We start from the raw sequence: 57,671 nt of genomic DNA on the forward strand, positions 1-57,671 counted from the left end.
AAACCTCATTTTTTATATTTGCAAACATTTCTATCCAAATAGGCTTTCACTAAAAATTTCAACCTAACTGAGTGTGGTTCTTAATATACAGTGATAGGATGCACAATATTAGGATGTTTTGCATTGTACAACTGATGTTAAATAGAAGATATAATAAAAGCGTTATTCAAGAACAAAAAAGAATACTTTAAAGTAGTGCTCCAAATCAATACAGAAGTTAGTGTATAACGATTGAAACAGCACTGAAAATTAATAAAATGGCCATAATGATGTTAAATAATTGATTATGTTTTAATAAAACTTTTTGGAACATGGAACCAAATAGGCTCCAACTAAATGTACTCATTAAACCGACTATACCTAAAAATAATGAGAAAAGTAAAAAGCTTGAATATGAATTGTAGTAAGGGAGAATAAAAGTCGATACTACAGTCAGTCCGAATAATATTCCTTTAGGATTTACAAATTGAAGGAAAATCCCCACTGTAAATAAGTTTTTATTATTTTTTTTATCGGGATCAGTACTACCTTTACTAGTAAGTATTTTAAAAGCTAAATATAGCATGTACGCTACACCTAAAATTTTTAATGGGAATTCGATTATTGGAAGGATATTAATTAGTAAAATATTAAAGAAACTACATAAAGAGGTGAGTATGAAAAAACCGAAAGCTACTCCAAAGCAAAATTTCATGCTCTTTTTTAGCCCATGTTGATTGGAAAATGTCATAGCTAGAAAATTGTTAGGGCCTGGTGTGAAGCTACTTATAAAAACAAATAATAGAAAAGAAAATATAGGCATTTCAAAACCCCCTAAAAATTAACGTGTGTTATAATGACCGAAAAGAATAATATAACGTGTGCTTTTTATTATACATAATGGTCGTTATATTGTATGTAGTATAGGAGTATTTTTATGGAAGAAATTCAACTTATTCTGGCGAAAAATTTAAAAACAATACGAGAAAAAGAAAAATTGAGTTTAGAAAAGGTTTCTCAATTAACAGGTGTGAGTAAAACGATGATTGGACAAATTGAAAGAGGAGAATCAAGCCCGACACTAACAACAATATGGAAAATTGCCAATGGGTTGAAAGTGTCTTTTACTTCTTTAATCAATAATCCGCAGCCGGATACAATAGTTGTTCTACGAAATGATATTCAAGTATTATCTGAAGACAATGGAAGATATAAAGTATATCCTTCTTTTCCTTTCCAAGGTGATAGACATTTTGAAATCTACACGGTTGAAATTGAAACAGAAGGAAAATTAAGTTCAGAAGCACATAAAGAAGGTACTGAAGAATTTATAACGGTGTTTGAAGGAGAATTAACAATTGAAGTAAGTGATGGTCAATATAAATTAAATAGTGGAGATTCAATTCGCTTTAAGGCGGATAGACCTCACTCTTATAATAATTCAGGAAGAACATTAACTCGGTTAAGTATGACCATTTATTATCCAGCTTCATAAGTTTGCTGCTGCTTTAAAAACATAAAGAAATGCGTAATGATAAAACCATCTATAAGAGATGGTTTTTATTTTTGTAATCTAGAAAAAAGACACTCATTTGAGTGTCAACATTTTATTTCACTCCTTTTCATATTCTATTAGATCGAAGTATAGAATAGCTTGTCCATTATATTGTATGGGAATTTTCTAAAATAGAAACGGCTTCATGTTTATAGGGTAAATCCAATATAAATAAAGAAATAATCTTTACTTATATGTAAAAAGTGGTGTTGTTACTTGCGGAATATATGCTAATAGTTAATTTGAGTTTTTATATTCAAATTAAAATGTGTGTTTGGACCTAAGAGATAAATGTGGAAAAATAAAATAAACTCTTAAGTTTAGGTGATTAATCTAAGCAGTCTATTACTAAAAACATATAATTAATATGTGAGTTATGAACATAATTAAATAATGTTTTAAAGTTTAATTATAATTCATGTTTTCTATTTTAAGTTAAACATATAAAACAAATCCTTTTTTTAACTACACTTCATATCGTTCTTAAAATAGGAAAACACTCAAATACAAAATAAATAAGGAGGAAATAAATGACACATAATAATTGCTTTGGTCATAATCATTGCAATCCGATAGTTTTTACACCAGATTGTTGTAATAATCCACAAACAGTTCCAATTACTAACGAGCAATTAGGACGATTAAAAACTATACTAAATTCTTTAATTTCGGCTATTGCAGCGTTTTTTGCAGATCCAAGTAACACAAACAGATTAGCTTTACTTGATTTGTTTACGCAACTACTGAATTTACTAAATGAATTAGCACCTTCTCCAGAAGGTAATTATTTAAAACAATTAATTCAAAGTATCATTACTGTATTACAATCTCCTAATCCAAACTTAAGTGAATTACTTTCCTTGTTACAACAATTCTACAGTGCCCTTGCACCATTCTTCTTTTCATTAATTATTGATCCTGCATGTTTAAACATTCTATTAAACTTATTAGTTCAACTAATTGGTGCTACTCCAGGAGCAGGAGCAACAGGAGCAACGGGAGCAACAGGAGCAACAGGAGCGACAGGCCATGGAGCTATTATTCCATATGCGTCGGGGGAACCTCTTGCGTTAACATCGCTCGCAAATGGATTAGCTGGTACTATTGGGCTTGTCGGATTTGGATTTTCTGCGCCTACTGTATTTGCACTGGGTTCAACAGTTGATTTAACAGGTGCAGCTGGAACACTTCTTAATATGGCCTTTTCTGCACCGCGTGCTGGGACAATTGATTCTATTGCAGCATACTTTAGTGTAACGGTGGCCGTAATTGCTGCATTAGGAACTGTTAACATTACGGCGCAGTTATATCAATCTACAACACCTGATAATACCTTCACAGCAATACCAGGTGCTATTGTAACGCTAACACCCGGTTTAACGAGTCTTGCTGCTCTTGGTACGATTACCAAGGGTATCACAACTGGATTATCGATACCAGTAACTCCAGAGACACGTTTGTTAATGGTTTACTCTATGACTTCTACAGGTCTAACGGTAGTTGCGAGTGCAGCTGGTTATGCGAGTGGAGGGGTAACTATTCTTTAGGTACAAGAGAATGTTACTATATTAAGAAGAAAAGGCGTAATCTTAATGATTGCGCCTTTTCTGTTAAATAATTGTACTTGAGTACCTAATGGAATTAGGTGTATTTAGATACGGTTATAATTTTAGGATATAGTTCTAGCATTTATACAATTTGTATACTAATATAGATAATTTTATTCTTAGCGTGCTAGATTGAAGTTTGAACTTTGAAAAAATTCAAAAAGGAATACTACTAATAATCTGTACCCTTTGTAAAGGACATTTTGAAAAAAATTAGGCAACATCAAGAAGATGATTTTTGTATACTGGAGGAGTCATCTTCTTTACATACCTCTCTGACTTACAGATTTTATGTATGGGTTATTTGATAGAATTTGAATATCTCTTTTTGTAAAAAAAATTGTCATTTTCAACCTTTTACAATCTCAATTCTCTCTCATTATACAAGAAATATCCTATAGAATAGACTTTTTAGTGTCTATCCTATAGGTGCATTTTATAAAAATAGTATTAATTTTTATGGCTGAATATGGTGTTTTTGAAATGTTTTACTTATTTTTATTACAGTTACATCCTTTTTTCTTTACATAGCCTTGTTGAGCTAAATCTTTTTGCGACTGAGAATTGGAAGATTGAGAAGAAGTTGAAGAACTACTATTTTTGTCATTAGAATTGTTTTTTCGATAGTTGCTATAATTACTCATAGTATCATCACCTCCAATTAAATATATAAATAGTATATGTTTGTACTCTATTAATTGTTACGTTTGAGAATATGTAATGGGGATATACAATACAAAAATCTCCAAGGTATTTTCCAAGGAGATGAATTATAGTTTTCTAATAGAAATGACTTAAATCAGTAGCCCCAATATGGTGGGAAATAGTATGAATCTTGGTAATATAAATTTTGTTGTTGAGGTGGAGATTGAGTTGCTTGGTTTATCATTCCACGATTTTGATTACAGTTTGCTGGTGGACCAATTACTGTAGTAGATTGAATTGGAGAAATGGCTTGTTTCCATTGTTGTTCATCGAGACAGTAAGTATGGGCCATAATGTTTGATGGAGTTAATCTTAAAATATCAGAACCGAAAATAACTTCTGGGGTTGGAGCATCGAAAATAGCTAATAAATGAGTATTATCTGCTGTAGCAATTTCATAATGCCACCATGCCTGTGGAATGTTGGCAACTTGCCCTGGTTTTATCGGTAAGTTTAATATTTTGTTTGTAAAAGGATTAAGTAAAGAAACAACAGCAGATCCTGAAATACAGTAAACAAGCTCAGCTGCATTTTGATGAATATCTGGTTCTACAACATTACCTGTACTTAAATAAATATCTAATAAAGAAGTATTTTCTAAAGTATTTAATTGTTTTATGCCAAGTAAGTTTATATAATTTTGGGCATCTTTCTTAAAAAAATTACTTTTACTCAAGTCATGAGTGAAGTTGGTTGAGGGGGAGGTGTAGTCAATATTAGAAGTCAATTGTATTACCTGCCTTTCTTATATTTTCATGCAATCTGAAATTAGGGTATGAGTCTAGTTATTGAAATGTGAAAGGGCCGATGCTTTTAGCTTGTTAAATAATCATAATGTTAGTTTGTGTACAGTAGGATTGGATTAAGAAGAAATAGTATAAAATTAGTTTCGTTGCGAAAAAAAGCGCTATTAATTACAATTAATGTAATTGATAGCGCTTATTTATTATGAAATACAAGGGGAGTGTGTAAAATGAATAATACTATTTTAAAAGAGTTAGAAGTTGAATTGAAAAATCACTTTAAACCATTTTTGAATGAGCCTGCAACAATAGAAGAAATTCAATGTGTCGAAAGTGAAATGGGGATTTCGTTTCCAGATGAATTACGTATGCTTTATCTCGCGCATAATGGTGAGGCTAAATCTGGACCAGGGTTATTTTTTGGTTTGCCATTGCTCTCGTTAGACGAGGTTTTGGATGAGTGGAGAGTATGGAAAAGTATTGAAGATGATGCGTTTTTTAATTTTGATTCATTTTCAATACCAGCAGAATATATTAAAGAAAGATATGTGAATTACAATTGGATACCTATTAGTAAAGATTATGGCGGTAACAATATAGGAATAGATGTTGATCCGGATGAAAAGGGGAAAATAGGACAAGTTATTAATTTTGGACGAGATGAAGAAGTGAAATATGTTATTGCAAATCGAATTTCAGATTTATTACTATTTATTTTACAAACGCTAAGAGATAAAAATTTCACCATTTACCAAGAGGAAGATTATTTATATTGGAGTTATGGGGCTAACGAAAATATACATTTTTTAGACGCTTTATTTAATATTGAATTACCTGTTTTACATCCTAATTTTATATTTCAATCTGAAAATAACGTTAAAGATTGGTATGGTAGTTTAAATGAAAAGTGGAAAAACATCGTGGGATCTCATGAACGTGCGAGTAAATTTATAAGAGAAAAGAGATTATATTTAGGTGGAAATGAGTTAGTAGATATAAGTCCATTACAGATGTGTACGGAGGTGAGAGAACTAATTTTATCTGGAAATGAAATTAAAGATTTAACAGGATTAGAACGAATGAATTCTTTAAAGAAGTTATATTTAGTTAATAATCCGGTTCAAGATTTAACACCAATATTACATTTGCAGCACTTAGAAGAAATGAATATTAAGAAAACGAGTGTAAATAATCTATCGGCACTTGTAGAAATGCCATCATTAAAAAAATTAGATATTTCAAATACAGATATTAAAGATTATTCGTTGCTACCGCAGTTTCAAAAGTTAGAATCGCTTACTGTACATATTTCAAATCACGAGCAGCTCTATGCAATTTCGAAAGTAGATACTTTAAAGCATTTGTATATTTTAGGTTTAGAAAATGTTAGTGAATTGGATTTGCTTGTTTTGCAAAATTTAAATAAGTTAATAACAATTGAATTTGAAAATAGCATCATTGCTAATTTATATTGCATTCAACACAATGCTTCAATTCAAAATATAAAGTTGACAGATACGAAGGTAAAGGATGGAGCGGCATTAGGTAAAATGAAAGGACTAAAGGAATTAGAATTAGATGGCGCAACAATTGATAACCTTGAAACGATAGGTTGTTCTCATTCATTAGAAATATTTACAGGATCGTTTGAACAGTTTTATATGTTAAAAGACTCATTTGATAGAAAAATAGATTTTTCAAAAATAATAGGAGGAATGAGTGAAGAAGAAAGAGAAATTTGGCATCAGCATGTAATTGATTAGAAAATAATATTATTATGTAAATAAGTTAGTTTGTAGAAGTTGTAACTGTTACTATTCCAGAAAATGTTCACCAACACTTTAAGGAATATAAATTAGTTTTAAACCACTGTTTGACAGTTGATCCTGCAATAAAGTGGTTAGGAGAAATAAATTATGTGTAACTGAATGTCACATCCCTTCTTACTCGTTCGTCTTGTATGTAGAACGGGTAAGGAGGGATTTTATTATGCATAGTTTTGATGTAGCAATTGTTGGCGGCGGGCTTGCTGGGTTAACAGCATCTATATATTTAGCGAAAGCTGGAAGAAAAGTTATTGTATTAGAAAAGTCCAGTCGCTTTGGTGGTCGAGGGATAACTATAAATAAAAATGGCGTTTGCATGAACCTTGGTGCACATGCGTTATATAAAGGAGGGGCAGCTTTTTTAACTTTTAATGAGCTTGGTATGAATCTTCCGGGCGGAATACCATCTACAAAAGCACATGGAATATGGAAGGGGGATATATTCACCATTCCAACGGATTTTCGCTCTATTTTATCAACACCACTACTTTCGTGGGCTGCAAAAGTCGAATTCTCTCGTCTTATGATTCGTTTAGGGAATTTAAATGTAGGAGAAGTTCCAAAAATGAGTTTATCTACATGGGCAGAAAATGAAATAAAAGATCCAATGGTTCGTAATATATTTTATGCGCTATGCCGAACAACAACATATACGTTTGCACCTGTAATACAAGTAGCCTCTTCAGTATTAAAGCAAATACAGCTTTCTATGAAAGAAGGAGTCTTTTATGTAGATGGTGGTTGGGAGACGATCATAACAAAGTTAAGAGAAATAGCGAATCATGCCGGAGTGCAATTTTTGGCTAATAAACATGTTTTAGAAATAGAGCATTGCGAAGATAAACAAAGAATACATTGTTTTGACGATGAATTATTTGAAGCAGATGCAGTCATTGTAACAACTCCACCGAAAGAGGCTTGTAAAATGATAAAAGGTGCAGAAGGAACACGTCTGTATAGATGGAGTGAACAATCGGTACCGGTTACCGTCGCTGCATTAGATATTGGTTTGAGACGCTTACCCAATCCTACACATCAATTTGCATTGGGGTTAGATCAACCAATATTTTATACGAATCAATCAAGAGCAGCTAAATTAAGTGAAGATGGAGTCAGTGTAGTGAGTTTAATTAAGTACCATAATCCTGTGGTAGAGATAAATCATTTTAATGATGATAAAGAACTGTTAGAAAAAACGATGGAGTTGTTACACCCTAATTGGGAAAGAGAAGTTGTTGCAAAACAATATTTACCGAAAATAACAGTAGTACATGATTTTCCTCATATTGACCGAGTTGAAAGCCCAGGTCCTAATATCCCTGAAATGCCAGGTGTTTATGTAGCAGGAGATTGGGCTGGGCATGATGAAATATTAGCTGATGCTGCGGTAGCGAGCGGGAAACGTGCAGCGTTACACATTATAAAGCAATTAGAAAGTGAGGCTATACATCATGGAAAGGGAGCGATTGTATGAAGCGTATCAGCCATTATTGTTTTCATTAGCATATAGAATCCTTGGGAGTGTTATGGACGCTGAGGATATCGTTCATGACGTATTTATCTCGCTAAATAATATAGAAGATGTTCAATCTATAGAAAATATGAAAGCCTATTTATGTAAAATGGCGACAAATCGTTCAATTGATAAATTACGTTCGGCAGCGCATAAACGTAACGTATATGTAGGGATGTGGTTACCAGAGCCACTTGTGGAAGGGAGTAATGAGCCAGCAGAGTCATTTGTAATGAAAGAATCTCTGTCCACGGCATACCTTTTGCTTTTACAACAGTTATCTGAAGTAGAAAGGATTGTTTTCATATTAAGAGAGGTTTTCAGTTATGACTACGAAGAAATAGCTTCAATTGTTGATAAGAGTAGTGGGAATTGCCGGAAGATTTTTCAACGTGCACGAAAAAGTATTTTAGATAAACCGAGGCAATCAAAATTAAGCACGAAGAAAATGGCTGCTTATGTTGAAAAGTTTGTATCATCATTACAGTGTGGGGATGAACAAGGCATGTTAGAGGTATTAAAAACAGATGCGATATTCAAAGCAGATGGTGGCGGTAAAGTTACAACTGCTATTAATCCCATTTATTCTGCGGATAAAATTATACGTTTGTTCTTTGGAATTGCAAAACGATTGATAGAAGAGTATACAGTTGAATTCAAAAAGGTAAATGGTACACCAGGAGTTATAGTTTTAATAAATAATAAAGTGACTTATGTACTTTCATTTGCATTTGAGGATGAGAAAATTTCAAACATTTATATGATGGTTAATCCTGAAAAACTTATGCATTTAAATGGGGAAATATAAAATAAAGACGCATTTCACAGAAATGCGTCTTTATTTTATTACTTTTCTAACATTTCAAGAGGTACATCTTTTTCGCCGGCTACCTCAAATTTAATTTCCCCGTCTTCTTCATAAATACGTGAAATAATCGGTATAGTAATCATTAATTTTTTATGTTGCTTTCGCTTTCTAGCAGCATCTAAGCTAATCACGTTCATTTATAAGCATCCTTTCTTCTAAAAATATATAAACAAAAGAAAATGCGTCCGAAAAGGGCGCTTAATTGAATTTGAAATACCGATTCATTTAAATGGGGTTTATATTATTTTATAACTGCAATTTTTATGAAAAATAATATGAATGGAATAATTGCACGTAGAAATTAACTTTACCAAAAAACGAAACAATATGCTATAAAAAATTATAAATCTTTGTCATATAACGGGAAAAAGGTTTTCGTTTCGCATATAATAAAAAGTAGACGGGCAGCAAGAGCTTTTTCATCATATTGCTTGGAAAGGCGATGAAAAAAATGGATACAGTAGATACATTATTATTGCAACTTGAACAATATGGAGAAGAGCATGATCGGAATAAAAAAACACGGGAAGAAAAATTACGGAATGTTTCTCGTGAGATGGGGCAATTTTTATCAATTTTAGTAAAAGGGTGTCATGCAAGAAATATTTTAGAAATTGGAACTTCTAATGGTTATTCTACGTTGTGGATAGCAAATGCGGTAGAAGAAACAAATGGAAATGTAACAACTGTAGAGCTTTCTTCAGAACGAGTTGGAGAGGCACTTGTTAATTTTGAAAAGGCAAACCTTTTACAAAGAATCGATGTTCATAACCAAGAAGCAGGTGCATTTTTAGATTCCCAACTAGACCATTCATTTGATTTTATTTTCCTAGATTCAGAGCGTACGCAATACATGTGGTGGTTTGAACATATTAAACGTATGTTACAACCAAAAGGTCTTCTTGTTGTTGATAATGCAACTTCTCATGCGAGTGAATTAGCTGAATTTATAAAAATGATCGAAGAAGATGAAATGTTTGAAACGGTGTTATTAGCGTTTCAAAAGGGAGCGTTTGTAGCACGGAAGAATAAATAGTAATGAACGTAATATAATTATCACACTGAAAGAGTACAGGTGTCAAAAAAATGAGTACAGTATTATAGTAAGAACGTAAATTATATAAGGAACATATGAAGAATCCGCCTTCAGCATGTTGTTCTCTAGGTCTTAAGTCTGAGGAAAATAATGTGGATAACAGGTATACTTATACTAAGAAACAGGGAATGACTGCATAAGCAGATATTTCTTGAAAAATCGATTTCAAACAGACTGATTGTACATGAAATACGATAAATTAAATGAAATATAGTGCAAATAAATTCGCACATATAAATAAAGGAGCGATTTTGTTGACTGAACTCGAGAAAAAAGAACCTGTATCGATTGTGAAAGACAAAAATGTAGAAGAAGTAGTGGATACAGTTATAAAAGATGAAGAACTAGAGGAACTGAATAAAGAAGCTGATCTTTATGTACAAAAGTTAAATAGCGAGCAAAATACGGATTTGTCAAAAGTATTGTCTCAGCTAGGAGATTTAGGGGATAAAGAGCAACAAGCAGCCGGACAAACGTTATCAGCGTTAAAACGTCCTGTAACAGCGATGATGAATGGGGAAAATGAAGAAATTCCAAATACATTGTTAGAGTTACGAAAAGTGGTATCTGAACTCGATCCGAATTCCTTAAAAGCAAGTGGTATGAAGAAAATAATGTTTAAAGTATTTAAGAAAAATCCACTTGAAACATATGCGCATAAATACCAATCTATAGATAAGCAAATTGAAGAGATTATAAGGTCCCTTCTAATCGGCCGTGACAACTTACAAGAAGATACAGTTGGCCTTGAAATGTTAAAAGAGCAATCGCATGATAAAATTCACGCTCTTGATAAACAAGTATACTTAGGAAGAAAACTTGCTGGCATGCTTGAAGCTGAGAAACAAAACCCAGATCGTCAAAGGGATATTCCGTTAATTAACGATGCATTAGAAAAGATACTAGTACGTACACGTAATATGCAGCAAGCAAAAAGTGTATTATTACAATCTATCGCATCTGTAGACATCATTAAGAAAAATAACGAAAAATTAACAGAGGCAATTCGTAATGCAATTACGATGACGCAAAACGTTGTAACAGTATCAGCTGCAATTCAGTTAGCATTAACGAATCAACGTAAAACAATTGATGCAGTTAATGCGACGAATGAAGCGATTGAATCAATGGTATTAAGTAACTCTCAAGCGTTAAAACAAAATACAGAAGAAACAACAAAACTACTTGAAAATCCTGCTATTAGCATGGATAAATTACGTGAATCATTCCAAAATGTATTTGCGGCTATTGAAGCATCTGAGAAATCGTCAGAACGTATTATCGAGTCTAGTAAGAAATTCGTCATTGAACTAGACACATTTAATGATGAAATGAAGCAGAAACTCATTCAACATCCAAGGAAATAGCGGATTATAGAGGAGGTGAAAAAATGAGTTTTATTCAAACAGTATTAGTACTATTGGGTACATTACTTTTAATCGCATTTACTGTCGTTGTTTTAGTTGTATATTTCGGACGTAAACTGTATTTTTCATGGACGAAACCATATAAAAGAGCACAAGATTCTTTAGAGAAGTTATCGAACAAATCAACACCGTTTCTACAAGAATTTACGCAACATCCACTTTTTTATCGCTGGATTCGTACTGAAGGGAAGAAAGAACAACATACATTAAACACTCTTTTCTGTGCTTCAGGCCAACGTACGAGAGAGCAAGTATTCTCGATGTTACCGAAAGAAAAACAGAAAAAAGTGCATGTAATGGCAAAAACAACGAAAAAGCTTACAAATGAAGATATCGATGTGGCCGCGATGAAAGTGAAAGATTTCTTGAGGCAAGAATCGCAGCAAACAGTAAAACCGACAGACTTATCGTTTTATAAATTGTATTTTTACGATCGATATCCAGATGCGTTGAATACAATTCAAGCATATAAACGATCCATTAATCCTTCCTTACAAAGAACGGTTGATGAAATTACAATTTCAGTATTAAATGCACTTCCATACTATCAAGAACAACGTATGTTTGAACAACAACATAAACTAGAAACGTTCTTAATGAAAGACTTAACAGCGATGTTATCATTAGTGGTACAATTACCACCGTCGCAACGTCCTGAAAAAGAAGAAGAGTTAAAAGTTTATTTGCAAAACTTCCAAAAAGAAATGGAAATAGTCGAGCGAGATATTCGTGACTCCATTGATCACGATTTGAATGTGAAGATGAGAGCAGCAACAGAGAAGTTTAAGAATAAATAAGAGAGATTTCCTTGGAAAAGCTGGTAGCTGTAGCTTTTTTGAGGGATCTCTTTTTATTTTCGATAGAAATTACAGATTTTGCTTTTATAGTAGGTTTACTAGGAGTAACACTTTCATTATGCGATCAACCAAATAGGGGAACTACATGTGTATGTGTCCTTTCGAATATAACGTTTTATCTACATGATTTTCTCCAAGTTTTGTTTTTCTGACAGTAGTAAGTAAATTCTCTGGATTTTGAATATCCACTTCATTTTTTCCATTCGTTCGGTAAATAGCGTAGTAAGCAGATTCTCTTTCTCTATCGTCAATACTACCTAAAATGAGAATTCTTGTATGATTTGTAAAAATATGATGTTAAAATGTATGAAGGGATGTAGAGTAAGAAAAGTACAATATGTATAGTATTTGAATATTGTATAAGTATTCCCATGTAGAAAGTGAATGATTACATGATTAATAGTATGCAGTTTCTGTATGTAATGGCTTCTTATTTATTTGGAAACATATTGACCGCTTATTTATTAACGAAATGGAGACATGATGTTGATATTCGTGATGAAGGAAGTGGAAATCCTGGCGCAAGAAATATGGGGCGAGTATATGGAAAATGGTATTTCGTCGCTACATTTTTAGGTGATGCGATCAAAGGTGCAATTGTAGTGTATATAGCAAAATACTTTTTTGAAGATTCTACATTCGTAATGTTAACATTATTGGCCGTTATAATTGGACATATTTACCCGATTTTGTTTAAAGGAAAGGGCGGAAAAGGCATTTCAACATTTATTGGAGGGTTAATCGCATTTGATTATTTGATAGCGCTTACTCTTATTGGTGTTTTTGTCCTATTTTATTTAATATTTAAAGGATTTACGAAACCAGGGTTAATAACAATCGCTTGTTTGCCAATTTGCATGATTTTTTATTCCTACTCTATTGTTACGACTATTTTAAGTGCGCTTATTATTGTACTTATTCTATATGTAAATCGAGAATGAAATGAACTTTTAATAAGTGGGGGCAATCTCCACTTATGATTTTTATTACAGAAAAAGTGAGCGATAAGTAGAGAAAGAAGGTGGATAGGACATGGGGTTAATTTATAAGGTTGCTGATCAAGATTGGGAATTTGAAAGTATACATAAATTGAACTATAAAACATTTGTAGAAGAGATTCCGCAACATGAAGAAACGAAAGAACGTTTTCGTATAGATCGGTTTCATGAAGAAAATACATATTTGATTTGTTTAGATGAGGATAGATTAGTAGGTATGGTCGCAGTGCGGGGAAAACGACCATTCTCGTTAGATTATAAAGTCTCAAATTTAGATGATTATTTACAAGAATATGGTGAAAATGTATATGAAATTCGTTTACTTTCAGTAGAACGTGAATATAGAAATGGAAGAGCGTTGTTAGGATTAATTCGTTTTCTACATCGTTATTTGCTTCTAAATGGATATGAATTGGCACTCATTTCAGCTACAACACGTGAACTACCTTTATATGAGCAAATGGGATTCAAATCTTTCCATACGTTAGTTGGTACAGAAGAAGCAGCTTTTCAGCCAATGTATGTTACACCGATTATGTTCGAAGAGTCGAGTGTTGGAGGTATTATGACGAAAGAATTTACATTTTTACCTGGTCCAGTTGATATTGAAGACAATGTTCAAAAGGCATTTTCTGCTAAGCCTATTTTGCATCGCTCTAAGTCATTTCAAGTGACGATGGACAATGTAAAGAAACGATTACTTCAAATGACAAAAGCACAACATGTACAAATTATGTTAGGAACAGGGACGTTAGCGAATGATGCAATTGCTTTACAATTACGTTCTTTAAAAGGTATAGGTCTAGTTTTAGCGAATGGAGAGTTTGGTAATAGATTAATTGAGCAGGCAAAACGCGCACATTTAAGTTTTGATACGTATAGCAAACAAATGGGAGAGCCGTTTGTACATACTGAATTAGAAAAAATAATTGCAAGTGGAAATTATGAATGGCTTTGGTTTGTTCATCATGAAACATCAACGGGAATGTTAAATAATTTAGACGAGCTAAATGCTCTTTGTAAAAAATATCAAGTGAAACTATGTGTAGATTGTATAAGCTCAATTGGAGCAATACCAATAGATTTGAAGAATGTATATTTTGCAAGTGGAGTTAGCGGAAAAGCAATTAAATCATATACAGGATTATCTTTCGTTTTTCATAATCATATTATGGAGAAAAACGAAGCAATACCCGTGTATATGGACATTGGTATGTATGAAATGAATGATAGTATTCCATATTCGCATTCATGGAATTTAATGTATGCATTACAAGAAGCAATCAAGAAATTTGAAGATGGAAAGGCATTTGAAAAAATAATAGAGACGTATGCTTATCTTGAAAAAGCTATTACTACTATGGGATTAAAGCTAGTTTCACCTAAAGAACATGCCGCTCAAATTGTTCTTACGATTCAATTAAACGAAAGGCAGTGTTCTAAAGTAGTAGGCGATGCATTAGCGTTACAAGGATATATTGTCCATTATGAATCAGCGTATTTACAAAAGAATAACTGGATCCAAATTGCATGCCTGAATCAATACAAAGAACGGGATATGAAGAGGATGTTGAATTGTTTGCATATGTGTACTTTAAAGAATGGCGTACATATATGAGGAATGATTTTGTAACATAATTGGTTGCGTATAAAGGGATTCTTACTTACGAAAACTTAGAAATGAGACATACAGTAGATTATAAATCATTAGAAGAGGTGTTAGTATGATAACTAAAAAACTACCATTACATATAGCAGACATTAAAAAAGCTCAAACCATTCTAGATAGAAATGCTAGAAAAACACCATTAGTTAAATCTTTTTATTTGACTAGTAAGACAGGCGGAGAAATTCATTTGAAATTAGAAAATATGCAATTAACGGGTTCTTTTAAATTCCGTGGTGCGTTTAATAAAATGTCGCAGCTGACAGATCAAGAAAAAGAGAGAGGGGTAATTGCTTGTTCCGCAGGTAATCATGCACAAGGAGTTGCTTTATCCGCTCATTTACTTGGCATTAAGAGTAAAATTGTTATGCCAATTTCTGCACCTCAGGCGAAAGTTGAAGCAACTAGAGGATATGGATCAGAAGTTATTTTATTTGGTGAAACCTTCGATGATGCAAAGGAAAAGTGTGAGGAAATTATAAGGGAAACAGGTGAAACATACTTGCATCCATATGATGATGTAGAGGTAATGGCTGGTCAAGGTACAATTGGATTAGATATTCTTGATGACATGTGGGATGTCGATACTGTTATTGTACCTATTGGCGGAGGAGGGATTATTTCAGGTATAGCTGTAGCATTAAAATCTTTTAATCCATCAATCAATATAATTGGTGTCCAAGCAGACAATGTTCATGGAATGAAGGCATCTTATGATAAAGGGACAATCGTAGAACATTATGAGGCACCGACTATAGCAGATGGTTGTGCTGTTAAAATACCAGGGGATTTAACGTTTGAAGTTGTAAAAGAATTAGTAAATGATATTGTAACAGTATCAGAAAAAGAGCTGGAAGTAGCGATGAAAGACTTATTACAACGTGGAAAAGCTGTTGTAGAAGGTGCGGGCGCATTAGCTACTGCTGCACTTCTTGCAGGAAAAGTTGATCAATATATTAAAGGGAAAAAAGTAGTAGCGGTTATATCTGGTGGAAATGTGGACTTGCAGCGTATATCGAGTGTATGTGAGCAATTTTTTGTGGCGAATGAAGTGAAATAGTATTTTAAAACATAATAAAAGAGGAGCTAAGTGAAATTATATTAGCTCCTCTTTCATTATGTTTGTGTGGAAGTAAATAGTGACTCCATTTTCATTTTACTCTTTGTTCTAATTTCAGAATCCGCATGTCTCATAACATATTTATGCGCTACAGCGATCGCTAAAACATCATCTAATAAGCCAATCCCAATAATAGCAGCGATATCTGGAATGAAATCGATTGTTAATACGTAATAGGATAAAGCGGCTAGTATTATGAATTTCGCTTTAGTAGGTAACCCTTTCTTTTTCATTGTGTAGAATAAGATAATACTTTCATATACGCTAGATTTACCGAGATCTGCTGAGCTTTTTTTGAACTTTTTCCAAAGCGTCTGTTTCTCCATATAAACACTCCTTTTACAAAAACATAGATTTTTTAAAAGGATGGACAAAGAATTGAGCGGATAATCAATTTTATTGCTTTTCTTATTGTATATTTCCATAAAGATAGGAAATTACCTGTTCAAAATAATAGAATGTTGGTTATGCAACGAGTCAAAGTGTTTCGTTTGTAAATGGTTATTGGAATGTATAAAGATTATTTCTTTTTTAATAAATAAAAAATATGAAAAGGAAAAATAATGCAACTTATTAACGCACTTATTCGTGTTATATATGAAAGGAGGAGGGGGATGGAAATTGAAGAAATATATAAGCTTTATATAAACGATGTGTACCGGTATTTATTTTCCCTTTCTCGAAGCCATCACGTAGCGGAGGACTTGATGCAGGAGACTTTTTATCGGGCGTACCTTTATTTAGAAGACTATGAAAACCAAAAGGTAAAATCATGGCTTTTTAAAGTGGCATATCATACGTTTATTGATTTTGTTAGAAAAGAGAAAAAAGTAGCTTTTGTAGGAACGGAGGAATTAGAGACAGTACAAGCAGGTGAATCTACAGAGGAGTATGTAGTCGCAAAAAATAGTTATGAAAAATTAATTCAGATTATTCATACTTTACCATTGGTAGAGGCACAAGCTATTTTATTATGTGACGTACATCAATTAACGTACGAAGAGGGTGCTTCTGTATTAGATTTAAAGTTAAACACGTATAAAAGTCACATATTTCGTGGGAGAAAGAGATTAAAACAATTGTTAAAGGAGGAAAAGAGTCAAAATGACAAATGATAAACCTCATTCTGAACAAGAAGATTATAAAGACTTGTTACAAGAAGCTCTTCATCAAAGGCCTGCTTCTCTTCCTGATGGAAAACAGGAGCAAGTGTTGAAAATAGGAAAAAAAAGAGCACGTATTACGAACGTTTTAATTGTATTTACTTTTTTATTACTTATTCAACCTATTTTATATGTATCTACACTCTTATACTATGTATTTGCACCTACAAACGCAATGGAGATACGGGATGTAGTAAATCAAACGTTAAGTGTAACGGAACCCAATGTATATATGAAAGAAAGAGATATGGAGCAAACATTGTTACCGCTTAGTTTACAATTAAATTTTGATTTGTATAAAAGAGTAGGGAAGAAAGATATTCGAATAGGTGAAGAGAAAACAAATTATTTATTAAGTAAAGCAACAAAAGTAAGCCGTGAATATACAACAGATGAAAAAATTCCAGAAGTCCAATATATAGATAACGAGGTATTATCTCATCCTAATAATTATAATGTGTCTTATAGTAGTAGCGAAGAAGCGCAAGTATTAAAAGGTCTTCCACAAGAATCTGTAGTAGAAGCATTTATATCTTTTAGAGAATTATTAAGTGTACAAGAGGTAGAGAACATGTTTCCTACTATTGATATTGTATGGTATGCCGTGAATACAGGGTTAGAGGAGAAACAAAAGAATGATGAGGGTCTGTATGTTGCTCCGATTGGTTTTCCGGCAGATATGATTTCAAGTTTAAGTGGTCCTTTTGTAAGTGATTCACCTCATGAGGAACAATTTATTGGTGTGTTAAAGTCATTACAGAAGCATGAAAATTTAGCGGTGAAGCTATCTAGAGCGAAAACTTTAGAGTTGTCAAAGCGTATTTCTTTTCTTGAAAAAAACGGGGTAAAAACATACGGGGCAGTTGTAACTGGTCCTAAAGGTGAAGTTGAAAAATTGATGAGTCATGAAAAAGTTAGAAACTTGAAAGTAGGTGAAGCGAGATTATGGAATTGGCATTCTTAAAAAAAAGAAAGAATCATAGTTATAAACAGGAAACGTGGATGGGGACTATTTCATTAATTATTGCCTTTCTAGCGTTATTGTATTTGAACATTACATTGCTTAGTCAAGAAACATTTATAGGCGAAGGTTTTCGGCAAATAGTTGGAGTTGGATTGTTATGTTCAGTCGTAGGCATGATCACAAAAAGAAAAAGTCGAAAATATGCATTGTGGGCATGTAGTTTATTTGTTTTTATGATACTGTTTGCAGTATTTGGATTTATGTTAGGTTGGATGATAAGCTTTGCGCCATAAATATGTAGAAAGGAGCGAATGTGGATTCGCTCTTTTTTTATGTATAAAAAGAAAAACATATCAAATTTGAAAGAAGAGTACTATGTGTCTAGACTGTGGTTTTGGTGATATGGTTGTCACTCACTTTATAGGAGTAAATATATGATCCTTAAACTTCATTTCATATTTTCTTTTATAATAGTAGCTTCTTTCATAAATGGATTAGTTCCATCATAAATTTGATTGAAAATATAGTAAGAAAAATATGCAAAAAATCTTTATTAATTTAGTGGTCAATTTTATCACTCTATAGCTATCTTTCCGTGAAATGGAAATATATATGTAAAGAAGAATATATATACTTTAAAAGAGGTTATAGGAGGGGAAAGATGGATTCATTATTTGATGTAATATCAGATATTATTTTGTTTTATCCCCGAAATGATATGAAATTAAAATATAATATCGCAAAATTAAGTGAATTAGAGTGGTTTCGAAGTCTACATGAAGATCCGAAGTACACAAGGTTAATTTGGAGTAATAGAAAAATTAAAAAGTTCATTTTATCTCCTATTAACATGGAAGCATTAATAAAATCTGAGAAAAACCAAAAAGAATTCGTTCAACTTGTACACGATGAATATAAAAAAAGAAGATAAGAATTTTTTTATTTTTCATATTTGGTGAAACAAATGGTACAATGAAAGCTAATGTGAAAAATAAGGAAAAGAAGTGGTCTATTTGAAAAACTTTTTAGAATTAGGAATTAGTGAAACTTTTAATCATACATTACGTGAAAATGGAATTACAGAAGCAACACCGATTCAGGAGAAGGCAATTCCTGTTATTATGTCAGGTAAAGATATTATTGGGCAGGCGAAAACAGGAACGGGTAAAACGTTAGCATTTGTGTTACCGATTTTAGAAAAAATCGATCCAGAGTCTAGTGATGTTCAGGCTTTAATTGTTGCACCAACAAGGGAACTAGCACTGCAAATTACAACTGAAATTAAAAAAATGCTTGTTCAAAGAGAAGATATTAATGTACTAGCGATTTATGGCGGACAAGATGTAGCACAGCAATTGAGAAAATTAAAAGGTAATACACATATTGTTGTTGCGACACCAGGACGATTATTAGATCATATACGACGTGAAACAATTGATTTAAGTAATCTTTCAACGATTGTACTAGATGAAGCGGATCAAATGCTTTATTTCGGTTTCTTATATGATATTGAAGATATTTTAGATGAGACACCTGGTAGTAAACAAACGATGTTATTCTCAGCAACAATGCCAAAAGATATTAAAAAATTGGCGAAGCGTTATATGGATGAGCCGCAAATGATTCAAGTACAAAGTGAAGAAGTAACGGTAGATACAATTGAACAGCGTGTTATTGAGACGACAGATCGTGCAAAGCCAGATGCACTTCGTTTTGTTATGGATCGTGACCAGCCATTTTTAGCTGTTATTTTCTGTCGTACAAAGGTTAGAGCAAGTAAGCTGTATGATAATTTAAAAGGACTAGGTTATAATTGTGCTGAACTTCATGGTGATATACCTCAAGCGAAACGTGAGAGAGTTATGAAGAGTTTCCGCGAAGCTAAAATTCAGTACTTAATTGCAACGGATGTAGCAGCTCGTGGACTTGATGTAGATGGTGTAACGCACGTATTTAACTTTGATATTCCAGAAGATGTAGAAAGCTATATTCACCGCATTGGCCGAACAGGACGTGCTGGTGGATCAGGTATTGCGATTACGTTTGTTGCAGCGAAAGATGAAAAACATTTAGAAGAAATTGAAAAAACGCTTGGTGCACCACTGAAAAGAGAAATAATTGAACAACCGAAGATAAAACGTGTAGATGAAAATGGAAAACCGGTACCAAAGCCAGCTCCAAAGAAATCAGGTCAATATCGTCAAAGAGATAGCCGTGAAGGTTCAAGAAGTGAATCAAGACGTGATTCGAGAAATAGCTCAAGAAGTGATTCAAGAAATAGTTCGAGAAATGATAACAACCGATCATTTAATAAGCCAAGCAATAAGAAAAGTAGTGCAAAGCAAGGCCAGCAAAGACGTGGGCGTTAAATTATAAAGTGGTAATCGGGATGAAGAGATGTGTCGTTTGTTGATAGGAAGATCGATATATAATAAAAATTCCGGATACAATTATTAATGCAAAAGGAGTCACAAAAATTTGTGGCTCTTTTTGTATTCTATGATTAGGTTGTTATGCATTTACATCATAAGCATGGTTCTGATAATTTCATTTACCGTATTTAAAATGATTAAAAAAATAAATAAAAAATAAAATATGAAGGTCTTGCGTATTCGCAAGAAAAATTAAGAGGGATATTTAAAGATTTTGAAGTGATTGAAATTAGAAAAACGAAGCAGATTGAACAACCAAATAAAATGTTTGGAGAATCATTTCTTTGGACAGCATTATTTAAGAAGAAATAAGAAAGTAGATAATTGACAAACGCATCGTTTTTATAGACAATATATTTACAGGAATATACGTTCGGTTTTGTTATCCGATGTATGTTTTGCATAAATACATAGCAAGGGGCTGTCTTTATATGAGTAACACAAATCAAAAAATTACTACGTTTTTAATGTTTGAGGGCAAAGCCGAGGAAGCGATGAATTTTTATACGTCACTATTTGATCAATCAGAAATTGTAAGTATCTCTCGTTACGATGAAAATGGACCTGGTAAAGAGGGAACTGTAATACATGCAACTTTTACACTAAATGGCCAAGAGTTCATGTGTATTGATAGTTTTGTAAATCATGATTTTACATTTACGCCAGCTATGTCTCTTTATGTAACTTGTGAGACGGAAGAAGAAATTGAAATTGTCTTTAATAAATTAGCGCAGGATGGAGCAATACTTATGCCTTTAGGTTCCTATCCATTTAGCAAAAAATTTGGTTGGTTAAATGATAAGTATGGAGTATCTTGGCAGTTAACGCTTGCTGAATAAAAAAAGAAGAAGCGTCGTTTATTTGTATAATGGGTTCAGTTAAGAGGTTGGAAAATTAAATAACATTAAAAAGACGTTCCAACTGTCAACAGGTTTGGAACGCTTTTTTTGTTGGTATGTCATTTTTGGGATTGTTAATTAATATCGTTATTTTAAGTGAATAGAATAGCCGTTTTAATTTCACGTCTATTTAGAATTTTCCGATGGTTACACTCGTTTATCTGTTAAAATAAATATAGACAACTATGTATTTACTATCTAGTAGGTTAATAGAAAAAGGGAATGTATAAATAGTTAATAATCTTACAATTAAATTGCAACTAGATCGTTAGGAGGAATAATCATAATGGATACTACACAACAAAACAGTAATGCATGGGATAAGAAGGTTGAGGAAGGCTCTAGATACACACAACCTGTAAGTAGCAAGGTTATTGAGAAAAGCAAATCAGGTGAATGGGAGATTACAGTTACTACGGAAAAATCAGTTCCTAGAGATTGGTTTCCAAAGTCATTAGATGGATTAAAGATACTTTGCTTAGCGTCAGGTGGAGGACAACAAGCACCGGTTCTAGCTGCTGCTGGAGCAGATGTAACAGTTACTGATATATCTAAGAAGCAATTGGAACAAGATGAAACGGTAGCACAGCGGGATGGTTTAACTTTAAAAACAGTACAAGGAGATATGTCAGACCTTAGTGATTTTGAGGATGAATATTTTGATATTGTTATAAATCCTGTTTCTAATTTGCTTGTAAAAGATGTTCATCTTGTATGGAATGAAGTTTCAAGGGTTTTAAAGAATAAAGGTATTCTTATTTCTGGATTTACAAATCCGTTATTATGGATTTTTGATGATAACCAAGAACAAAAAGGTATTCTTGATGTTAAACATTCAATACCTTCATCAACATTGGATTATTTACCAGAGGATGACGTTCAGGAGTACATCAATTCAAATCAAACAATAGAATACGCGCATACTCTAGAAGACCAAATCCAAGGTCAAATTGAAGCGGGTTTTGTTATAACAGGTTTTTATGAGGATGATTTTGGTGGAACAAGGATATTAGATAAGCATATTAAAACCTTTATTGCTACAAAAGCTATAAAGGTAAAGATGGCATTTGCCATCCTTTTTCTTATGTATTTTGAGTGTCAAAACAAGTTTTATACTACCAGTTATATAAATAGGCTGCATTTTTTATATTAAGAATTTTGCTTGCCGAATCTTTCACCGAGTTTAGCTAATAATTCAGGCTGATCTCCTTGGCTCATTACAACTTCAATAAAGATAAGTCGATCTGTATTAATAGTTATTCTAGCTAAGACTTCTGCTAACTCTGTTTCATTTTCTACTTTAAATGTAAGGCTTTTTTCTTCTGAACCGAATACGTTTGTCAGTTTATTATATTTCCACATTTGTATATCATTATATGATTGGTTTTGGCCGTGAATTGCACGTTCAACAGTGTATCCGTTGTTATTGATTAAAAATATAATTGGTTTTAAATTATGACGTAACATAGTGGATAACTCTTGAACAGTTAATTGGAAAGAGCCATCACCAATAATTAATATGTTACGACGTGATAAATCAGAGAGCTGTGTACCAAGTAGAGCAGGCAGTGTATAGCCGATAGATCCCCACAATGGTTGTCCTACAAATGTAGTGTTGTTAGGTAAAGGTACAGATGAACTACCAAAGAATGGTGTTCCTTGCTCTGCAATTAAGACGTCGTTTTCTTTTAAAAAGTGATACATTTGCTGCCAAAATCGTTTTTGAGTAACGATTTGTTTTTTAGGAAGGAACTCTTCAGTGATTGATGATGATGCCGAAATAAAAGGCTGAATTTCAAGAATTTCCTCGCTGCGATGTTCTACTGAATCACTTAAATGTTGTAAAACATCTTTCATTATAACTGGCCCATATTTTTTATCTATAATTTTCACAGTATAGGGATGAATTTCTATAACTTGTTCTTTCGTAAAACCTTGTGTAAAGCCGCCGGTAATAGTATCAGTTAATTTCACACCTATACTAATAATACAGTCAGATTCATCAATTCTTTTTCGCAAGTATGCTGAACTAACATCGCCAGTATAAACCCCTATAAATTGAGGGTGTTTTTCAGGGAATATTCCTTTTCCCATACTTAATGTTGCGATAGGAAACCCAGTTTTTTCTACGAATTGATGTAAATATTCTTTAGCTTGAAATCGATCCACTTCAAAATCAGCTAAAATAACAGGTTTTTTGGCACTATTTATTTTTGAAGTGGCATGTATAAGCATTTTATCCATTGCTTCTTTATTACTTAAAATCGGTTTATATAAGATTGGTTCCATAGGTTTATTAATGGGTTTATTATATACATCAATCGGTAAATTAATATGAACAGGACGTTTTTCATTCCAACATGCACGAAGTACACGGTCAATTTCTTCAGCGGCATGCTCAGGGGTTAAATTTGTTTGCGCAACTGTAATCTCTCGATACATATTGGAAAAGTGATCGAACTTTCCATCCCCTAATGTATGGTGCACGAGTTTGCCATTCTCCATTACATTTGTTGTTGGTGTACCAGTGATTTTTATAACTGGTACGTTTTCTGCATATGAACCAGCGATGCCGTTAATAGCACTTAATTCTCCGACGCCGAAAGTTGTAATGAGAGCAGCGACTCCTTTTATGCGGGCATATCCATCAGCTGCATATGCCGCGTTTAATTCATTACAGTTACCAATCCATTCTAGATTTTCATGTGCAATTACATCATCCAAGAAGGCAAGATTATAATCGCCAGGGACACCAAATATATGCTCAATTCCTAATTCATATAGTCGATCTAGTAAATATGTACTTACAGTATATTGAATTTTCATGTGAATCATCTCCTAGTTGTGTTAGGTTATTGTAATTAACTATTAAACAAACTTAAAAGATCAAGTGCCTGAATCAAAATATTCATTATTAGATTGTGGTATAATTTACATACAGGGGGAAAGTAGATGACACAACATAAAGAAGAACAAATGAATGAGGCATTAGCATTATTTTACTTTGCATATAAAACTTTTACTGAAAAGCCAGATGAAATTATAAAAGAGTATGGTATACAGCGAGTACATCACCGAATCTTATTTTTTATCGCACGTTTTCCAGGACTTAGTGTAAATGAACTATTATCATTATTAGAAATAAGTAAACAAGCTCTTCACGGACCATTACGTCAACTTGTGGAAAAGGGACTTATTGAAAGTAATGAAGCTACACATGATCGTCGTGTGAAACAGCTATCCTTAACAGAAAAAGGTGCAGATTTAGAGAGAAAACTGAGTGATGTTCAAAGAAAACAAATGGATGCTATTTTTTCAAAATTTGGTGAATCGTGCGAAGAACATTGGCATCAAGTTATGAATGAAATGGCAAATAGCCGTTCAGGTTTTGATGCATGGATATCGAAACGCGAAATACCAGTCGATTAAAAAGCATGAGAAAATGTCTGTCTTTATAGTTTGAAAAAGAACAAAATTTATCCATGTATTTGGCAAATATGTATAAAATCATAGTATGTATGGATAAAAAATTCACATTACCAAAAACTTTATATGTGCGCTCAAAGTAATAGTAAAATTCACATTTCCGAGAGGGGAATTATAATGATAAAACTTGTACTTATTCGTCACGGACAAAGTTTATGGAATCTTGAAAATCGCTTTACTGGATGGACAGATGTAGATTTATCAGAGAATGGATTAAGTGAAGCGAGAGAAGCAGGTGCAATATTAAAGAAAAATGGATATACTTTCGACATCGCTTATACATCTGTATTAAAACGAGCAATCCGGACTTTATGGATTGTTCTACATGAAATGGATTTCACTTGGGTGCCTATACATAAATCATGGAAATTAAATGAAAGACATTACGGAGCACTACAAGGATTGAATAAAGATGAAACCGCAAAAAAATATGGCGAAGAACAAGTTCATATTTGGAGACGTAGTATTGATGTGAGACCGCCTGCGCTCACTGAAGACGATACTCGATATGAGGCGAACGATCCAAGATATAAAGCACTCAAAAAAGGTGAATTTCCGTTAACTGAATGCTTAGAGGATACGGAGAAGAGAGTGCTTGCTTATTGGCATTCAGAAATTGCACCGGCATTAAAAAGTGGTGAAAAAGTAATTATTTCATCACACGGTAACACAATTCGCTCACTAGTGAAATACTTAGACAATCTTTCAAATGATGGAGTGGTTTCATTAAATATTCCAACTAGCATTCCGCTTGTATATGAATTAGACGAAAATTTACGTCCGATTCGTCATTATTATTTAAGTATGGATGGAGAAGTACCTGAGGGCGAGATTCCAAAACATATTGCATTTTAACATAGTGATTTGAAATATAAGCTTGTCTACCTATACAATGTAGATTCACGATAAAAGACGTGGTTTCCTTTCTTATGTTTATGCTTTGAAATAAAATTTAGAAGGTTGTCCATGTCTTTTGTCATAATGCTGACAGTTCATGCATGTAATGTTATCGTGAGCAGTTTTTGAATGGAGGGTGATGTGATTGATGGTCTCTAACATTCGAATTGGTTTATGTATCCTTGCAGTTGTATTTGCAGTACTCGTTTTCTTTTATTGGAAAAATGAAGAATTGTACGAAGAGAAGAAGCAACGAATTCGAAAAACATGGTATGGGTTATTTATTATATCAGTAACAGTATATTTCATGATAAAAGGAATCGATTTAACCCTCTGGAAAAATCTTTTAATGTTCACCGCAATGGTTATTTTTGTTGATGTTGCGTTCATATTGACACCTAACATTTCAGAAATATGGGGCGCGAAATTTAGCGATATAGGCAAAACTGTTCAATCGATAAAACGGTCATTAATCGCTTCAAAAGCAAGAGGAGAAATATACACGAATATTATTCAAAATATTAATCCAACAGCATTTGGAACGATGGAATGGCATACTGAAGAGGAATACACAAAAAGTTTAAACGCATTTTTAGATTCATATGGAGAAAAAATTGGTGCGAAAATTGTTGTATTTGAAGCAGCTAAAGAATTAAATACTAACTTTCGTAGTATCCGCTCGCAATTTAGTATGATTGTACCGTTAGAACATATCGAACAATTGAATGAGCAAAAAGCGGTACAAGTAGAAAACGTCGGAATTATTCCTGCCAAAATAGTGAGTGATGTTTTTATCGTTATTGACGGTAAGAAAAATAATCTTCAAGATCGAGACTTTGAAAATGTATATAATTTAACGATACATCATAGTTATTTTAGTAAGTAAGGACAGAATCGTTTTTCTGTCCTTTTCATCTATACATAATTTGGAGAAGGCTGAATAAAATTGGACAATCATTCCTACACTAGCACGTAGAGGTGATTGTAATGATAAAAGATTATAATGATGAATTCTTTAAAGAAAATACTGAAGATGCAACTGATTTCTCTTTAATAAAAGGAGATACAATGCAGCAAATAGAAAATTTAGAAGAAGATTTAAAAAGAAACGGATAATAGTACACCTTTTTTGCGTTTGCTATATAATATAAGTATAAGGTTGTATCTTTTGTAAAAGGGGGAGAAGAGATGGCAGAAATAAATGTACAAAAATCTTCATTTTTTAAAGAAAAAAAAGAAGAATCAAATACAGATTTCTCTCTTGTGAAGGGTGCATTAACGGAAAATATAAATCGATTAGAGAAACTAATGAATAATAGTACTTCAAAATATATGCGAGCGAAAAAAACGAAAGAAAATGCATAGTGCATTTTCTTTCGTTTTTTTTATTTAAGAGCAAATTTCCTTTTATTTTTGAAGGTAATTCTGCTTGTTGAATTTCTTCATAAGATTTCGCTTTAATGATTTTCTATAAAAAGTATACGCCCCTTATTCCATTATTAAAATTGATTTTGATTACAATCTAGTAAGGATTATTTATCTAAAAAAAGAGAGTTTGGTGAGTTGATTTTTAAATGCGAAATGAGAAGGGAAGATACTGAATCATGGTATAATGATAAAAGACTTACATATTATTTTGTCATTTTGAGAGGAGCTTAAAAAATGTATTCTACTTTAGAGCAATTAACAAAGCACCCTGTATTTTATCATTTTGCAGAAATTTCAAAGATTCCTAGAGGATCAGGTAATGAAAAAGAAATTAGTGATTACTTAGTGAGTTTCGCCAAGGAACGTAATTTAGAAGTTATTCAAGACGAAGCGTTAAATGTCATTATAAAAAAAGAAGCTACTTCTGGTTATGAGAATGTTCCGGCTATTATCATTCAGGGGCATTCTGATATGGTATGTGAAAAAAATCAAGCAACAGTACATGATTTTGAGAAAGATCCAATCGAATTACGCATTGTTGGAGATATGTTATATGCAAACGAAACTACATTAGGTGCGGATAATGGTATTGCCGTTGCATATGCGTTAGCATTATTAGATTCAACAGACATCCCGCATCCAGCTCTTGAAGTAGTTATTACAACAGAAGAAGAAACGACAATGGGCGGAGCTTTCGCTGTTGATCCAAGTCATTTTGACGGAAAGATTTTTATTAATATTGATTCTGAAGAAGATCATAAATTACTTGTAAGTAGTGCGGGTGGTGCAAAAGCAGTTGAAACAATTCCAGTAATTTGGGATGAGGCACCGGTTAATATGGATGCATACCGTCTATATGTCGGAGGACTTAAGGGCGGACATTCTGGTATGGAAATTGATAAACAACGCGGAAATGCGAACAAGGTACTAGGACGAGTTTTACGTGATTTATCAACAAATATTCAATTTGAAATCAGTGAGGTTCACGGCGGATTAAAAACAAATGCAATTCCTCGTGAAAGTGTAGCTACAATTTTATTACGTCAAGAAGATGTAGGGCAAGTTGAAGAAAAATTAGAATCATGGACGCGAGTATTACAAGAAGAAATGCGCGCAGTTGATCCGGATGTTCATGTTACACTTACAAAATTGGATGAAAAAGTAGAAAAAGTATTTGCTAAAGAAACACAAAAACAGCTTATTTCATCATTATTCTTAATTCCAAATGGCATTCAAAGTATGAGCATGGATATAAAAGGTCTTGTCGAAAGCTCAACAAATTTAGGAGTTATTGAAACGCTGCAAGATGAAATTAAATTACGAAACGAAGTGAGAAGTTCTGTAAGTAGTTTGAAAAAACATATTGCAGATGAAATAAAATATATTGCCGAATTAGTTGGTGCGAGATTTGAATTAGAGTCAGCATATCCAGAGTGGCCATACAATCCGAATTCACAGATTCGTAATTTATTCGAAAAAGTGCATCAAGAAAAGTATGGTAAAGATGCTGAAATCTTCGCAGTACATGCAGGGATTGAATGTAGTGTATTTGTTCAAAAAATGCCGGAGTTAGATGCAATTTCATTCGGGCCGGATATTTTCAATGTCCACACTCCAGATGAGCACATTAGTATTTCTTCTGTTGTGAATAACTGGGGATTCTTTGTTGATGTATTGAAGGGTACGAAAGAATTAGCAAAATAATAACCGATGAATTTAAGAGTAGCCTATAAAAATTTATAGGCTATTTTTTGTATTGAATTTTTTATAAGGTTTGAGTATGGAAAATATAATGAACTTACACTACGTATATGAAGGAGAAATTTCATATACCGTATTTTATATAAAATATAAATAGTTTCAAAAGAAATAAAGTATAACAAACACGTGCTTATAAAAACAGAGTTTAAGAAAGCTAAAAAATGTAGCTGTCGTATTCTATCTTTTTCCTTCGTACTTTGTGCATTACAATGACACTACTTTTTTCTATAATTTCGTATCATGTAAACGAAAAGAAATCTAGCAACTGAGCAAAACAAAGAACAACAAATTTTTTAGTAAATATACTAAAATGGAATATAATTGAAATCAAAAAACATTTAGAAAGAACAATTTCGTTGTGAACTATTGTATAGTGTAGATATGAGTAACAAAAAAGGGGGACTACATATGTGGAAGCGATTTGTAGCGATTGGTGATAGTTTTACAGAAGGGATAGGGGATGAAGTTGAGGGGATAGCATTAAAAAGCTGGATAGATCATTTTGTTCAACTGTGTGAAAACGATATAGAATATGCTAATTTTGCAAAGCGTGGGTTAGTAACTAAAGAAATTTGCGCGCAGCAATTGGAAAAGGCATTAACTTTTAATCCAGATTTGGTTAGTCTAATTGCAGGTGCAAACGATGTTTTAAAAGGACGTTGGGATCATCAAGCATATAAGAACGATATGGAATTTATGATAGATACATTAAGTAAAACAGGTGCTGATATTATTATAGCAAACCTTCCAGATTTTACAGTTAGGCTTCCTTTTTCTTCTGAAAAAAAACAAGTATTAAAAGAACAATTATTAGAGGCGAACGAAGTTATACTTTCATTGAGTAGAGAGTATAAGCTTCATCATGTTGACTTTTGGAATCATCACTTAGTTAATGATAATACGCTTTGGTCTACGGATTTAATTCATCCAAACTCAAAAGGATATGTAAAAGTTGCTGAATTGATTTATAGTAGTTTGCCTGTACATGACTCTTTTAAATAAGTTTTAGAATGAACTAGCCCCCTGTCGCATACAGCGCAGGGGTTTTGATGCGAAAAAGAAGGATATATAGCGCCTATAAATTATAGTTTAAGTAATTCTTTTTATTGTCTATATTTTTGTTGTTTTCTGTTGCAGGACCCTTAGTATAAGGGTCCTTTTTTCTATCCAATATCTACAAAAAAGACAAGATCGGAGAACCCGAACTAAAAGATATTTTAAATAAAATTGTTAAAACAGTACTAATAATGATACCGATTGCTAAAAAGACTCGCTTGTTTTGTTTGTAAGAATCTTAAAATCTTCCCCTTCGAATGCAACTTAACCATAAATTAATTTTTTTGTAAATGTGGAACAATTGCATTACTTACACTGTCTATTAAGCGTTAAAACATTTTTTATTTAATATATCAAGAAAGGAATAACCATTTTTAACTAAGGGAGAAGATTGAATTGAAAAAATTATGGATGCTGCTTTTCTTTTGTTTTGCAGTTATGTTGGTAGGATGTAATAAAAACGAACCGCCAAAACAAGCATTTGAAGAATATATCAATTTATGGAATGATAAAAAATTTGCAAATATGTATGATCATTTATCAGAACATGCCAAAAAAACGATTTCTAAAAAGGATTTCATAGAGAAATATCAAAAAATCTCTGAGGGTATTGGAGTTAAGAATTTAATAGTTAAAACGAAAGGAGAGAATGCTAAAGATAAAGAGCGTTTTCTTTTTGAAGTTAAGATGGATACGGATGGAGGGCCAGTTGCATTCGTCCATGAAGCGAAACTTGTGAAAGATAAAGAATCTTGGAAAATAGATTGGACACCAGACTTCATTTTCCCAGGGATGAAAAAAGATTACAAAGTCCGTATGCAAACAGAACAGGGAAAACGCGGAGAAATATATGATCGAAATGGGAAAGGTCTTGCAATGAATGGTAAAGCGACTGAGGTTGGAATTATTCCAGAGAAACTAGGCGAAACAGCGGCACAAACAAAAGAAATAGTAGCACAATTACTTGATATGTCTACAGAAGAGGTCGAACAGAAGCTCACAGCGAAATGGATAAAGCCAGACTCCTTTGTACCAATTGGTATTTTAAAAGAGGGAACCAGACAGAATGATTATATTGAATTAGAAGGAGTTTCATCTCGCCCAGTAAATATTCGGACGTATCCATTAGGAGAAGCAGCGGCACACTTAACGGGATATATAGGAAAGGTGAATGCAGAGGAGTTAACATCACTTCAAAAAAAAGGTTATCAAGCAGATGATTTAATTGGTAAGACAGGTATAGAGAAAGTATTAGAAAATAAATTGCGTAGTGAAAAGGGTGGACGTGTATTTATAGAAGATGAGAATGGGAAAGAGATTAAAAACGTAGCAAAAAAAGAAGCAAAAGAAGGGGAAAATGTTACGTTAACAATTGATGCTGCAATTCAAGAAAAAATCTTTAATGAGATGAAAAATGAAGCAGGATCTAGTGCAGCGGTCAATCCTAAAACGGGGGAAACAATCGCACTTGTAAGTAGCCCTGCCTATAATCCAAATATAATTGTTAGAGGAGCATCAAAAGCTCAACGAGAAGCATGGAATAACGACTCGAAACTACCAATGATGAATCGTTTCACACAAGCATTTGTACCAGGTTCTGTATTTAAAACGATTACAGGTGCAATTGGTTTGGAAACAAACACAATAAATCCTAAGGAAGAATTTAAAATTCAAGGATTAAAGTGGACAAAAGATTCATCTTGGGGAAATTATTATGTAACACGTGTGAAGGATGCAAGTCCAATTGATTTTGATAAGGCAATGAAGTACTCTGATAATATTTATTTTGCTCAACAAGCTTTGAAAATGGGAAAAGATCAGTATGTAAGTGAATTTAAGAAATACGGATTTCATGAAAAATTACCAATCGAATACGAATTTCCTATTTCAATCATTGCAAAAGATGGGATAAAAAATGATATTCAACTAGCAGACACGGGATACGGACAAGGACAAGTATTAATGACACCACTTCATTTAGCATTAACATATGCACCGATTGTGAATGAAGGGAATATTCCGTCGCCTCATCTTTTAAAAGAAGCAAAAGTAGCTGGGAATTGGAAAGAAAATGTGGTTGCTAAAAAGAATCAAGAGATATTAAAGAGTGCATTAATAAAAGTCATTAATGACCCTGACGGCGCGGGGAGAATTGCTAAGGTTGATGGCGTGACTCTTGCTGGTAAAACCGGTACAGCAGAACTGAAAGAGTCGAAAGAAGCAGATGGAAAAGAACTTGGATGGTTTGCAGCTTTTGATGCAAATGCGCCAGATATGATTGTAACCATGATGATAGAAGATGTAAAAGGAAGAGGGGGAAGTAATGTTCCAGGTGAAAAAATAAAACATATTTTCCAAAAATAATATTTAATTATAAAGTAAAATCTTTTACTACAATCATTGTTTGCTTAACACAAAGGTATTGAGTAAAACAAAGAACAATTAAGTTTCGAAAAAGCATTCTTCCTAATCGAGAATGCTTTTTTGTTGTGGCTGTAGAAAGTTGATACCTCATTTTTGTTTTCATTTTTGAAAGGTTGGCATTGCTAATAGTAAATGGAACAAATGAAACTTGTATCTTGTCTATATATTGAAACCATAATAAAAGTGAGGGCAGTTTTATGTTTATTCAAATAAGTTTGAGGTGTGGAAATGGAACAGACGTTTATTGACAAATGTAATCATGATGAGCTGGACTATGTTATAAAAGACTATTGGCAAGATGTATGGAATTATTCATTTATTATTACGAAAGATCCACACTTATCAGATGACATCACGCAAGATGTATTTATAAAGGTATTTAAAAATTGGAATTCATTTCGAAAGGAGTCATCTATTAAAACATGGATATTAAAAATCACAAGAAATACGGCAATTAACTATTTGAAATCCTCTTATTTTAAAAGGATATCTTTAGTGGGATTTTTTAGTGATGATAAGCAATCTTCATCGGCAGAACAAGAATTTTTTAAGCAAGAGGAAATGAATGAAGTGTGGGAGGTTGTATTAAAACTACCTAAAAAACACCGTGAAATACTAATATTGGACGCAAAATATGAATTATCTTATGAAGAAATGGCTGAAACACTAGGAGTATCCATTGGAACTGTAAAGTCTAGATTAAGTAGAGCAAGAAGTAAAGTTTCAAAATTAATAGAGGAGGGTAGTAGCGATGAACAATAAACAAAATCCTGACTGGTATAGCAAATTAAAAAACGGTCCAATGGAGAATCGTAAAGATGAAGAAGAATTTATTTATAAAATAAAGCAATCGATAGACCAAAAAAGTGAAGTAGATTCTGCATCATACAAAAGACCATTTCGTAGAAAAGTATTGCCTATTGTAGTTGTTTTGGCTTGTACAATGTTATTTTTTATTGTTCAACAGCCTTGGCTTGATAATAATAAATCACCGGTACAAAGTAGTACGCAAATTAAGCCTAAAACAAAAGATGAGTCTGCTCAAGATCCGTCATTAAAACAATTTATAAATGACTTATATCGAAGTACAAATTCTAAAAATGAAAATGATTTGTTTAGAGCATTAAATGAAGAAGTTATATTTAAAGGAAGGATGTATAAGAAGGAAGAATTGCAGTTTGATGAAGATATTTTTCATGAGTTGCAAGTTGCTCTTACAATGGGGGGAGAATTTGTGAATGATACGAAGAAAGTTTACAAAGTGCCAAGTGGATTGACAGAAAGTAATCAATCAAAGGAAGGACATTTTATATATGCAACTGTTACTGGAAACAACACGAAAATTTTAGCTGAACCAAAACTAGAATCACAAGTTTTATATGAAGTATCTAATGAAATGGTAAAAGCTTGGATTCCGGAAAAAACGCAGAATGATGGATATATAAAAATATCGACAATTAACGGTAATACTGGATATGTACAAAAAGAGTATGTTTTAACTGATATTAAGTATTCATTCATGTTCGAAAAAGATCGTGAAGGTATATGGAAAATAACGAATATAGAATCTATATGGTAAAAGAGGAAGGTTCACTTTAATGAACCTTCCTCTTTGTTTTTATTTTCTTTTTGAAGAGTATTCCAGGACTCTAAAATTTCTGATGTAACGAGAGCAGCAATATTTTTTTCTGAATTACTACCAGGAATAACGACAGAAACGGCAATGTGTGGATCTTCGGTAGGAGCATATGCGATGAAAAGAGAATGATTGATCATTCTTTCTTGCTCATTCAGTGAACCCGTTATACCCGTTTTACCTGCGACATCAAAAGGTAAGTTTTTAATCTCCTTTATATTTTGACTCATTCCACCTTGCACGACACTCCAAAATTTCATAGGATAACGATTTGAACTTTCTAAAATTGGTTTAAACTTTTTTGTTTCCTTACCGTCCTGACCAATAATAGTACTTACGATTTGAGGTTTATATTTATCACCTTTACTTGCCAAAGTTGCTGCATATTGGGCGAGTTGAAGAGGGGTATGCACTTCATTTCCTCCCCAAGAAGCATTTAATAAAGCGGAGATTCCATTTTCAAACTTATTAGATGGATGCAATTCATATTTTCCGTCTTCTTCAAAGGGTAAATCGATCCCAGTTTTAGAACGAAGGCCGAATTGCATTAAATAATCTGTCCATATATTTGCTACTTTTTCTATATTTCCATTATTTTGGTTGAATAAAGGTAGAGCTACTTTCGCTGTCATAAATGTGTTAGAAGAATTAATGATAGCCTGACTCGGTGTGATTTCACCTGTTGGCGTTCCAGGTGCATTCATAATGTTATTTTGATTATCATACTGAAAACTACCTGTATCTAAATAAGTATCTTCAGGTTGAAAAAGCTTTTCGTTTAATCCAATTAAAATAGTAAGAGGCTTTATAGTAGAGGCCATATTTACATAAGATTCATCATACTTTAATTTTTGAATTGCTTTATTTTGCGATAATGATGTGATGTTTTCTTTTTTAGATGATACATGTGTATGTAATGTATTTGGATCAAAAACTGCTGAGTTAGCCATAGTTAAAATTGCGCCAGTTTTTACATCGGTTACCACAACATAACCAGCATTAGCATCAGGTGTTTTCTTAATTTGAGATCCTAATGCTTCCTCTGTTTTTTGCTGCAACTTAGAATCTAAAGCTAGCCGGACATCTTTTCCGTTTTGTACTTTTTGAATGTTCCAAAAGAACTTTTTATTATTCATTTTAAAAATTAGAGTTTTTCCTGGTTTTCCTTTTAAATCATTTTCATATTGAAGCTCAACTCCGCTTTTCCCAACAGGTCCATTGTTAGAATTAAAGTCATTTTCTACATAACCAATTACCTGGGAACCAATTTCGTTTTTAGGATAATATCGAATCAATTCATCTTTGATTATTACATTATTGGGCTTGTTTTTGTTTATGAATGCAAGTTCATTCTCAGTTATGTCAGAGTATAACGGTATATCATTCATAGTCTGCTTTTTACAAGATTGTTGTAATTGAAATTGTATGTCCTCTGTAGAAATGTCATGTTGAAACTCGCTTGAAAGTTGATTGAAAAAAGCTACTATGTTTGATGTATCTTGAGTCGATAGCTCTTCTTCTTTAAAGGTGCAATATAGAGACTTAACTTTCTTATTTGTAGCTAGTATTACATCATTATGATCAAAAATTTCTCCTCTTTCAGCTGAAGAAGTTTCGATAGTAATTGAAACGAAATTGACTTTTAACAAAATTATTAAAATAACACCTACAATAGAAAAAAACGCTATAAACCTCCATCTTTTTATTTTTGTATGTAACATAAAAACCTCCCTTTTTTAGCTTATTTCATCATATAGTTAATTATTTTTTTTGTAAATGTGGAACAACTTTATGATTTAGGTTGTCTATTAAGTATTACAACATGAAGAAAGGATTAATTAGTATGAAAAGTTACTAGCAAGTCTATGTGTAAGCTTAATATGAGTCATTATACAGTTTAGCATTTCTAATGCAAGTGATAAAAAAATAGAGAGAAGAACAGGAAAGGAGATTTATCAATTACGCGGCTAAACGAAAAGGACTTGACGCTTACAAAGATTTAGAAAAAAAGATAAGGCACTATTTATAACTGAATGGTGATTTCTAATATATAGGGAACGTATTTATTTACTAAGTATTAGTGAGGAGTTCCGGAAGAATTATATGGAGGATTTATGAAAAAACAAAAAGAAAAGAAGCAGACATATATATCTATTCGATTAAATATAATGTTCCTTTGCATATTTCTACTATTCTCAGCTATTATTATGCAACTAGGAAAAGTACAAATTGTTGAGGGAGAGGCTTATAAGAACCAAGTGGAAAGCAGTCAAAATGCAACAACTAGTATTCCGGTTCCACGTGGACAAATTCTTGATCGAGAAGGGAAAACAGTTGTTAATAATAAATCTCTTCGTACGATTACGTATACAAGAAAGAAAGGGATTACGAGTGAAGATATTTTAAAAACAGCAAAAGACTTGGCGAAAGTACTTGAAATGCCCGAACAAGATATAAATAAGTTAACTGATATTGATAAAAAGGATTTCTGGATGCAGTTGAATACGAAACGTGCGGAGACAAAGATTGCTAAAAAAGATATTGAAAAGTTTAAAGAAAAGAGAATAGAGGGAAAAGAGTTAGATAAAAAAATAGAAGACTTAAGACGAAGTCGCGTTACAGAAGTAGAATTGAAAGAGTTAACAGCACAAGATTTAAAAGTGTTAGCTATTAAAAGTAAAATGAGTTCAGGTTATCAACTGACACCACAAATTATTAAAAAAGATGTAACAGATCAAGAGTATGCGCGGATAAGTGAAAGGCTTGCGGAGTTCCCAGGAGTAGATGCAACGGTTGATTGGGAACGGAATTATGTATATGGCAATTTATTTCGTTCAGTATTAGGAAATGTTACGAGTAGCGAAGAAGGTCTGCCAAAAGAACACTTAGATTCTTATTTGGTACGTGGATATAACCGTAATGATCGTGTAGGAAAAAGTTATATTGAACAACGGTATGAAGATGTATTACACGGCACAAAAGAAGAAGTGAAAAATATTACTGATAAATCAGGTAACATTATAAACACAGAAATAATCTCTAAAGGAAAAAGTGGTAACAGTTTAACATTAACGATTGATATGGAATTACAAAAGAAAGTGGAAGAAAGTATAGAGAAAAATTTGAGAGCTTTTAAGAGTTCAGAGCCACTGTTGGACCGAGCTTTTGTCGTCATGACGAATCCAAATAACGGACAGATTTTATCTATGGCAGGCAAAAAGCTTGTAGAAAAAGAAGGGGAAATAGAGATTGAGGATTTGGCATTAGGTAACATGACAACTTCGTATGAGCTAGGATCAGCTGTAAAAGGTGCAACTTTATTAACTGGCTACGAGACAGGGGTAATACAGCCAGGAGATCAATTTTATGATGCACCGATGAAATTTAAAGGTACACAAGCCAAGAAATCGTGGAATGTATCTGGATTTGGTAATATTAATGATTTACGAGCTCTACAAGTATCTTCGAATGTATATATGTTCCAGACAGCTTTAAAAATTGCGGGAGTTAATTATGTACCAAATGGTTCATTGGATATTAAACAAGGTGCATTTGATACGATGCGCTATTATTTCAAGCAATTTGGATTAGGCGTGCCAACAGGAATTGACTTACCAAATGAAATAATTGGACAAACTAGAAAAGTAGATAGTCAACCAGGTTTTTTATTAGATTTTTCTATCGGTCAGTATGATACGTATACGCCGTTGCAATTGGCACAATACATTTCAACGATTGCTAATGGCGGTTATAGAATGCAACCTCAAATTGTACAAGAAATACGAGAGCAATCAATAAAAGAAGAGATTGGGAAAGTTATACACTCCATAGAGCCTGTCGTATTAAATCGAATTGATATGAAGACAGAACATATCGATCGGATAAAAGAAGGCTTTAGATGGGTATTCCAAGAAGGTGATGGAACTGGCGTGAAGTATTTCAAAAATGCTTCATATAAACCAGCAGGAAAGACAGGGACAGCTCAAACTGTATATGGTGGAGATGATCCAATTGGTAGAAATGCAAAAGGAGAACGTATGGAATGTTACAACTTAACATTAGTTGGATATGCTCCATATGATAATCCAGAAGTAGCGTTTTCTGTAGTAGTCCCATGGCTTCATAATGATAAAAGTGGAATTAACTCTATAATAGGAAAGGAAGTTTTAGATGTATACTTTGATTTGAAACAGCAACGTATGCATGGTGAAGCTGCGAGTACAGATAATTCTAATCTAAATTAGTAAAATTTGAGTACTTTTCTCAGGGGAAGAGACCCTGTTTATATAAAATCCTTTATTAGTTAAAGGAAGATTTGAAATAAAAGATAGCAGCTATCATAGTTGCTATCTCTTATTTTTGTTAATATCTTGGCTTCTAGTTAGAAAGGTTTTAAATTTATGGAACAAACTTGTTTCTTAGGTTGTCTATTATGTATACGTATCAAAACAGGTGTTTAAGTTGGATAAAGTGTATTGAATATAATACTTGTTTTCAGTATTGAAAATTTGAAAGGAATGATGGTTTTGAAAAACAAGAAAATGCTAAAATTAGGAATGTGTGTTGGTATATTAGGTTTAAGTATTACAAGCCTAGCAACTTTTACAGGAGGGGCATTGCAAGTTGAGGCGAAAAAAAATCCAGGACAAGTGAAACATAAAAATCATGCGACGTATCAAGAATTCTCTCAACTCGAGAAAAAATTTGATGCACGATTAGGTGTGTATGCTATTGATACTGGTACTAATCGAACAATTGCTTATCGATCTAACGAAAGGTTTGCCTTTGCATCAACCTACAAGGCGTTAGCGGCAGGGGTATTACTACAGCAAAACTCAATTGATAAATTAAATGAAGTTATCACTTATACGAAAGAAGATTTAGTTGAATATTCACCCGTTACAGAGAAACATGTAGACACAGGTATGACTCTTGGGGAAATTGCAGAGGCAGCTGTTCGTTCCAGTGATAATACTGCAGGGAACATTTTATTTCATAAAATAGGCGGACCTAAAGGATATGAAAAAGCGCTTAGACAGATGGGTGATCGAGTTACTATGTCTGATCGATTGGAGACAGAGCTAAACGAGGCTATTCCGGGGGACATTCGTGATACAAGTACAGCAAAAGCAATTGCTACCAATCTTAAGGCTTTTACAGTCGGAAATGCACTTCCAGCTGATAAACGTAAAATCCTAACAGAGTGGATGAAAGGAAATACAACAGGAGACAAACTTATTCGTGCAGGCGTACCAACTGACTGGGAAGTTGGAGATAAGTCTGGAGCTGGAAGTTACGGGACACGAAATGACATTACTATCGTTTGGCCGCCAAATAGAGCACCTATTGTCATCGCAATTTTATCCAGTAAAGACGAGAAAGAGGCTACCTATGATAATCAACTAATTGCAGAGGCAGCTGAAGTTGTAATCGATGCTATTAGGTAATAATCTCTTAGTTATCTCATTTCTTTACCAGATGTTATTGAAAGTATAAAATTAGAAAACGATTCTTTTTCGTGTGAAAAGAATCGTTTTTTGTATTTTTATTATTAAAACGATAAAAACAAAAAAATGAATAGATATTACGTATCCGGTATAAAAATAGATAAGGAGTGACTTTTTTTATTATCAATAATGATAGATCATGATAATTAGAATTATAAGGAATATGATTTTTAACATGTTTTTATCTGTTGTTGTATATATATTATTTTTGGATTTCAAATGAAATTTCTTTAGCTGCTTCTAAAGCTATTTTTTTAGCTTCTGTTTTAAAATAGGATGCTGCTATAACGTATCCATATCGATGTCCCATTGATGTGGGTGGTTTTAGAAAAGTTCCTTTTTTAGGTTTTATATAAACTTTCTCTACACCAGGATATCTAGAACTACGATTTTTCCCTGTAACTCGAATTAGTTTTCCTTTAGATTTAACTGTTAGGTAATGAGCATACACATATTTATGATGTTTTTTATTTAGTGAAGGTTTATCTCCTAACATTAATCGAATAGTTTCTTGTACTAAGTTGATTCCATGTCCAATTTCAATTATGTCATTCATTGCTCCACCTGATATTCTAGGGTTTATCTCAATTAATTTCCAAACATCTTTTATTCTCCGGAGTTCTAGATGACAAGCTCCATTTTTCATATTAAAAGCCTGAATAACAGAATTAACTGCATTGAAAAGACTATTGTATAGTTTTTTGTCTACCTGTCCTAGTAAAGAATAACCAGTAACAATAAAGCGTTCAAAAAGTGTAATTTCTTGTTCAATTACTGCTATAATATGGACTTTTCCATTTTGAACTAAAATTTCGACTAAGTACTGAGGTCCATCTATATATTCTTCAAGTAGAATTTCTTCATTAGGTAGTTTTTTTAAAAGACTTTGTATAGATAAAATTAATTGATCTTTATTTTTTACTAATAATACATCTTTTGATCCTGTTGATTTAGGGGATTTCACAATAAGAGGGAAATTTATCTTATTAGTTTTTTTAAAAAAAGATGATAATGATTCTGTTGGTTTGTAAATTAAATAGTTGAGTGAGATTGGTAAATCTTTAAGTACATTACGAGTTAATATTTTGTTTTCCATATGATGGATAGCTTTAGTAGATACAATATTTGAGCAAAATTTTTCTGATAAACGTGCAGCCATATAAACATAAGGGTCAATAAAACTAAAGATCCCTTTTATGTTTTTTCCTGATTTATTTAATTTTTCAATTGTTTTAATTATATTATCATAATCATTTATATCAGTGAAAATCATCTGATGTACATCAGGGAATATAGTGCGTTCATTAATAAACTTTGTTTTTTTAGTTAATAGAACAGTAAAGAAATTAAGTTTTTCAGCTGCTTTGATTGCTTCCCTACTTGATCCAGATTTATTTGTTTCAATGAAAACGATAGTATCCATTTTATGTCACCTTAACCTTTATCATTTATCATTTTATAAAACCTCAGGTTTATTATTTCTATAGGTAGAATATTAAAATGAGGTTAAGCTTGTTCGGGATTTTTCGAAAAATGGTTGAATGAGGGAGAACATGAATATATATATAATGAATTTGATATTTGTTTTGAAAAAGATCTTTAGAAAGAAGGGAAGAAGAACTAACATGACTATAATTGGTATGCTTCACCATCGGAAAGATCCGAATGACGTAAAGAAAGCATATACTTACGCTGCTGTAGCTAAAGCTGAAGGTGTGGACTTTTTTTATTTTACTTTAGGGAAAGTAAATTTAGAAACGAAGAAGATTTTAGGTAAAGCTTATGAAAATGGTAAGTGGATTGAACAAGAATTTTCTTTTCCAGATGTTATTTATAATGCAAGTGTTCATATCAGTGATAAAAATCAGCAAATCTATGATTATCTACATGAAAAAGTTCCTTTTACAAGTCATTCAATTGGAAATAAATTAAGTGTATATAACAGAATAAATAGAGCAAAAAAATTTAAGCAATATCTTATTCCTTTTTATGAATTAAATGATGTTAATAAGTTTTTTGACATGATTAATCGTTATGAAAAACTTATTATTAAACCAATTTCTGGACATCAAGGTAGTGGTATTGTTTTCATTGAAAAAAATGGGATGAATTACAGTATGAATGAGTCAGAACAAATTTCATCTATTAATAAAAAACAATTACGGAGCTTTATATCTGATAAGATTCAAGAGCAAGGATACATAGTTCAACAGTTTATTTCATGTCAAATGAAATCTGGTCATGTTTATGATTTTCGATTGCATGTTCAAAGAAATGGGGAAGGCAGGTGGGTTGTTACTTCTATATTCCCGAGAATAGGTCCATTAGGAAGTATTGTATCAAATATGGCTAAGGGTGGTTATAGTACTTATTTAGATGTTTTTTTAAAAGCGGAGTTTGATAACGATTGGTATAATATTAAAAGGTATTTAGAAAGATTTGCAGTAACTTTTTCTAACCATTTTAATTCTTTATTTAAGGATGTATTATTTGATGAGTTAGGAATTGATGTAGGGATTGATAAAGATCAAAAATTGTGGTTATTTGAGGTGAATTGGAGACCAGGGGTACCTAATATATTTAATCTTGAATTAGATGTAGCTAGAAATTTAATTCACTATGCTAGATATTTGGCTGATAAATCTAAATAAGAAAAGGAAAGTAGAAAAATAAAATGAAACTTAGAAACCTTTATATACCAATGTTTCTACTAATCTCTCATTCTATATCTTCTAATGCATCCCGAAATTCGGCGGATGCTGGACTGTCGTCAAGTCGACGTACCTAATACGAGGTAAATACCGGAAACGGATAATACACCCCTCATTGTGGGTGGGGGCACATATTTATAAAAAAATACGCTTGTCCAATCCATTATCATTCTCCAGTCATTTAATATTACAAAGGGGGGAGAACATGGAAAACAATGAAAAAATCACGTTTCGATTTGTAAAAAAAGATAGAGAAGAAATTAATTTGGGAAATCTTGCTGACAAACGAAAAATTGTCATTGTCATTAATAATCAGATTACATTTGCACCGAATACAACACAAATTGCCAGTGGAGCCGGACAAAATAGTGCAGCAGGAAGTAATGCAGCAATCGATTCATCGAATACCCGACAACAAGGAACGGTGGGCGCTGGAGGCGAAGCTATAAATAAAGGAATTAGTGGGGACCAGATTGAGCCGCATAAAAAGAAAAAAGAAACTTCGGATGAAGAGGAAGAATTTGTAATTATCATCAATAATCAAATTAATAAAACCCGTAAGGAACAGGCTGGTGCTACTCAAGTGGCAAGTGGTGGTGGAGAAGACAGTGCAGCAGGAACCAATGCTGCCATCGAAAGTTCTAATACCAAACAGCAACATGCAGTGGGAGGCGGAACGGATAGTTCGGCAGAAAATGCAGGTGAAGAAGGCGACCAAATAGAAAAATGCGATTAAAGAAAAGAGGCTGTAATTATTTCGCAGCCTCTTTTTCTTATTATGGATTAATTGGTCTATTACTTACCCAACCAAATTTGGAATATATTTAATATCTTGATGCATCATATACTGTCCATAATCCTATCTGTTGAGAAGTATTTGGACTTTTATATACTGCGATTGATCCATAAGATTTTCTATGACAAGCTAAAGTATTATTAATATATACTGCAAGGTTATAAGGCTGAAAGTGTATTTTATAAAAAAAGTTGTAGCTTCGGATTTTGATGATGCGAAAAATCAAATTCGTCAACAGTATCCAAATGTACATATTCGAGCTGTTTCGATTATCGATAATCCATATAATAACGAACAATAAGAACGGCAAGGAACCAAGGAATAATTTTGGGGATTTTCCCCGTTATCTCAGTCTTCAATTAGACTTGCTAATCTTGTGTGTTTAACACGAATTATACTACTAGGTTTTCTAGGGGCAGTCATGTTTGGAGGAATAATGTTTACTATTTCTTCGCTTGTATAAAGCTTGGTACTTATAATAAAGGACACTCGTTTAGGTGTCTTTTTTTGTTTTTATTAAGGAAATCCAAGTTTCAGATAGAGGATGAACAAGATTATCGCTTCATAGTTACCCATTTTTATTGTACTGTGTAACTGTGATGAAAGAAATACAATAAAAGAAGCGATAGTAAAAACCAAAAATGAAACGCAGCCAGATAGATAGTAGGTATTACTATCCCATAGGCTTGAATTTTTAAAGGAGTATGTTGAGGAACGAATAGATTTAGTTTTATCGGGACACGTTCATGGTGAGCAAGTTAGATTACCATTTTTAGGCGGATTAGTTGCTCCAAATCAAGGGATATTCCCTAAATATACAGAGCTGGTTTATATGAAGAACAAAATACGTCTATGATCGTAAGTAGGGGATTAGGCAATAGTATCATTCCGCAAAGAATTTTTAATAGGCTGGAAATTGTAATCGTACAGTTAAATTGAACTGTACGATTTTTGTATGTACAAGTTTACACTAGAATTTTGTTAAAAATTTTCTACGTTACATAAAGTAACAAATTTTGACCTGAAGAGTCTGTTATAGTGTAAATAATCAAAAAAAAACAAAAATTATTCGAGTGAAAAGTGTGATAAGGAATTGATGTAAAAAAACTTAAAGGGGTGTGTACACATGCATAAAGAATTTGAAATTGAAGAGTATACGGCGATTGAGGAACAAATTCATTATTATTGTAAATGTTTATTAGTAAGTCATCCGGATCAAATTATAAAATACTTAGAAAAAAGATTAGAAAAATATGCAGAAACATTACAATATGCACATTTATATCCCGATACAGTTATTTTACCGTTACAACAATTAGTAATTGAATATTCATTAGACGTTGCTAGAATTAGAAAGTATATGAATTTAAAAACATAAAAATATATAATTCAAATGAAACAGAGTCGACTTTCAGAAAAAACATTCTAATGTCGACTCTGTTTCATTGATTAAGATGTGAATTAAAAATAAATACTAACCAATGAAGTTTGACATATAATTACGCAAGAGTAAAATAAAAGTGAGTACTCACTCATTTTGTGGAAAAGGGGGATTTTGAGTGCAACAACCTTCAATTATTTTACGAGATGTATCAAAAAGTTTTGGAAAAAAAGAAGTATTGCATAACATTTCATTGCAAGTAGAAAAAGCAGGGATTTTTGGTTTGGTTGGACCTTCCGGATCAGGAAAAACGACGCTCATTAAAATGATTGCAGGTATTAATGAGGCAACTAAAGGTGAGGTGCTTGTTTTCAATACAAGCATGCCTAAGTTAAGTGAAATGAAAAGAATTGGTTATATGGCTCAATCTGATGCATTATACGAAGAACTATCAGCGTATGAAAATGCAGATTTTATTGCAACGATGTATGGTTTAAAAGGTAAGCGTAAGAAAGAGAGAATTGTAGAAGTTTTTGAACTTGTGCAATTATCCGAGCATATGAAAAAGCCAGTACAGCAATTTTCAGGGGGAATGAAAAAGCGTTTATCATTGGCGATAGCACTACTTCATGAACCGGAAATATTAATTCTAGATGAACCAACAGTGGGGATAGACCCGCTACTTCGAAAATCAATTTGGGAGAAGTTTTATGATCTAAAAAAGAAAGGCACAACTATTATTGTAACGACACACATTATGGATGAAGCGGAGTTTTGTGAACGTCTAGGGTTAATTAGAGAAGGGAAATTAGTTGCGACTGGCACACCTGAGGAATTGAAAAAACAAACATCATCTGGACGAATTGAAGATGTCTTTTTATTAGAAGAGGTGGCTGAGTGATGAGAGTTAATGGTGTAGTTATCCGTATTATTCGTCAGTTTTTTCGAGATAAGCGTTCGTTAGCTATGATGTTTGGCGCACCAATGTTATTACTTTGGTTATTATCTCTCGTATTTACACAAAAAGATTATATACCACATATCGCTGTAGTGGATGTACCTGCACCAATAGTAAAAGCAATGCAAAATCAAGAAGCGTCAATTTATGAGTATAGTAAAGAAAAGGCATATTCCGAATTAGAAAAGCAAAAAGTAGATGCAGTGATCCGTTTAGAAAATGGAAAAATGAGTCTATTGTTAGAAGGCAGTGATTCATCAAAAAATCGTGCTGTACTTCAAGTATTGCAAAAGAGCACAGAGAAGAATGATGTATCGATTATGAAACCTGAAGTGGAGTATTTACACGGTTCTAAAGACTTTACGATGTTTGATGGGCTTGGACCAGTATTAATCGGTTTCTTTACATTTTTCTTTGTATTCATATTGTCAGGAGTATCTTTCGTAAGAGAACGTTTAAGTGGCACTTTAGAAAGGTTATTGTCCACTCCAGTAAGAAGATGGGAAATAGTTGTAGGATATATTATTGGTTTTGGAATCTTTGCATTTATTCAATCTATTATTATCGTAAGTTTTTCAGTTTATATTTTAGACCTTTATGTAGCTGGCTCTATATGGCTAACGCTACTTACTACATGTATGTTATCTTTAACTGCACTTACATTAGGTACATTTTTATCAGCATACGCAAATAATGAATTTCAAATGATCCAGTTTATCCCGCTTGTTATCGTGCCGCAAGTCTTCTTTTCTGGTTTATTCCCATTGGAATCTATGAACAAGTGGTTACAAATGTTAGGAAAACTATTTCCACTCACATATGGTGCCGATGCAATGAGACAAGTCATGATTCGAAATCAAGGATTTTCAGAGATTGCATTAGATCTCACTGTTTTACTTCTTTTCTCATTAGTATTTGCAGTTGGAAATGTATTTGCATTAAAGAAACATCGCAAAATATAATGATGAAAAAAGGAGCTATATAAATGGAGAAAGATTGGCTTGAAGAATTAGTTGCTGCAACAAATACTGATAAAAAAAATGAACGTCAAATGCGTATATTAGAGGCAGCTGTTGATATGTTTGGAGAAAAAGGGTACGCTTCAACCTCAACAAGTGAAATTGCAAAGCGAGCTGGTGTAGCGGAAGGAACAATCTTCCGCTACTATAAAACGAAAAAAGATTTATTGTTAGCGGTCGTCATGCCGACCTTAACAAAGTTCGCCGCACCATTTTTCGTACAAGCTTTTGCAAAAGAAATATTTAAAACTGAGTATGAATCGTATGAAGGACTTTTAAGAGTAGTAATACATAATAGATTTGAATTTGCGAAAAAGCATTTTCCAATGATAAAAATATTAATTCAAGAAGTGCCATTCCAGCCAGAACTAAAAAGTGAAATACAGCAATTAGTAGAAACAGAACTACTTTCACATTTTAAAAAGTTGATTGTAAAGTTTCAAGAAGAAGGGGAAATTATTGAAATTCCATCATCTTCCGTATTACGTCTTACTTTATCAGCTGTATTAGGATTTCTTTTAACGCGGTTTTTATTATTGCCTGAAGAAAAATGGGACGATGAAGTGGAAATGGAGAATACGATTCAATTTATATTGTACGGATTAACACCACGGAGGTAATATGATGCGCCAATTTGCTAAACCGAAAATTGTTGTAAGTAAATGTTTAGAATTTGATGCTTGTCGTTATAATGCAGAGATGATTCCAGATATAACAATACGAAATTTGCAGCCATTTGTTACGTTTATCCCGGTTTGTCCAGAAGTAGAAATTGGTTTAGGCATTCCTCGCGAAACGATACGAATAGTAGAAGAAAATGGGGTAAATAGACTTGTGCAACCGTCGACGCGTGAAGATGTAACTAAAAAAATGGAGCAGTTTTCAAATGACTTTTTACAAACGATATCCGATGTAGATGGTTTTATTTTAAAGAATCGTTCGCCAAGTTGTGGTACACGTGATGTGAAAATTTATTCTGGTTTTGAAAAAGCGCCAGCAAAAGGAAAGGGATCTGGATTATTTGGCGGAGCAGTAATAAAAAAATTTTCGCATCTTCCAATTGAAGAAGAAGGTAGATTGTCGAATTTTATTATTAGAGAACATTTCTTTACAAGGTTATTTACAATCGCATATTACAAAGGGATTAAACATAATAAAAATATGAAAGACCTTGTATCGTTTCAGTCGGACAATAAATATTTATTTATGGCATATAATCAGGTAAAACAAAAGGAATTAGGGCGTATTATTGCAAATCAAAAAAACGAAACGATTGAAGTGGTATTTGAAAACTATGAGAAGACTTTATATGAATTATTTATGCGCACACCCCGCTATACATCGAATGTAAATGTATGTGAGCATATTTTTGGATATTTTAAAACTAAGCTGAAAAAACAAGAAAAAGATCATTTTTTAGATTTGATACAAAAGTATATAGAAAAGAAGGTCCCGCTCAGTAGCTTACTTGCAATTTTAAAATCGTGGGCTCTTCGATTTGATGAAAAGTATTTATTAAGACAAACATATTTCGAACCATACCCTGAATCTTTAGTAGAGATTTCAGATTCGGGAAAAGGTAGAAATTATTAAACAATAAAATACATAATTCGACACGAAATTCCTATGTTGTTGTAGAACAATGTAGGAATTTTTTCGTGCATTAGTACAGAATCTGTTTTAAAATTAAGTTATGACAGAATTGTAGCAATTGTCTAACTAGTATTCTTGTCTTTTAAGAAGTAATGTTTGTAGTAGAAACTCGCACGCTGTCGAAACTCAATATTCGATAAGGGGTGTGTAGCGGAATGGAATTTACTCTAACTCGCGAAAAACAAATGATTAAAGAAATGGTACGTGACTTTGCTGAAAAGGAAATCGCACCGAAAGCTGTGTATTATGACAAAACTGCGGAATTTCCATATGAAACATTTCAAAAAATGGGCGAACTAGGATTATTAGGCATCCCATTCCCAGAAGAGTATGGAGGTTCAGGTGGCGATACTGTATCTTACGCGCTAGCGGTTGAAGAAATTGGTCGTGCTTGTGGTGGTACTGGTTTAAGCTATGCTGCAACAATTTCATTAGGTGCTTCTCCAATTTACTATTTCGGTACAGAAGAACAAAAACAAAAATATTTAGTTCCAATGGCGTCAGGTAAAACATTAGGTGCTTTCGGATTAACGGAGCCAAACGCTGGGTCTGATGCAGGCGGCACACAAACGAAAGCAATTTTAGATGGCGATGAATATGTGATTAGTGGTGAGAAGTGTTGGATCACAAACGCAGAGTATGCAAATACAATCATTGTAACCGCTATCAATGGTGTTGAAGACAATGGTAAAAAACGTATTTCTGCATTTATCGTACCGACTACTAGTGAAGGATTAACGATTTCAAGTCCTTACGATAAGATGGGTGTTCGCGCTTCTAATACTTGTGAAATCGTACTTGATGGTGTGCGTGTACCGAAAGAAAATATTCTTGGTGATGTAAATAAAGGATTCAAACAATTCTTATATACACTTGATGGAGGACGTATTTCAATCGCAGCATTAGCTGTTGGTATTGCGCAATCTGCATTTGAACGTGCATTGCAATATGCGAAAGAACGTCAACAATTTGGAAAAACAATTTCTAATTTCCAAGCGATTCAATTTAAATTGGCTGATATGGCGACTGAAGTGGAATTAGCGCGTAATTTAGTACATAAAGCAGCTTGGTTAAAAGATAATGATAAACCTTTCGGTAAAGAAGCGGCTATGGCAAAACTATTTGCATCTGAAGCAGCAAGTCGTATTGCAAATCATGCAGTACAAATTCATGGTGGATATGGCTACATGCGTGAATATGAAGTTGAACGATATATTCGTGATGCAAAACTGTTAGAAATTGGTGAAGGAACTTCTGAAATTCAACGTCTCGTAATTGCAAGACATTTAGGATGTAGATAAAAAGGAGGAATCACTATGTTTCAAAAAATATTAATTGCGAATCGCGGGGAAATCGCAGTTCGTATTATGAAAACTTGTCAAAAACTTGGCATCCGCACTGTTGCTATTTATTCTGAGGCTGATGAAAATGCCCTTCATGTAAAAATGGCAAATGAGTCTTACTTAGTAGGTGGTCCACGTGTCCAAGAAAGCTATTTAAACCTTGAAAAAATTATAGAAATAGCTAAGAAGACGAATGCTGAAGCAATCCATCCGGGGTACGGATTATTATCAGAGAATCCATCTTTTCCGATTCGCTGTAAAGAAGAAGGAATCGTATTTATCGGTCCTTCAGAAGAAATCATTACTAAGATGGGAAGTAAAATTGAATCACGTATAGCAATGCAAGCAGCAGATGTACCAGTAGTTCCAGGTATTACTACAAATATTGAAACTGCTGAAGAAGCAATTGAAATTGCAAAACAAATTGGTTATCCATTAATGCTTAAGGCATCCGCGGGCGGCGGAGGCATTGGAATGCAGTTGATGGAAACTGAGCAAACGCTCACCAAAGCGTTTGAAAGTAACAAAACAAGAGCACAAAATTTCTTCGGTAACGGAGAAATGTACTTAGAGCGCTATATAGCTGATGCGCACCATATTGAAATTCAGCTTTTAGCGGATACACATGGTAATACAGTGTATTTATGGGAACGCGAATGTTCCGTACAGCGCAGAAACCAAAAAGTGATTGAAGAAGCGCCTTCACCGTTTTTAGATGAAGGTACACGAAAAGCGATGGGAGAAGTTGCTGTACAAGCTGCTAAAGCTCTTGGTTATACGAATGCTGGTACAGTTGAGTTTCTTGTAGATGATCAAAAGAACTTTTATTTCTTAGAAATGAATACGAGATTACAAGTAGAACATCCGGTTACAGAAGAAATTACTGGGTTAGACCTTGTTGAACAACAACTACTTATCGCATATGGTGAGAAGCTATCATTTACACAAGATGATGTAAAACGTAGTGGTCATGCCATCGAGGCTCGTATTTATGCAGAAGATCCGAAAACTTTCTTCCCATCACCTGGGAAAATTACAGATCTAACGTTACCGACAAATGTACGCATTGATCACTTCTTAGAGAATCAAGTAACGATTACACCTTTCTATGATCCAATGATTGCGAAAGTTATCGCTCATGGGGAAACTCGTGAAGAAGCGATTTCAAAATTACAGGATGCACTGCAAGAATTAAAAGTAGAAGGTATTAAAACGAATACATCGATGCTACTACAAGTATTAGAAGACGATGTGTTCAAAAGCGGTATTTATACAACAGGTTTTGTAACGAAACAACTTGTTAAAAAATAAGAGTTATGAATATTAAGGGGGAAAAAATGATGACGAAAGTATATGCATCGATGGCAGGAAATGTTTGGAAGATTGTTGTAGGAGTAGGAGATACAGTAGAGGAAGAGCAGGATGTCGTCATTTTGGAATCTATGAAAATGGAAATTCCGATCGTTTCAGAAGAAGCCGGAACTGTTATGAAAATCAACGTGCAAGAAGGCGATTTTGTAAATGAAGGAGATGTATTACTAGAAATTGAATAGGGAGATATAGGGGGAAGCGAATTGAAACTACCTAATTTTGCTGTCATTAAAGAAGTCGGGCCACGTGATGGTTTACAGAATGAAAAAAAGATTGTTGGCACAAAAGATAAAGTAAAATGGATTCAACTACTTACAGAAGCGGGATTATCGTATGTTGAAGTTTCCTCATTCGTTCACCCTAAATGGGTTCCTGCATTAGCCGATGCAAGTGATGTATTTTCTGAGCTAAAAAGGGATCCAAATGTTACATATGCAGCGCTTGTTCCAAATCAAAATGGTTTGGAACGAGCTTTTTTGCAAAATGTAGATGAGGTGAATGTTTTTTTATCAGCAAGTGAATCTCATAATAAAAGTAATATTAATAAATCAATTAAAGAAGCATTAACTGTAATTGAAGATATAACGAAACAGGCAACATTCGAAGGGAAAAAGGTAAGGGGCTATGTTTCTACTGTATTTGGCTGTCCTTATGAAGGGGAAATAAGTGCCACAGCAGTTGACGAAATATGTAATCAACTATTTTCATACGGCATTTATGAAATCTCTCTTGGTGACACGATCGGTGTAGCGAATCCGTTACAAGTAGAACAAGTATTAGAGCATTTATTAAAGAAGTATGATGCTTCGCAGTTTGCAATGCATTTTCATAATACGTATGGAATGGCACTAGCGAATGTAGTTAAGTCATTAGAACATGGTATTACAACGTTTGATAGTTCTTGTGGTGGACTTGGAGGCTGCCCTTATGCACCAGGAGCATCGGGGAATGTTGCTACCGATGACTTAGTGCATATGCTCCATAAGCTAGGTGTGCAAACTAATATTGATGAAGAAAAGTTATTGAGAGCTAGTCAGTTTATTCAAAGTAAGTTAAATATCCAATTACCGAGTCATGTGTATAGAGCGCTTCAACATAAAACAATAAGTAGGTGAGAAGATGCTACAATTACAAAACATTTCAGTTGACTATGTAACACCGCACGTTGTAAAGATTTCCTTAAATCGTGAACGACAAGCCAACTCATTATCTTTAGCGTTATTAGAAGAATTACAAACTATATTAACGGAAATAAGCGAAGAGTCAAATACACGTGTAGTTATTTTAACAGGAGCTGGCGAAAAAGCGTTTTGTGCTGGTGCTGATTTAAAAGAACGAGCTGGTATGAATGAAGAACAAGTTCGCCATGCTGTTGGTATGATTCGTTCTACTATGGAGATGGTAGAACAATTACCACAACCAGTAATTGCAGCAATAAATGGAATTGCCCTTGGTGGTGGTACAGAATTAAGTTTAGCTTGTGATTTTAGAATCGCTTCTGAAAATGCAAGCTTAGGTCTTACAGAGACTACTCTTGCTATTATTCCTGGAGCAGGTGGTACACAGCGCTTACCGAGATTAATTGGTGTTGGTAGAGCAAAAGAATTAATTTATACAGGAAGACGTATTTCGGCGCAAGAAGCGAAAGATTATGGTTTAGTAGAATTCGTAGTACCAGCTGATTTACTAGAAGAGAAAGCAATCGAAATTGCAGATCGAATTGCTAATAATGGACCAATTGCTGTTCGACTAGCAAAAGAAGCAATTTCAAATGGTATTCAAGTAGATTTACATACCGGATTACAAATGGAAAAACAAGCGTATGAGGGCGTGATCCATACGAAAGATAGATTAGAAGGATTACAGGCATTCAAGGAAAAACGCAAACCAATGTATAAGGGGGAGTAAGTATGTTAGATCAAAAACAACAATCTAATTCATTTGAAGAACGAGTTGAAACAATTAAGCAAGGCGGGGCACCGAAATATCATGAACAAAATAAAGCAAAAGGAAAACTTTTTGTTCGAGATCGTTTAGCTCTTCTATTTGATAATGGCGAATACGTGGAAGATGCATTATTTGCAAATTGTGAACAAACAGGATTACCAGCTGATGGTGTTGTAACTGCAACTGGTAAAATACATGGTCGTACTGCGTGCGTAATGGCAAATGATTCAACGGTTAAGGCGGGATCATGGGGATCACGTACAGTTGAAAAGATTTTACGTATTCAAGAAACGGCTGAAAAATTACGCGTGCCGTTATTTTATTTAGTTGACTCCGCTGGGGCACGAATTACAGATCAAGTTGAAATGTTTCCTGGACGCCGCGGTGCGGGAAGAATCTTTTATAACCAAGTAAAATTATCTGGTAAGGTTCCGCAAATCTGCTTATTATTTGGACCTTCTGCAGCTGGTGGTGCATATATTCCAGCATTTTGTGATGTTGTTATGATGGTGGAAGGAAATGCATCTATGTACTTAGGGTCTCCTCGTATGGCTGAGATGGTTATCGGCGAGAAGGTAACTTTAGAAGAGATGGGCGGAGCTCGTATGCATTGCTCTGTATCAGGATGCGGAGATGTTTTATGTAAGACAGAAGAAGATGCAATTACGCAAGCTAGACAATACATTTCATATTTTCCAAACAACTACTTAGAAAAGACTCCATTGATTACACCTCAAGAACCGAAACAGTTCGATAAAACGTTAGAACAAATCATTCCAGAAAATCAAAATGCTCCTTTCAACATGAAAGACCTCATTAACAGAGTTATTGATGAAGGCTCTTTCTTTGAAGTGAAAAAATTATTTGCTCAAGAACTAATTACAGGATTAGCACGTATTGATGGTAAGCCAATTGGCATTATTGCTAATCAGCCACGTATGAAAGGCGGCGTGTTATTCCACGATTCAGCTGATAAAGCTGCTAAGTTTATTAATTTATGCGATGCATATCATATTCCATTATTATTCCTTGCAGATGTACCTGGATTTATGATTGGTACAAAAGTAGAGCGTGCTGGTATTATTCGTCACGGTGCAAAAATGATATCTGCAATGAGTGAAGCAACTGTACCGAAAATTTCTATCGTTGTTCGTAAGGCATATGGAGCTGGTTTATATGCAATGGCAGGTCCAGCATTTGAACCAGATTGCTGCCTAGCATTACCGACAGCTTCTATCGCAGTAATGGGTCCAGAAGCAGCAGTTAATGCTGTATATGCAAATAAAATTGCGGCTTTACCAGAAGAAGAACGTGCAAGCTTTATTGCTGAAAAGCGTGAAGAGTATAAGAAAGATATTGATATTTATCATTTAGCATCAGAGATGGTGATTGATGGTATTGTTCATCCAAACAATTTACGAGAAGAATTAAAAGGACGATTCGAAATGTATATGAGTAAATATCAAGTATTCACGGATCGTAAACATCCTGTATATCCAGTTTAAAAGCCCTATTTAGGGCTTTCTTGCTCAAAAAGTCAAGGAGGGGAAAATATTGAAACAAGCAGTGTGGTTTCCAACAGAAGAGTATAAAGAAAAAACGCGATTATTTAGTTGGATGAAATCATTAGGCTATGAAGATTACGAAGCTTTTTATAATAAATCCATTGAAGAAACAGCATGGTTTTGGGGAGAAGCTGAGAAAGCAGTTGGCTATCAGTGGATGGAACGATATACAGAAGTGTTAGATTTAGAAAATGGTACACCGTTTGCACAGTGGTATACAGGGGGAACCTGTAATGTTGTAGAATCTGCTTTATCTCGCTGGCTTACTGATGACGAAACGAAAAGACAGCCAGCACTTATGTACGAAGGGGAAAATGGAACTTCAAAATCATTTACATATGAAGAGCTTGATAGCTGGGTAAGCCGTGTTGCGAATGGTTTGAAACACGCTGGCATTGAAAAAGGTGATCGTGTAACAATTTACATGCCAATGATTCCTGAAACAGTTGTTGCGATGTTAGCAGTAATGAAAATTGGAGCTATTATTTCACCGATATTCTCAGGTTTTGCGTCTGATGCAGTCATGACGCGTGTACAAGCAGCTGGTTCAAAAATGATTATTACCGCAGATGGATTTTCACGCCGCGGGAAAATTGTTTCTTTAAAAGATGAAGTAGATAAAGCTTGTGAACATTGTCCAACTGTTGAAAAGGTGGTAATTGTTCGGCATGCTGGAAATGATTTTACACCGCATAATTACGATTTTTCATGGAGTACGTTAGAAAAAGAAAAACCATTTATACATGCTGAAGAAATGCATAGTGATGATCCATTAATGCTTATTTATACATCAGGAACGACTGGTAAGCCGAAAGGGACAGTACACACACATGCTGGTTTCCCTTTGAAATCTGCATTTGATGCAGGATTTGGAATGAATATAAAACAAGGCGACCGTGTATTATGGGTAACTGATATGGGCTGGATGATGGGACCATTTTTACTATTCGGCTCTTTAATTAATGGAGCAACAATGGTTATGTACGAAGGTGTTCCAGACTTCCCAGAAGCAGATCGCTTATGGGAGACAGTTGATAAATATGAAATTACTCATCTCGGTATTTCACCAACGTTAATCCGTGCATTAATGGCAAAAGGTGATGAGTATGTGAATAAACATTCTTTAAAGAGTTTAGAAGTATTCGCATCAACAGGAGAACCTTGGAATCCAGATCCATGGATGTGGCTTTTTGAAACAGTTGGAAAAGGAAAGGTCCCAATTTGTAACTATTCAGGTGGAACTGAAATTTCTGGTGGAATTTTTGGTAATGTTCTTATTAAGCCCATAGCACCGATTAGTTTTAATGCATCTTTACCAGGAATGGCAGCGGTTGTACTTGATGATCAAGGTAAACCAATTCGTGATGAAGTGGGAGAATTATGTTTAGAGAAACCTTGGGTAGGTATGACAAAAAGTTTTTGGGAAGATGATGAGCGTTATGTAAACACATATTGGTCTCGTTTTGAAAATAAATGGGTTCATGGGGATTGGGTTATTTATGATGGTGAGCAATACATCATTACAGGACGTTCAGACGATACACTAAATATTGCAGGGAAACGTATTGGCCCGGCTGAATATGAATCTATTCTTGTAAAGCATAATAATGTAATAGAAGCAGCAGCAATTGGTGTGCCTGACGATGTAAAAGGTGAAGTTTGTCATTGTTTTGTAGTACTACGAGACGGTGTAATATTTACAGCAGAATTAAAGAAAGAATTAATGAGTTTAGTTAACTCTCATATTGGAAAAGCACTATGTCCTAAAGATATCCATGTTGTAGAAGATTTACCGAAAACACGTAATTCTAAAGTAATGCGACGTGTCATTAAGGCTGCGTACTTAGGAAAAGAATTAGGTGATTTATCGTCACTTGTAAATCCTGAAGTAGTTCCGTTTATTCAGGGATTACAGTCTAGTAAATTATAAAATTAGGTAAGAGCTCTATTTAGTTAGAGCTCTTTTTTGTATGAAAAATATAAGAGCCGAGCAGAAGATGAAAACAAGAAGGGAGAAAGTGTTGAAATAGAAGGTGGAAGTTAAACTATGACGTTTTTTACTGAAATTTGATTATATATAGGTATGTTGTATATCTTACATTGGAAAATACAAAGTGCATGCGACTTATTTTAAAAATTTATAGACCTAATTAAACGAGAAAAATTCCGATTTCGATACTGATCTTAGAACAAAGCCAATTACGAAAACCTCTTCTTCCGTAAAACGAAAAAGAGTCCTAAATGAATGAGACCACTGAAAAAGTCCACCTAATAAGAAAAAGGAGTTCACCACCTACTGTATACAGAGAGTGAACTCCTTTGTGTTTTCTATATATTGATAAAATGCATGTTATTTTTTCAAAGCAATCACTTTTTCAGTGTCTTCAAATGAATGGGACTCTTTTTTTACTTCTCTCGAAAGCAAACTTTTGATTATTAGTTTACTTTCATTTTTCACTTATGAAATCTTACAAAATTGTCATCTTTACGTAAGGTTATTAGATAGTTTATTTACTATTGCAATGTAATAATAAAGTGAAACTTTGATGAGGGAGAATAGAAAATGAAAATAGCAAAGAAAAGTAGGAACATGTTTATAGTATTTGTTGCTATTTTGGTGATTGTATATACTTATTTGACTTTTATAAAAGAGCCCGTTATAGAAGCTGATGCTGCTATATTAATGGATGCGCAATCAGGAAAAGTTGTTTATGGTAAAAATGAAAATGTGGCCCTTGCTCCAGCAAGTATGTCAAAGATGATGACCGAGTATATTGTACTAGAGAAAATTCATAACGGTACATTAAAATGGAACGATTCCGTCAGAATTAGTCCGAATGCTGTAAATAGCATTGGAGCTAAGATCAATGTACGAGTTGGTAATCGTTTGACTGTTAGAGACTTATTTCATGCAATGGTAATATCATCAGCAAATAATGCTGCTGTTGCTTTAGCTGAGCATATTTTTAAAAGTGAAGAAAATTTTACAAGGCTTATGAATGCGAAAGCAAAGCAATTAAATTTATCTAATGAGACTCATTTTGTTAATGCTACAGGACTACCAAATGCTCAACATCAAGAATCAAAAATGACTGCTTTAGATGTAGCAATACTCGCCCAACATTTGTTAAAAACATATCCTGAAGTTTTAGATATAACCAATCTAACAAACTATACATTATCGTATAATGGTGCAACTATAATGACTACAAATAAGATGCTCGATACATCTAATGATGAATTGTATGTTCAAGGAATTGATGGTTTGAAAACTGGATTTACAGATGAAGCAGGATACTGTTTTACAGGAACAG

54 protein-coding genes and 3 pseudogenes (1 of these 57 cut by a window edge) are annotated in these 57,671 nt (G+C 33.5%); 48 read left to right on the forward strand and 9 right to left on the reverse strand.

What is annotated here, in order from left to right; genetic code table 11:
• Positions 1-217 precede the first annotated feature (217 nt).
• A complete protein-coding gene (locus COI75_RS23665; RefSeq protein WP_001121264.1) occupies positions 218-802 on the reverse strand; it encodes a LysE family translocator in 585 nt (194 codons plus the stop codon).
• A 114-nt stretch (positions 803-916) separates the two neighbouring features.
• Here COI75_RS23665 and COI75_RS23670 point away from each other — a divergent pair, with 114 nt between their 5' ends.
• Positions 917-1,474, forward strand: coding sequence for a helix-turn-helix domain-containing protein (locus COI75_RS23670; protein ID WP_000391307.1), 558 nt, complete (start codon positions 917-919; stop codon positions 1,472-1,474).
• 590 nt (positions 1,475-2,064) lie between these two features.
• Complete coding sequence (locus COI75_RS23675; RefSeq protein WP_098448662.1) at positions 2,065-3,081, forward strand: exosporium glycoprotein BclB-related protein; 1,017 nt, start codon at positions 2,065-2,067, stop codon at positions 3,079-3,081.
• 548 nt (positions 3,082-3,629) lie between these two features.
• Here the strand turns inward: COI75_RS23675 and COI75_RS27070 are convergent.
• Positions 3,630-3,785 (reverse strand): hypothetical protein, encoded by a 156-nt coding sequence (locus COI75_RS27070; RefSeq protein ID WP_002095645.1) that lies wholly within the window; start codon positions 3,783-3,785, stop codon positions 3,630-3,632.
• Between the two features lie 155 nt (positions 3,786-3,940).
• Complete coding sequence (locus tag COI75_RS23680; protein ID WP_098448663.1) at positions 3,941-4,573, reverse strand: cupin domain-containing protein; 633 nt, start codon at positions 4,571-4,573, stop codon at positions 3,941-3,943.
• Positions 4,574-4,819: 246 nt separating this feature from the next.
• Between COI75_RS23680 and COI75_RS23685 the strand changes: the two genes are divergently transcribed.
• The 3 genes from COI75_RS23685 (at position 4,820) to COI75_RS23695 (ending at position 8,736) form a co-directional block, all read left to right on the forward strand.
• Positions 4,820-6,352: an SMI1/KNR4 family protein gene (locus tag COI75_RS23685; protein WP_001066348.1), complete on the forward strand. Its 1,533-nt coding sequence runs from the start codon at positions 4,820-4,822 to the stop codon at positions 6,350-6,352.
• A gap of 226 nt (positions 6,353-6,578) precedes the next feature.
• On the forward strand, positions 6,579-7,889 hold the full coding sequence (locus COI75_RS23690) for a phytoene desaturase family protein (protein WP_098448664.1): 1,311 nt from the start codon (positions 6,579-6,581) through the stop codon (positions 7,887-7,889).
• Positions 7,867-8,736 carry a sigma-70 family RNA polymerase sigma factor gene (locus COI75_RS23695; RefSeq protein WP_002095643.1) on the forward strand — a complete coding sequence of 290 codons (870 nt, stop codon included), beginning with the start codon at positions 7,867-7,869 and terminating at the stop codon, positions 8,734-8,736. The genes COI75_RS23690 and COI75_RS23695 overlap by 23 nt, the downstream gene beginning before the upstream one ends.
• Positions 8,737-8,774: 38 nt before the next feature.
• On the opposite strand, the gene COI75_RS27075 is transcribed toward COI75_RS23695, so the two are convergent.
• Complete coding sequence (locus COI75_RS27075) at positions 8,775-8,933, reverse strand: hypothetical protein (protein WP_001100983.1); 159 nt, start codon at positions 8,931-8,933, stop codon at positions 8,775-8,777.
• 305 nt (positions 8,934-9,238) lie between these two features.
• Between COI75_RS27075 and COI75_RS23710 the strand changes: the two genes are divergently transcribed.
• The 3 genes from COI75_RS23710 (at position 9,239) to COI75_RS23720 (ending at position 12,116) form a co-directional block, all read left to right on the forward strand.
• Positions 9,239-9,832 (forward strand): O-methyltransferase, encoded by a 594-nt coding sequence (locus COI75_RS23710; protein WP_002095642.1) that lies wholly within the window; start codon positions 9,239-9,241, stop codon positions 9,830-9,832.
• A gap of 314 nt (positions 9,833-10,146) precedes the next feature.
• Positions 10,147-11,259, forward strand: coding sequence for a toxic anion resistance protein (locus COI75_RS23715; protein ID WP_141535148.1), 1,113 nt, complete (start codon positions 10,147-10,149; stop codon positions 11,257-11,259).
• Positions 11,260-11,282: 23 nt separating this feature from the next.
• A complete protein-coding gene (locus COI75_RS23720; RefSeq protein WP_000008391.1) occupies positions 11,283-12,116 on the forward strand; it encodes a DUF3974 domain-containing protein in 834 nt (277 codons plus the stop codon).
• Between the two features lie 124 nt (positions 12,117-12,240).
• On the opposite strand, the pseudogene COI75_RS27470 reads toward COI75_RS23720, so the two are convergent.
• Positions 12,241-12,443: pseudogene (locus COI75_RS27470) on the reverse strand (glycoside hydrolase family 10 protein); the annotation flags it as partial.
• Between the two features lie 125 nt (positions 12,444-12,568).
• Between COI75_RS27470 and plsY the strand changes: the two are divergent.
• The 3 genes from plsY to tdcB all read left to right on the forward strand — a co-directional run bounded on the left by plsY (position 12,569) and on the right by tdcB (position 15,900).
• Positions 12,569-13,117: a glycerol-3-phosphate 1-O-acyltransferase PlsY gene (gene plsY, locus COI75_RS23730; RefSeq protein ID WP_000610881.1), complete on the forward strand. Its 549-nt coding sequence runs from the start codon at positions 12,569-12,571 to the stop codon at positions 13,115-13,117.
• Between the two features lie 91 nt (positions 13,118-13,208).
• Complete coding sequence (locus COI75_RS23735; RefSeq protein WP_000523054.1) at positions 13,209-14,792, forward strand: aminotransferase class V-fold PLP-dependent enzyme; 1,584 nt, start codon at positions 13,209-13,211, stop codon at positions 14,790-14,792.
• A 106-nt stretch (positions 14,793-14,898) separates the two neighbouring features.
• Entirely contained in the window at positions 14,899-15,900 is a 1,002-nt protein-coding gene (tdcB, locus tag COI75_RS23740; protein ID WP_000628899.1) for a bifunctional threonine ammonia-lyase/L-serine ammonia-lyase TdcB, read from the forward strand.
• 56 nt (positions 15,901-15,956) lie between these two features.
• Here tdcB and COI75_RS23745 read toward each other — a convergent pair whose 3' ends face one another.
• Positions 15,957-16,286, reverse strand: a complete 330-nt coding sequence (locus COI75_RS23745) for a YkvA family protein (protein WP_000415062.1) — start codon at positions 16,284-16,286, stop codon at positions 15,957-15,959.
• Positions 16,287-16,574: 288 nt separating this feature from the next.
• Here COI75_RS23745 and COI75_RS23750 point away from each other — a divergent pair, with 288 nt between their 5' ends.
• From COI75_RS23750 to COI75_RS23795, 8 genes and pseudogenes are all read left to right on the forward strand, one after another.
• Entirely contained in the window at positions 16,575-17,075 is a 501-nt protein-coding gene (locus COI75_RS23750; protein WP_000401917.1) for a sigma-70 family RNA polymerase sigma factor, read from the forward strand.
• Positions 17,065-18,087 (forward strand): anti-sigma factor, encoded by a 1,023-nt coding sequence (locus tag COI75_RS23755; protein ID WP_000180333.1) that lies wholly within the window; start codon positions 17,065-17,067, stop codon positions 18,085-18,087. The genes COI75_RS23750 and COI75_RS23755 overlap by 11 nt, the downstream gene beginning before the upstream one ends.
• Positions 18,069-18,380, forward strand: a complete 312-nt coding sequence (locus COI75_RS23760) for a hypothetical protein (protein ID WP_000417674.1) — start codon at positions 18,069-18,071, stop codon at positions 18,378-18,380. Before COI75_RS23755 ends, COI75_RS23760 begins: the two co-directional genes overlap by 19 nt.
• A 368-nt stretch (positions 18,381-18,748) precedes the next feature.
• A complete protein-coding gene (locus tag COI75_RS23775) occupies positions 18,749-19,018 on the forward strand; it encodes a hypothetical protein (RefSeq protein WP_000377651.1) in 270 nt (89 codons plus the stop codon).
• Positions 19,019-19,091: 73 nt separating this feature from the next.
• Entirely contained in the window at positions 19,092-20,456 is a 1,365-nt protein-coding gene (locus COI75_RS23780; RefSeq protein WP_002095638.1) for a DEAD/DEAH box helicase, read from the forward strand.
• Positions 20,457-20,687: 231 nt separating this feature from the next.
• Positions 20,688-20,831 (forward strand): annotated as a pseudogene (locus COI75_RS23785) (SAM-dependent methyltransferase); the annotation flags it as partial.
• Between the two features lie 119 nt (positions 20,832-20,950).
• Positions 20,951-21,358, forward strand: a complete 408-nt coding sequence (locus COI75_RS23790) for a VOC family protein (RefSeq protein ID WP_000072489.1) — start codon at positions 20,951-20,953, stop codon at positions 21,356-21,358.
• A 346-nt stretch (positions 21,359-21,704) separates the two neighbouring features.
• Positions 21,705-22,571 carry a class I SAM-dependent methyltransferase gene (locus COI75_RS23795; protein WP_000381797.1) on the forward strand — a complete coding sequence of 289 codons (867 nt, stop codon included), beginning with the start codon at positions 21,705-21,707 and terminating at the stop codon, positions 22,569-22,571.
• Here COI75_RS23795 and COI75_RS23800 read toward each other — a convergent pair.
• A complete protein-coding gene (locus COI75_RS23800; RefSeq protein ID WP_000701818.1) occupies positions 22,568-24,244 on the reverse strand; it encodes an alpha-keto acid decarboxylase family protein in 1,677 nt (558 codons plus the stop codon). The genes COI75_RS23795 and COI75_RS23800 overlap by 4 nt on opposite strands.
• Before the next feature lie 126 nt (positions 24,245-24,370).
• Here COI75_RS23800 and COI75_RS23805 point away from each other — a divergent pair, with 126 nt between their 5' ends.
• The 10 genes from COI75_RS23805 (at position 24,371) to COI75_RS23850 (ending at position 34,049) form a co-directional block, all read left to right on the forward strand.
• Positions 24,371-24,847: a MarR family winged helix-turn-helix transcriptional regulator gene (locus COI75_RS23805; protein ID WP_000191906.1), complete on the forward strand. Its 477-nt coding sequence runs from the start codon at positions 24,371-24,373 to the stop codon at positions 24,845-24,847.
• A gap of 174 nt (positions 24,848-25,021) precedes the next feature.
• On the forward strand, positions 25,022-25,759 hold the full coding sequence (gpmA, locus tag COI75_RS23810) for a 2,3-diphosphoglycerate-dependent phosphoglycerate mutase (protein ID WP_000594135.1): 738 nt from the start codon (positions 25,022-25,024) through the stop codon (positions 25,757-25,759).
• A gap of 190 nt (positions 25,760-25,949) precedes the next feature.
• On the forward strand, positions 25,950-26,687 hold the full coding sequence (locus COI75_RS23815) for a type II toxin-antitoxin system SpoIISA family toxin (protein ID WP_000254398.1): 738 nt from the start codon (positions 25,950-25,952) through the stop codon (positions 26,685-26,687).
• A gap of 101 nt (positions 26,688-26,788) precedes the next feature.
• Complete coding sequence (locus COI75_RS23820; protein ID WP_000588717.1) at positions 26,789-26,917, forward strand: hypothetical protein; 129 nt, start codon at positions 26,789-26,791, stop codon at positions 26,915-26,917.
• 72 nt (positions 26,918-26,989) lie between these two features.
• Positions 26,990-27,166 (forward strand): stage II sporulation protein SB, encoded by a 177-nt coding sequence (spoIISB, locus tag COI75_RS27080; protein ID WP_000808015.1) that lies wholly within the window; start codon positions 26,990-26,992, stop codon positions 27,164-27,166.
• A gap of 297 nt (positions 27,167-27,463) precedes the next feature.
• Positions 27,464-28,933: a beta-Ala-His dipeptidase gene (gene pepD / locus COI75_RS23830; protein WP_000287567.1), complete on the forward strand. Its 1,470-nt coding sequence runs from the start codon at positions 27,464-27,466 to the stop codon at positions 28,931-28,933.
• 465 nt (positions 28,934-29,398) lie between these two features.
• The gene (locus COI75_RS23835) at positions 29,399-29,992 is read left to right on the forward strand and encodes an SGNH/GDSL hydrolase family protein (protein ID WP_000265866.1); all 594 of its coding nucleotides are present in this window, start codon (positions 29,399-29,401) and stop codon (positions 29,990-29,992) included.
• Between the two features lie 450 nt (positions 29,993-30,442).
• Entirely contained in the window at positions 30,443-32,410 is a 1,968-nt protein-coding gene (locus COI75_RS23840; protein WP_000737745.1) for a penicillin-binding transpeptidase domain-containing protein, read from the forward strand.
• 288 nt (positions 32,411-32,698) lie between these two features.
• Positions 32,699-33,232 (forward strand): RNA polymerase sigma factor, encoded by a 534-nt coding sequence (locus COI75_RS23845; RefSeq protein ID WP_000438316.1) that lies wholly within the window; start codon positions 32,699-32,701, stop codon positions 33,230-33,232.
• Entirely contained in the window at positions 33,222-34,049 is an 828-nt protein-coding gene (locus COI75_RS23850; RefSeq protein WP_001060783.1) for an SH3 domain-containing protein, read from the forward strand. Before COI75_RS23845 ends, COI75_RS23850 begins: the two co-directional genes overlap by 11 nt.
• A gap of 11 nt (positions 34,050-34,060) precedes the next feature.
• Here the strand turns inward: COI75_RS23850 and COI75_RS23855 are convergent, their stop codons facing one another.
• Positions 34,061-35,827: a peptidoglycan D,D-transpeptidase FtsI family protein gene (locus COI75_RS23855; RefSeq protein ID WP_000903329.1), complete on the reverse strand. Its 1,767-nt coding sequence runs from the start codon at positions 35,825-35,827 to the stop codon at positions 34,061-34,063.
• A gap of 393 nt (positions 35,828-36,220) precedes the next feature.
• Here COI75_RS23855 and COI75_RS23860 point away from each other — a divergent pair, with 393 nt between their 5' ends.
• Both COI75_RS23860 and bla read left to right on the forward strand, forming a co-directional pair.
• Positions 36,221-38,350 (forward strand): peptidoglycan D,D-transpeptidase FtsI family protein, encoded by a 2,130-nt coding sequence (locus COI75_RS23860; RefSeq protein ID WP_000744261.1) that lies wholly within the window; start codon positions 36,221-36,223, stop codon positions 38,348-38,350.
• 276 nt (positions 38,351-38,626) lie between these two features.
• On the forward strand, positions 38,627-39,553 hold the full coding sequence (bla, locus tag COI75_RS23865; protein ID WP_033658012.1) for a class A beta-lactamase Bla1: 927 nt from the start codon (positions 38,627-38,629) through the stop codon (positions 39,551-39,553).
• Between the two features lie 262 nt (positions 39,554-39,815).
• Here the strand turns inward: bla and COI75_RS23870 are convergent, their stop codons facing one another.
• Entirely contained in the window at positions 39,816-41,036 is a 1,221-nt protein-coding gene (locus COI75_RS23870; RefSeq protein ID WP_000379774.1) for an ATP-grasp domain-containing protein, read from the reverse strand.
• A gap of 130 nt (positions 41,037-41,166) precedes the next feature.
• On the opposite strand from COI75_RS23870, the gene COI75_RS23875 reads away from it, so the two are divergent.
• The 17 genes and pseudogenes from COI75_RS23875 to COI75_RS23950 all read left to right on the forward strand — a co-directional run.
• A complete protein-coding gene (locus COI75_RS23875; protein ID WP_002095634.1) occupies positions 41,167-42,264 on the forward strand; it encodes a YheC/YheD family endospore coat-associated protein in 1,098 nt (365 codons plus the stop codon).
• Positions 42,265-42,529: 265 nt separating this feature from the next.
• The gene (locus COI75_RS23880) at positions 42,530-43,060 is read left to right on the forward strand and encodes a hypothetical protein (protein ID WP_000429663.1); all 531 of its coding nucleotides are present in this window, start codon (positions 42,530-42,532) and stop codon (positions 43,058-43,060) included.
• A 232-nt stretch (positions 43,061-43,292) separates the two neighbouring features.
• Positions 43,293-43,421, forward strand: coding sequence for a hypothetical protein (locus tag COI75_RS27475; protein WP_000273586.1), 129 nt, complete (start codon positions 43,293-43,295; stop codon positions 43,419-43,421).
• Between the two features lie 291 nt (positions 43,422-43,712).
• Positions 43,713-44,059: pseudogene (locus tag COI75_RS27480) on the forward strand (metallophosphoesterase); the annotation flags it as partial.
• Positions 44,060-44,246: 187 nt separating this feature from the next.
• Entirely contained in the window at positions 44,247-44,498 is a 252-nt protein-coding gene (locus COI75_RS23890; RefSeq protein ID WP_000548596.1) for a hypothetical protein, read from the forward strand.
• Between the two features lie 181 nt (positions 44,499-44,679).
• Positions 44,680-45,402, forward strand: coding sequence for an ABC transporter ATP-binding protein (locus COI75_RS23895; protein WP_001187061.1), 723 nt, complete (start codon positions 44,680-44,682; stop codon positions 45,400-45,402).
• Positions 45,402-46,421: an ABC transporter permease gene (locus COI75_RS23900; protein WP_001265607.1), complete on the forward strand. Its 1,020-nt coding sequence runs from the start codon at positions 45,402-45,404 to the stop codon at positions 46,419-46,421. The genes COI75_RS23895 and COI75_RS23900 overlap by 1 nt, the downstream gene beginning before the upstream one ends.
• Positions 46,422-46,444: 23 nt before the next feature.
• Positions 46,445-47,098 carry a TetR/AcrR family transcriptional regulator gene (locus tag COI75_RS23905; protein WP_000409824.1) on the forward strand — a complete coding sequence of 218 codons (654 nt, stop codon included), beginning with the start codon at positions 46,445-46,447 and terminating at the stop codon, positions 47,096-47,098.
• 4 nt (positions 47,099-47,102) lie between these two features.
• Positions 47,103-48,071 (forward strand): YbgA family protein, encoded by a 969-nt coding sequence (locus COI75_RS23910; RefSeq protein ID WP_001248613.1) that lies wholly within the window; start codon positions 47,103-47,105, stop codon positions 48,069-48,071.
• Positions 48,072-48,286: 215 nt separating this feature from the next.
• A complete protein-coding gene (locus tag COI75_RS23915) occupies positions 48,287-49,432 on the forward strand; it encodes an acyl-CoA dehydrogenase (protein ID WP_000397265.1) in 1,146 nt (381 codons plus the stop codon).
• A gap of 15 nt (positions 49,433-49,447) precedes the next feature.
• On the forward strand, positions 49,448-50,785 hold the full coding sequence (locus tag COI75_RS23920) for an acetyl-CoA carboxylase biotin carboxylase subunit (RefSeq protein ID WP_000486764.1): 1,338 nt from the start codon (positions 49,448-49,450) through the stop codon (positions 50,783-50,785).
• 26 nt (positions 50,786-50,811) lie between these two features.
• The gene (locus COI75_RS23925) at positions 50,812-51,027 is read left to right on the forward strand and encodes an acetyl-CoA carboxylase biotin carboxyl carrier protein subunit (RefSeq protein WP_001985297.1); all 216 of its coding nucleotides are present in this window, start codon (positions 50,812-50,814) and stop codon (positions 51,025-51,027) included.
• A 21-nt stretch (positions 51,028-51,048) separates the two neighbouring features.
• Positions 51,049-51,960: a hydroxymethylglutaryl-CoA lyase gene (gene mvaB / locus COI75_RS23930; protein ID WP_000775452.1), complete on the forward strand. Its 912-nt coding sequence runs from the start codon at positions 51,049-51,051 to the stop codon at positions 51,958-51,960.
• A 4-nt stretch (positions 51,961-51,964) separates the two neighbouring features.
• Entirely contained in the window at positions 51,965-52,753 is a 789-nt protein-coding gene (locus COI75_RS23935) for an enoyl-CoA hydratase (RefSeq protein ID WP_000939811.1), read from the forward strand.
• 2 nt (positions 52,754-52,755) lie between these two features.
• A complete protein-coding gene (locus tag COI75_RS23940) occupies positions 52,756-54,297 on the forward strand; it encodes an acyl-CoA carboxylase subunit beta (RefSeq protein WP_000886738.1) in 1,542 nt (513 codons plus the stop codon).
• A 49-nt stretch (positions 54,298-54,346) separates the two neighbouring features.
• Positions 54,347-56,287, forward strand: coding sequence for an AMP-binding protein (locus COI75_RS23945; protein ID WP_000806456.1), 1,941 nt, complete (start codon positions 54,347-54,349; stop codon positions 56,285-56,287).
• Positions 56,288-56,920: 633 nt separating this feature from the next.
• Positions 56,921-57,671 carry the 5' portion of a D-alanyl-D-alanine carboxypeptidase family protein gene (locus tag COI75_RS23950; protein ID WP_098380542.1) on the forward strand. It continues 122 nt past the right edge of the window, so only the first 751 of its 873 coding nucleotides appear in the window; its start codon is at positions 56,921-56,923; its stop codon lies off the right edge, out of view.

Origin of the sequence: Bacillus cereus, assembly GCF_002564555.1 — a bacterium.
GTDB classification, from domain to species: domain Bacteria; phylum Bacillota; class Bacilli; order Bacillales; family Bacillaceae_G; genus Bacillus_A; species Bacillus_A cereus_K.

Excerpts from the sequence above, each read along its gene's own strand:
- COI75_RS23665 (WP_001121264.1), bottom strand. The coding sequence starts at position 802 with ATGCCTATATTTTCTTTTCTATTATTTGTTTTTATAAGTAGCTTCACA.
- COI75_RS23670 (WP_000391307.1), top strand. The coding sequence starts at position 917 with ATGGAAGAAATTCAACTTATTCTGGCGAAAAATTTAAAAACAATACGA.
- COI75_RS23675 (WP_098448662.1), top strand. The coding sequence starts at position 2,065 with ATGACACATAATAATTGCTTTGGTCATAATCATTGCAATCCGATAGTT.
- COI75_RS27070 (WP_002095645.1), bottom strand. The coding sequence starts at position 3,785 with ATGAGTAATTATAGCAACTATCGAAAAAACAATTCTAATGACAAAAAT.
- COI75_RS23685 (WP_001066348.1), top strand. The coding sequence starts at position 4,820 with ATGAATAATACTATTTTAAAAGAGTTAGAAGTTGAATTGAAAAATCAC.
- COI75_RS23690 (WP_098448664.1), top strand. The coding sequence starts at position 6,579 with ATGCATAGTTTTGATGTAGCAATTGTTGGCGGCGGGCTTGCTGGGTTA.
- COI75_RS23695 (WP_002095643.1), top strand. The coding sequence starts at position 7,867 with ATGGAAAGGGAGCGATTGTATGAAGCGTATCAGCCATTATTGTTTTCA.
- COI75_RS27075 (WP_001100983.1), bottom strand. The coding sequence starts at position 8,933 with ATGAACGTGATTAGCTTAGATGCTGCTAGAAAGCGAAAGCAACATAAA.
- COI75_RS23710 (WP_002095642.1), top strand. The coding sequence starts at position 9,239 with ATGAAAAAAATGGATACAGTAGATACATTATTATTGCAACTTGAACAA.
- COI75_RS23720 (WP_000008391.1), top strand. The coding sequence starts at position 11,283 with ATGAGTTTTATTCAAACAGTATTAGTACTATTGGGTACATTACTTTTA.
- plsY (WP_000610881.1), top strand. The coding sequence starts at position 12,569 with ATGATTAATAGTATGCAGTTTCTGTATGTAATGGCTTCTTATTTATTT.
- COI75_RS23735 (WP_000523054.1), top strand. The coding sequence starts at position 13,209 with ATGGGGTTAATTTATAAGGTTGCTGATCAAGATTGGGAATTTGAAAGT.
- tdcB (WP_000628899.1), top strand. The coding sequence starts at position 14,899 with ATGATAACTAAAAAACTACCATTACATATAGCAGACATTAAAAAAGCT.
- COI75_RS23745 (WP_000415062.1), bottom strand. The coding sequence starts at position 16,286 with ATGGAGAAACAGACGCTTTGGAAAAAGTTCAAAAAAAGCTCAGCAGAT.
- COI75_RS23750 (WP_000401917.1), top strand. The coding sequence starts at position 16,575 with ATGGAAATTGAAGAAATATATAAGCTTTATATAAACGATGTGTACCGG.
- COI75_RS23755 (WP_000180333.1), top strand. The coding sequence starts at position 17,065 with ATGACAAATGATAAACCTCATTCTGAACAAGAAGATTATAAAGACTTG.
- COI75_RS23760 (WP_000417674.1), top strand. The coding sequence starts at position 18,069 with ATGGAATTGGCATTCTTAAAAAAAAGAAAGAATCATAGTTATAAACAG.
- COI75_RS23775 (WP_000377651.1), top strand. The coding sequence starts at position 18,749 with ATGGATTCATTATTTGATGTAATATCAGATATTATTTTGTTTTATCCC.
- COI75_RS23790 (WP_000072489.1), top strand. The coding sequence starts at position 20,951 with ATGAGTAACACAAATCAAAAAATTACTACGTTTTTAATGTTTGAGGGC.
- COI75_RS23795 (WP_000381797.1), top strand. The coding sequence starts at position 21,705 with ATGGATACTACACAACAAAACAGTAATGCATGGGATAAGAAGGTTGAG.
- COI75_RS23800 (WP_000701818.1), bottom strand. The coding sequence starts at position 24,244 with ATGAAAATTCAATATACTGTAAGTACATATTTACTAGATCGACTATAT.
- COI75_RS23805 (WP_000191906.1), top strand. The coding sequence starts at position 24,371 with ATGACACAACATAAAGAAGAACAAATGAATGAGGCATTAGCATTATTT.
- gpmA (WP_000594135.1), top strand. The coding sequence starts at position 25,022 with ATGATAAAACTTGTACTTATTCGTCACGGACAAAGTTTATGGAATCTT.
- COI75_RS23815 (WP_000254398.1), top strand. The coding sequence starts at position 25,950 with ATGGTCTCTAACATTCGAATTGGTTTATGTATCCTTGCAGTTGTATTT.
- COI75_RS23820 (WP_000588717.1), top strand. The coding sequence starts at position 26,789 with ATGATAAAAGATTATAATGATGAATTCTTTAAAGAAAATACTGAAGAT.
- spoIISB (WP_000808015.1), top strand. The coding sequence starts at position 26,990 with ATGGCAGAAATAAATGTACAAAAATCTTCATTTTTTAAAGAAAAAAAA.
- pepD (WP_000287567.1), top strand. The coding sequence starts at position 27,464 with ATGTATTCTACTTTAGAGCAATTAACAAAGCACCCTGTATTTTATCAT.
- COI75_RS23835 (WP_000265866.1), top strand. The coding sequence starts at position 29,399 with ATGTGGAAGCGATTTGTAGCGATTGGTGATAGTTTTACAGAAGGGATA.
- COI75_RS23845 (WP_000438316.1), top strand. The coding sequence starts at position 32,699 with ATGGAACAGACGTTTATTGACAAATGTAATCATGATGAGCTGGACTAT.
- COI75_RS23850 (WP_001060783.1), top strand. The coding sequence starts at position 33,222 with ATGAACAATAAACAAAATCCTGACTGGTATAGCAAATTAAAAAACGGT.
- COI75_RS23855 (WP_000903329.1), bottom strand. The coding sequence starts at position 35,827 with ATGTTACATACAAAAATAAAAAGATGGAGGTTTATAGCGTTTTTTTCT.
- COI75_RS23860 (WP_000744261.1), top strand. The coding sequence starts at position 36,221 with ATGAAAAAACAAAAAGAAAAGAAGCAGACATATATATCTATTCGATTA.
- bla (WP_033658012.1), top strand. The coding sequence starts at position 38,627 with ATGGTTTTGAAAAACAAGAAAATGCTAAAATTAGGAATGTGTGTTGGT.
- COI75_RS23870 (WP_000379774.1), bottom strand. The coding sequence starts at position 41,036 with ATGGATACTATCGTTTTCATTGAAACAAATAAATCTGGATCAAGTAGG.
- COI75_RS23875 (WP_002095634.1), top strand. The coding sequence starts at position 41,167 with ATGAATATATATATAATGAATTTGATATTTGTTTTGAAAAAGATCTTT.
- COI75_RS23880 (WP_000429663.1), top strand. The coding sequence starts at position 42,530 with ATGGAAAACAATGAAAAAATCACGTTTCGATTTGTAAAAAAAGATAGA.
- COI75_RS23890 (WP_000548596.1), top strand. The coding sequence starts at position 44,247 with ATGCATAAAGAATTTGAAATTGAAGAGTATACGGCGATTGAGGAACAA.
- COI75_RS23900 (WP_001265607.1), top strand. The coding sequence starts at position 45,402 with ATGAGAGTTAATGGTGTAGTTATCCGTATTATTCGTCAGTTTTTTCGA.
- COI75_RS23905 (WP_000409824.1), top strand. The coding sequence starts at position 46,445 with ATGGAGAAAGATTGGCTTGAAGAATTAGTTGCTGCAACAAATACTGAT.
- COI75_RS23910 (WP_001248613.1), top strand. The coding sequence starts at position 47,103 with ATGCGCCAATTTGCTAAACCGAAAATTGTTGTAAGTAAATGTTTAGAA.
- COI75_RS23915 (WP_000397265.1), top strand. The coding sequence starts at position 48,287 with ATGGAATTTACTCTAACTCGCGAAAAACAAATGATTAAAGAAATGGTA.
- COI75_RS23920 (WP_000486764.1), top strand. The coding sequence starts at position 49,448 with ATGTTTCAAAAAATATTAATTGCGAATCGCGGGGAAATCGCAGTTCGT.
- COI75_RS23925 (WP_001985297.1), top strand. The coding sequence starts at position 50,812 with ATGATGACGAAAGTATATGCATCGATGGCAGGAAATGTTTGGAAGATT.
- COI75_RS23935 (WP_000939811.1), top strand. The coding sequence starts at position 51,965 with ATGCTACAATTACAAAACATTTCAGTTGACTATGTAACACCGCACGTT.
- COI75_RS23940 (WP_000886738.1), top strand. The coding sequence starts at position 52,756 with ATGTTAGATCAAAAACAACAATCTAATTCATTTGAAGAACGAGTTGAA.